At 51.4% G+C, this 57,671-nt stretch carries 52 protein-coding genes, 1 other RNA gene, 1 pseudogene and 1 other annotated feature (2 of these 55 only partly in view); of the genes and pseudogenes, 22 read left to right on the top strand and 32 right to left on the bottom strand.

The genetic code is table 11. The features are described from left to right. The 4 genes from OGX98_RS08025 to ybaK all read left to right on the top strand — a co-directional run. On the top strand, nt 1-182 hold the 3' end of the coding sequence (locus OGX98_RS08025) for a heme ABC transporter ATP-binding protein (RefSeq protein ID WP_045440679.1). Its footprint begins 589 nt before the window's first position; the window shows 182 of its 771 coding nt (coding positions 590-771); its start codon lies beyond the left edge, outside the window; it ends in the stop codon at nt 180-182. A 137-nt stretch (nt 183-319) separates the two neighbouring features. Further along, nucleotides 320-2,821: a copper-exporting P-type ATPase CopA gene (gene copA, locus OGX98_RS08020; RefSeq protein WP_286595085.1), complete on the top strand. Its 2,502-nt coding sequence runs from the start codon at nt 320-322 to the stop codon at nt 2,819-2,821. A gap of 99 nt (nt 2,822-2,920) precedes the next feature. Further along, nucleotides 2,921-3,715: a TraB/GumN family protein gene (locus OGX98_RS08015; protein WP_048221929.1), complete on the top strand. Its 795-nt coding sequence runs from the start codon at nt 2,921-2,923 to the stop codon at nt 3,713-3,715. 201 nt (nt 3,716-3,916) lie between these two features. Continuing rightward, nucleotides 3,917-4,396, top strand: a complete 480-nt coding sequence (gene ybaK, locus OGX98_RS08010; RefSeq protein ID WP_045440673.1) for a Cys-tRNA(Pro)/Cys-tRNA(Cys) deacylase YbaK — start codon at nt 3,917-3,919, stop codon at nt 4,394-4,396. A gap of 115 nt (nt 4,397-4,511) precedes the next feature. Here the strand turns inward: ybaK and ushA are convergent, their stop codons facing one another. Beyond that, a complete protein-coding gene (gene ushA, locus OGX98_RS08005; protein WP_048221930.1) occupies nt 4,512-6,164 on the bottom strand; it encodes a bifunctional UDP-sugar hydrolase/5'-nucleotidase UshA in 1,653 nt (550 codons plus the stop codon). 161 nt (nt 6,165-6,325) lie between these two features. On the opposite strand from ushA, the gene OGX98_RS08000 reads away from it, so the two are divergent. Together OGX98_RS08000 and ybaL are read left to right on the top strand one after the other, a co-directional pair. Next, nucleotides 6,326-7,546 (top strand): MFS transporter, encoded by a 1,221-nt coding sequence (locus tag OGX98_RS08000; RefSeq protein ID WP_045440668.1) that lies wholly within the window; start codon nt 6,326-6,328, stop codon nt 7,544-7,546. A gap of 226 nt (nt 7,547-7,772) precedes the next feature. After that, the gene (gene ybaL, locus OGX98_RS07995) at nt 7,773-9,449 is read left to right on the top strand and encodes a YbaL family putative K(+) efflux transporter (RefSeq protein WP_045440666.1); all 1,677 of its coding nucleotides are present in this window, start codon (nt 7,773-7,775) and stop codon (nt 9,447-9,449) included. A 64-nt stretch (nt 9,450-9,513) separates the two neighbouring features. Here the strand turns inward: ybaL and OGX98_RS07990 are convergent, their stop codons facing one another. Then, nucleotides 9,514-10,818 (bottom strand): inosine/guanosine kinase, encoded by a 1,305-nt coding sequence (locus OGX98_RS07990; RefSeq protein WP_045440663.1) that lies wholly within the window; start codon nt 10,816-10,818, stop codon nt 9,514-9,516. A 152-nt stretch (nt 10,819-10,970) separates the two neighbouring features. Here OGX98_RS07990 and aes point away from each other — a divergent pair, with 152 nt between their 5' ends. Continuing rightward, nucleotides 10,971-11,930, top strand: coding sequence for an acetyl esterase (aes, locus tag OGX98_RS07985; RefSeq protein WP_200012215.1), 960 nt, complete (start codon nt 10,971-10,973; stop codon nt 11,928-11,930). Here the strand turns inward: aes and hemH are convergent. The 8 genes from hemH to OGX98_RS07945 all read right to left on the bottom strand — a co-directional run bounded on the left by hemH (nt 11,927) and on the right by OGX98_RS07945 (nt 20,180). Next, nucleotides 11,927-12,889 carry a ferrochelatase gene (gene hemH, locus OGX98_RS07980; RefSeq protein ID WP_286595084.1) on the bottom strand — a complete coding sequence of 321 codons (963 nt, stop codon included), beginning with the start codon at nt 12,887-12,889 and terminating at the stop codon, nt 11,927-11,929. The genes aes and hemH overlap by 4 nt on opposite strands. A 181-nt stretch (nt 12,890-13,070) precedes the next feature. Further along, nucleotides 13,071-13,715, bottom strand: a complete 645-nt coding sequence (adk, locus tag OGX98_RS07975; RefSeq protein ID WP_045440652.1) for an adenylate kinase — start codon at nt 13,713-13,715, stop codon at nt 13,071-13,073. 235 nt (nt 13,716-13,950) lie between these two features. Further along, nucleotides 13,951-15,825: a molecular chaperone HtpG gene (htpG, locus tag OGX98_RS07970; protein ID WP_045440650.1), complete on the bottom strand. Its 1,875-nt coding sequence runs from the start codon at nt 15,823-15,825 to the stop codon at nt 13,951-13,953. A 107-nt stretch (nt 15,826-15,932) separates the two neighbouring features. Then, the gene (gene recR / locus OGX98_RS07965; RefSeq protein WP_045440647.1) at nt 15,933-16,538 is read right to left on the bottom strand and encodes a recombination mediator RecR; all 606 of its coding nucleotides are present in this window, start codon (nt 16,536-16,538) and stop codon (nt 15,933-15,935) included. Continuing rightward, entirely contained in the window at nt 16,538-16,867 is a 330-nt protein-coding gene (locus OGX98_RS07960) for a YbaB/EbfC family nucleoid-associated protein (RefSeq protein ID WP_003021764.1), read from the bottom strand. Before OGX98_RS07960 ends, recR begins: the two co-directional genes overlap by 1 nt. A gap of 62 nt (nt 16,868-16,929) precedes the next feature. Continuing rightward, nucleotides 16,930-18,855, bottom strand: a complete 1,926-nt coding sequence (dnaX, locus tag OGX98_RS07955) for a DNA polymerase III subunit gamma/tau (RefSeq protein ID WP_286595083.1) — start codon at nt 18,853-18,855, stop codon at nt 16,930-16,932. Next, nucleotides 17,533-17,597: a sequence feature (DnaX frameshifting element), on the bottom strand. It overlaps the preceding gene by 65 nt. Before the next feature lie 119 nt (nt 18,856-18,974). Beyond that, nucleotides 18,975-19,526 (bottom strand): adenine phosphoribosyltransferase, encoded by a 552-nt coding sequence (apt, locus tag OGX98_RS07950; protein ID WP_045440640.1) that lies wholly within the window; start codon nt 19,524-19,526, stop codon nt 18,975-18,977. Between the two features lie 276 nt (nt 19,527-19,802). After that, nucleotides 19,803-20,180 carry a DUF454 family protein gene (locus OGX98_RS07945; RefSeq protein ID WP_048221933.1) on the bottom strand — a complete coding sequence of 126 codons (378 nt, stop codon included), beginning with the start codon at nt 20,178-20,180 and terminating at the stop codon, nt 19,803-19,805. A 69-nt stretch (nt 20,181-20,249) separates the two neighbouring features. Here OGX98_RS07945 and priC point away from each other — a divergent pair, with 69 nt between their 5' ends. Continuing rightward, a complete protein-coding gene (priC, locus tag OGX98_RS07940; protein ID WP_200012209.1) occupies nt 20,250-20,777 on the top strand; it encodes a primosomal replication protein N'' in 528 nt (175 codons plus the stop codon). Between the two features lie 13 nt (nt 20,778-20,790). Continuing rightward, nucleotides 20,791-20,946, top strand: a complete 156-nt coding sequence (rsmS, locus tag OGX98_RS07935; protein ID WP_071828900.1) for a pleiotropic regulatory protein RsmS — start codon at nt 20,791-20,793, stop codon at nt 20,944-20,946. Between the two features lie 77 nt (nt 20,947-21,023). Here the strand turns inward: rsmS and mscK are convergent, their stop codons facing one another. Continuing rightward, nucleotides 21,024-24,386 carry a mechanosensitive channel MscK gene (gene mscK / locus OGX98_RS07930; protein WP_048221934.1) on the bottom strand — a complete coding sequence of 1,121 codons (3,363 nt, stop codon included), beginning with the start codon at nt 24,384-24,386 and terminating at the stop codon, nt 21,024-21,026. 125 nt (nt 24,387-24,511) lie between these two features. Beyond that, on the bottom strand, nt 24,512-25,156 hold the full coding sequence (gene acrR, locus OGX98_RS07925) for a multidrug efflux transporter transcriptional repressor AcrR (RefSeq protein WP_048221935.1): 645 nt from the start codon (nt 25,154-25,156) through the stop codon (nt 24,512-24,514). A 141-nt stretch (nt 25,157-25,297) separates the two neighbouring features. Here acrR and acrA point away from each other — a divergent pair, with 141 nt between their 5' ends. The 6 genes from acrA to OGX98_RS07895 all read left to right on the top strand — a co-directional run bounded on the left by acrA (nt 25,298) and on the right by OGX98_RS07895 (nt 32,096). Further along, the gene (gene acrA, locus OGX98_RS07920) at nt 25,298-26,491 is read left to right on the top strand and encodes a multidrug efflux RND transporter periplasmic adaptor subunit AcrA (protein WP_045440628.1); all 1,194 of its coding nucleotides are present in this window, start codon (nt 25,298-25,300) and stop codon (nt 26,489-26,491) included. A gap of 22 nt (nt 26,492-26,513) precedes the next feature. Continuing rightward, nucleotides 26,514-29,663: an efflux RND transporter permease AcrB gene (gene acrB, locus OGX98_RS07915; RefSeq protein WP_045440626.1), complete on the top strand. Its 3,150-nt coding sequence runs from the start codon at nt 26,514-26,516 to the stop codon at nt 29,661-29,663. A gap of 486 nt (nt 29,664-30,149) precedes the next feature. Further along, complete coding sequence (tomB, locus tag OGX98_RS07910) at nt 30,150-30,524, top strand: Hha toxicity modulator TomB (RefSeq protein ID WP_003021733.1); 375 nt, start codon at nt 30,150-30,152, stop codon at nt 30,522-30,524. A gap of 27 nt (nt 30,525-30,551) precedes the next feature. After that, nucleotides 30,552-30,770, top strand: coding sequence for a hemolysin expression-modulating protein Hha (gene hha, locus OGX98_RS07905; protein WP_002892050.1), 219 nt, complete (start codon nt 30,552-30,554; stop codon nt 30,768-30,770). A gap of 187 nt (nt 30,771-30,957) precedes the next feature. Further along, complete coding sequence (maa, locus tag OGX98_RS07900) at nt 30,958-31,509, top strand: maltose O-acetyltransferase (protein WP_284097028.1); 552 nt, start codon at nt 30,958-30,960, stop codon at nt 31,507-31,509. 116 nt (nt 31,510-31,625) lie between these two features. Beyond that, nucleotides 31,626-32,096 (top strand): YlaC family protein, encoded by a 471-nt coding sequence (locus OGX98_RS07895; RefSeq protein ID WP_045440622.1) that lies wholly within the window; start codon nt 31,626-31,628, stop codon nt 32,094-32,096. Between the two features lie 66 nt (nt 32,097-32,162). Here the strand turns inward: OGX98_RS07895 and ykgO are convergent, their stop codons facing one another. Together ykgO and OGX98_RS07885 are read right to left on the bottom strand one after the other, a co-directional pair. Further along, nucleotides 32,163-32,303 (bottom strand): type B 50S ribosomal protein L36, encoded by a 141-nt coding sequence (gene ykgO / locus OGX98_RS07890; protein WP_005125190.1) that lies wholly within the window; start codon nt 32,301-32,303, stop codon nt 32,163-32,165. A gap of 1 nt (nt 32,304) precedes the next feature. Next, complete coding sequence (locus tag OGX98_RS07885; protein ID WP_045440619.1) at nt 32,305-32,565, bottom strand: type B 50S ribosomal protein L31; 261 nt, start codon at nt 32,563-32,565, stop codon at nt 32,305-32,307. A gap of 187 nt (nt 32,566-32,752) precedes the next feature. Between OGX98_RS07885 and pdeB the strand changes: the two genes are divergently transcribed. Next, on the top strand, nt 32,753-34,306 hold the full coding sequence (gene pdeB / locus OGX98_RS07880) for a cyclic di-3',5'-guanosine monophosphate phosphodiesterase PdeB (RefSeq protein WP_286595082.1): 1,554 nt from the start codon (nt 32,753-32,755) through the stop codon (nt 34,304-34,306). A gap of 55 nt (nt 34,307-34,361) precedes the next feature. On the opposite strand, the gene OGX98_RS07875 is transcribed toward pdeB, so the two are convergent. Together OGX98_RS07875 and yczE are read right to left on the bottom strand one after the other, a co-directional pair. Next, nucleotides 34,362-34,715, bottom strand: a complete 354-nt coding sequence (locus OGX98_RS07875; protein WP_045440607.1) for a DUF1428 domain-containing protein — start codon at nt 34,713-34,715, stop codon at nt 34,362-34,364. An 82-nt stretch (nt 34,716-34,797) separates the two neighbouring features. Beyond that, nucleotides 34,798-35,409 carry a membrane protein YczE gene (gene yczE / locus OGX98_RS07870; protein WP_284097027.1) on the bottom strand — a complete coding sequence of 204 codons (612 nt, stop codon included), beginning with the start codon at nt 35,407-35,409 and terminating at the stop codon, nt 34,798-34,800. An 88-nt stretch (nt 35,410-35,497) separates the two neighbouring features. On the opposite strand from yczE, the gene yczR reads away from it, so the two are divergent. Next, the gene (yczR, locus tag OGX98_RS07865) at nt 35,498-36,925 is read left to right on the top strand and encodes a MocR-like transcription factor YczR (RefSeq protein ID WP_286595081.1); all 1,428 of its coding nucleotides are present in this window, start codon (nt 35,498-35,500) and stop codon (nt 36,923-36,925) included. 53 nt (nt 36,926-36,978) lie between these two features. Here yczR and OGX98_RS07860 read toward each other — a convergent pair whose 3' ends face one another. The 3 genes from OGX98_RS07860 to ffs all read right to left on the bottom strand — a co-directional run bounded on the left by OGX98_RS07860 (nt 36,979) and on the right by ffs (nt 37,740). Then, nucleotides 36,979-37,197, bottom strand: coding sequence for a hypothetical protein (locus OGX98_RS07860; protein WP_045440600.1), 219 nt, complete (start codon nt 37,195-37,197; stop codon nt 36,979-36,981). Next, on the bottom strand, nt 37,194-37,445 hold the full coding sequence (locus OGX98_RS07855; protein ID WP_286493180.1) for a hypothetical protein: 252 nt from the start codon (nt 37,443-37,445) through the stop codon (nt 37,194-37,196). The genes OGX98_RS07860 and OGX98_RS07855 overlap by 4 nt, the downstream gene beginning before the upstream one ends. 198 nt (nt 37,446-37,643) lie before the next feature. Continuing rightward, an RNA gene (ffs, locus tag OGX98_RS07850) (signal recognition particle sRNA small type) lies at nt 37,644-37,740 on the bottom strand. A gap of 84 nt (nt 37,741-37,824) precedes the next feature. Here ffs and OGX98_RS07845 point away from each other — a divergent pair. Continuing rightward, nucleotides 37,825-38,214, top strand: a pseudogene (locus OGX98_RS07845) (MGMT family protein). Nucleotides 38,215-38,246: 32 nt separating this feature from the next. On the opposite strand, the gene OGX98_RS07840 reads toward OGX98_RS07845, so the two are convergent. After that, entirely contained in the window at nt 38,247-38,816 is a 570-nt protein-coding gene (locus tag OGX98_RS07840) for a YbaY family lipoprotein (RefSeq protein ID WP_045440593.1), read from the bottom strand. A gap of 212 nt (nt 38,817-39,028) precedes the next feature. Between OGX98_RS07840 and tesB the strand changes: the two genes are divergently transcribed. Beyond that, the gene (gene tesB / locus OGX98_RS07835) at nt 39,029-39,889 is read left to right on the top strand and encodes an acyl-CoA thioesterase II (RefSeq protein ID WP_048221941.1); all 861 of its coding nucleotides are present in this window, start codon (nt 39,029-39,031) and stop codon (nt 39,887-39,889) included. 60 nt (nt 39,890-39,949) lie between these two features. On the opposite strand, the gene amtB is transcribed toward tesB, so the two are convergent. The 5 genes from amtB to decR form a co-directional block, all read right to left on the bottom strand. Next, the gene (gene amtB, locus OGX98_RS07830; protein WP_048221942.1) at nt 39,950-41,236 is read right to left on the bottom strand and encodes an ammonium transporter AmtB; all 1,287 of its coding nucleotides are present in this window, start codon (nt 41,234-41,236) and stop codon (nt 39,950-39,952) included. A gap of 31 nt (nt 41,237-41,267) precedes the next feature. Beyond that, entirely contained in the window at nt 41,268-41,606 is a 339-nt protein-coding gene (gene glnK, locus OGX98_RS07825) for a P-II family nitrogen regulator (RefSeq protein ID WP_002891893.1), read from the bottom strand. Nucleotides 41,607-41,850: 244 nt separating this feature from the next. Continuing rightward, complete coding sequence (locus OGX98_RS07820) at nt 41,851-43,629, bottom strand: SmdB family multidrug efflux ABC transporter permease/ATP-binding protein (protein ID WP_286595080.1); 1,779 nt, start codon at nt 43,627-43,629, stop codon at nt 41,851-41,853. Further along, entirely contained in the window at nt 43,622-45,394 is a 1,773-nt protein-coding gene (locus OGX98_RS07815) for a SmdA family multidrug ABC transporter permease/ATP-binding protein (RefSeq protein WP_045440579.1), read from the bottom strand. Before OGX98_RS07815 ends, OGX98_RS07820 begins: the two co-directional genes overlap by 8 nt. Nucleotides 45,395-45,438: 44 nt before the next feature. Beyond that, complete coding sequence (decR, locus tag OGX98_RS07810) at nt 45,439-45,897, bottom strand: DNA-binding transcriptional regulator DecR (RefSeq protein WP_045440577.1); 459 nt, start codon at nt 45,895-45,897, stop codon at nt 45,439-45,441. Nucleotides 45,898-46,009: 112 nt separating this feature from the next. Here decR and OGX98_RS07805 point away from each other — a divergent pair, with 112 nt between their 5' ends. Further along, the gene (locus OGX98_RS07805; RefSeq protein ID WP_286595079.1) at nt 46,010-47,065 is read left to right on the top strand and encodes a PLP-dependent cysteine synthase family protein; all 1,056 of its coding nucleotides are present in this window, start codon (nt 46,010-46,012) and stop codon (nt 47,063-47,065) included. A 52-nt stretch (nt 47,066-47,117) separates the two neighbouring features. Here the strand turns inward: OGX98_RS07805 and cof are convergent, their stop codons facing one another. Continuing rightward, nucleotides 47,118-47,936 carry an HMP-PP phosphatase gene (cof, locus tag OGX98_RS07800; protein ID WP_286595078.1) on the bottom strand — a complete coding sequence of 273 codons (819 nt, stop codon included), beginning with the start codon at nt 47,934-47,936 and terminating at the stop codon, nt 47,118-47,120. A gap of 270 nt (nt 47,937-48,206) precedes the next feature. Here cof and OGX98_RS07795 point away from each other — a divergent pair, with 270 nt between their 5' ends. Further along, on the top strand, nt 48,207-49,907 hold the full coding sequence (locus tag OGX98_RS07795) for an SgrR family transcriptional regulator (protein ID WP_225760587.1): 1,701 nt from the start codon (nt 48,207-48,209) through the stop codon (nt 49,905-49,907). Nucleotides 49,908-49,971: 64 nt separating this feature from the next. Next, nucleotides 49,972-50,667, top strand: coding sequence for a 7-cyano-7-deazaguanine synthase QueC (gene queC, locus OGX98_RS07790; protein ID WP_045440563.1), 696 nt, complete (start codon nt 49,972-49,974; stop codon nt 50,665-50,667). A 99-nt stretch (nt 50,668-50,766) separates the two neighbouring features. Here queC and fadM read toward each other — a convergent pair whose 3' ends face one another. From fadM to clpX, 6 genes are all read right to left on the bottom strand, one after another. Beyond that, nucleotides 50,767-51,165, bottom strand: coding sequence for a long-chain acyl-CoA thioesterase FadM (fadM, locus tag OGX98_RS07785; RefSeq protein ID WP_045440562.1), 399 nt, complete (start codon nt 51,163-51,165; stop codon nt 50,767-50,769). A 252-nt stretch (nt 51,166-51,417) separates the two neighbouring features. After that, a complete protein-coding gene (locus tag OGX98_RS07780) occupies nt 51,418-51,792 on the bottom strand; it encodes a helix-hairpin-helix domain-containing protein (protein WP_200041943.1) in 375 nt (124 codons plus the stop codon). A gap of 146 nt (nt 51,793-51,938) precedes the next feature. Further along, a complete protein-coding gene (ppiD, locus tag OGX98_RS07775; RefSeq protein ID WP_045440559.1) occupies nt 51,939-53,813 on the bottom strand; it encodes a peptidylprolyl isomerase in 1,875 nt (624 codons plus the stop codon). A gap of 202 nt (nt 53,814-54,015) precedes the next feature. Beyond that, nucleotides 54,016-54,306, bottom strand: a complete 291-nt coding sequence (hupB, locus tag OGX98_RS07770) for a nucleoid-associated protein HU-beta (protein ID WP_219352570.1) — start codon at nt 54,304-54,306, stop codon at nt 54,016-54,018. Between the two features lie 190 nt (nt 54,307-54,496). Then, nucleotides 54,497-56,851, bottom strand: a complete 2,355-nt coding sequence (lon, locus tag OGX98_RS07765; RefSeq protein WP_045440556.1) for an endopeptidase La — start codon at nt 56,849-56,851, stop codon at nt 54,497-54,499. Between the two features lie 184 nt (nt 56,852-57,035). Beyond that, on the bottom strand, nt 57,036-57,671 hold the 3' portion of the coding sequence (gene clpX, locus OGX98_RS07760; protein ID WP_045440553.1) for an ATP-dependent protease ATP-binding subunit ClpX. The gene runs 639 nt beyond the window's last position; the window shows 636 of its 1,275 coding nt (coding positions 640-1,275); the start codon falls outside the window, past its right edge — the gene reads right to left on this strand; the stop codon is at nt 57,036-57,038.

Raw genomic sequence — 57,671 nt, 5'->3', positions numbered from 1 at the left:
ATCTCAATCTTGCTGCACGCTATGCCGACCGTGTCGTGCTGATGGAACACGGCAAGATAGTCGATAACGGCAGCCCGCAGGAGGTACTGAAACAGCAGCCGTTGAATGCGCTTTACGGCGCCGATCTCACGGTGATAAATGAACCGGCAAATCAAACGCCACTCATCGTCCTCAATCAATAACTTACCGGGAACGCCGGTCGCTGCGTTCCCGACTTTCTGCCTTTTTTCATCTTTTCTAAAAACTCCCTTGACCTTCCCCTTGCTGGAAGGTTTAACCTTTATCACAGTCAGTTAATCCCGTAAGAAAGGAGTTTGTTATGTCTCAAACGATCGACCTGACCCTGGACGGTTTGTCCTGTGGTCATTGCGTTAAACGCGTAAAAGAAAGCCTGGAACAACGTCCGGACGTTGAGCAAGCGGATGTCACCGTGACTGAAGCGCACGTCACTGGTAGCGCCAGCGCTGAAGCACTGATTGAAACCATCAAGCAAGCCGGTTATGGCGCAGAGTTAAGCCACCCAAAGGCTAAACCGCTGGCGGAGTCATCAATCCCGTCGGAAGCGCTGGCAGCGGTCCCTCCTGAGCTTCCGGCAGCTACGGCTGAAGATGACAGCCAACAGTTGCTGTTAAGCGGCATGAGCTGCGCCAGCTGTGTCTCTCGTGTACAAAATGCGTTGCAAAACGTACCGGGCGTCACGCAGGCACGGGTAAACCTGGCGGAACGTACTGCGCTGGTCATGGGCAGTGCGTCCGCCGAACAATTAGTTCAGGCCGTGGAAAAAGCGGGCTACGGCGCAGAAGCCATTGAAGATGATGTTAAACGTCGTGAGCGCCAGCAGGAAACAGCCGTTGCCACTATGAAACGCTTTCGCTGGCAGGCTGCGGTCGCACTACTGCTGGGCATACCTGTCATGGTATGGGGAATGATTGGCGATAACATGATGGTCACCGCCGACAACCGCAGCCTGTGGTTGGTAATTGGCCTCGCCACGCTCGCCGTAATGGTATTTGCAGGCGGCCATTTTTACCGCAGCGCGTGGAAAAGCCTGATGAACGGCACCGCGACAATGGATACGCTGGTGGCGCTGGGTACAGGTGTGGCATGGCTCTATTCCATGAGCGTTAACCTCTGGCCACAATGGTTCCCGATGGAAGCGCGACACCTCTATTATGAAGCCAGTGCGATGATTATTGGTCTGATTAACCTCGGACATATGCTGGAAGCGCGCGCTCGTCAGCGCTCCTCTAAAGCACTGGAAAAACTGCTCGACCTCACCCCACCAACAGCACGCGTGGTCACTGAGGAAGGTGAAAAAAGTATCCCTCTGGCAGATGTTCAAACAGGAATGCTATTGCGCCTGACCACTGGCGACCGTGTTCCGGTAGATGGCGAAATCACCCAGGGTGAAGCCTGGATGGATGAAGCCATGCTGACCGGTGAGCCGATCCCGCAACAAAAAGGAGAAGGTGACAGTGTCCACGCGGGTACCGTGGTTCAGGATGGCAGTGTACTGTTCCGCGCCAGTGCCGTTGGCAGTCACACCACGCTGTCACGCATTATTCGCATGGTGCGTCAGGCACAAAGCAGTAAGCCAGAAATTGGCAAACTTGCCGACAGAATCTCCTCCGTATTTGTGCCGGTTGTGGTGGTCATCGCACTGGTAAGTGCCGCTATATGGTACTTCTTCGGTCCGGCGCCGCAGATTGTATATACGCTGGTCATTGCCACCACCGTACTGATTATCGCCTGCCCTTGCGCGCTGGGCCTGGCAACGCCGATGTCGATTATTTCGGGTGTCGGTCGTGCCGCAGAGTTTGGCGTCCTGGTACGTGATGCCGATGCACTACAACGTGCCAGCACACTTGATACCGTCGTGTTTGATAAGACCGGGACGCTGACCGAAGGTAAACCGCAGGTTGTTGCCATCAAAATGTTCGGTGATATCGATGAAGCTCAGGTGATACGTCTGGCAGCGGCCCTTGAACAGGGTTCCAGCCACCCGCTGGCCCGCGCAATTCTGGACAAAGCCGGTGATGCCGTGCTGCCACAGGTGAATGGCTTCAGAACGCTGCGCGGATTAGGGGTCAGCGGCGAAGCGGAAGGTCATTCACTACTTCTGGGGAACCAGGCCCTGCTCAATGAACAACAGGTTGTCACCACAGCAATGGACGCCGAAATCACAGCACAGGCCTCTCAGGGTTCAACCCCTGTGCTGTTGGCCATTGACGGGAAAGCGGCAGCTCTGCTGGCAGTACGTGACCCACTGCGCAGTGACAGCGTGGCGGCACTTCAGCGTCTGCACCGCGCTGGGTATCGTCTGGTAATGCTCACAGGGGATAACCCGACCACCGCCAACGCCATTGCTAAAGAAGCGGGTATTGATGAAGTGATTGCGGGCGTCCTGCCTGACGGCAAAGCCGATGCGATTAAACGCCTGCAAAGCCAGGGGCGTCAGGTTGCCATGGTTGGTGATGGTATTAACGATGCACCCGCACTGGCCCAGGCCGATGTGGGGATTGCGATGGGTGGCGGTAGCGATGTCGCCATTGAAACCGCAGCAATTACGCTAATGCGCCATAGTCTGATGGGCGTTGCGGATGCGCTGTCAATCTCGCGGGCGACGCTGCGTAACATGAAACAAAACCTGCTCGGCGCATTTATCTACAACAGCATCGGCATCCCCGTTGCCGCCGGGATCTTGTGGCCCTTCACCGGAACCTTGCTTAATCCTGTGGTTGCCGGTGCTGCGATGGCGCTCTCTTCGATTACCGTAGTGAGCAACGCTAACCGATTACTGCGCTTTAAACCCAAAGAGTAATCGCCTTGCCGGATACCATTAGCAACACGTATCCGGCATTTCACTCATTGCACCTTCCATGACCACGCGCTAGCATGAGATTTTTCAACGGGAGGTCGTATGGATCTGTTATACCGGGTAAAAGCATTATGGTCTGCACTACGCGGCAACCATTATACCTGGCCTGCCATTGACATCTCTTTGCCCGGCAATCGCCATTTTCATCTCGTGGGTAGTATCCATATGGGCACCCGCGATATGGCCCCACTCCCGGCAAAACTGCTCAAAAAACTTCGGCAAGCAGATGCCTTGATCGTTGAAGCCGACGTTTCCGGCAACGATTCCCCTTTTAGCGATCTCCCCTCCTTTGCGCCGCTTGACGAGCGGATAAGTGAAGATCAACGTCAGCAACTGCATAAAATTACCGATGAACTGGGTATTTCCCCTTCCCTCTTTTCGACTCAACCGTTATGGCAAATCGCTATGGTGCTACAGGCAACACAAGCGCAACAGTTGGGGCTACGAGCAGAATACGGAATTGATTACCAGTTGCTAAAGGCGGCAAAACGGGAGCAGAGGCCAATCGTTGAGCTGGAAGGCGCCTCCAGCCAAATCGATCTGTTGTGTCAGTTACCGGATAATGGTCTGGCTTTACTGGACGACACCCTGACACACTGGCATACCAACGCCAGACTGCTGCAACAGATGATGGGGTGGTGGCTAAAAACGCCACCGGAGAATAGCGATCTTAAGCTACCCAATACCTTCAGCCAGTCGTTGTATGACGTACTGATGCACCAGCGAAATGAAGCCTGGCGGGATCGACTCTGTGCAATGCCAGCTGGCCGCTATGTGGTGGCTGTGGGCGCGCTTCATCTATATGGAGAAGGAAATTTGCCGGAGATGTTACGATAAAAAAATGGCCAATATTTCTATTGGCCCGTCAAAGAGGAATTTCATCGTTATTATTATGCCGATGCTTAATGCATCGATCCAGGTTGATTGTCGCTCAAAGTCAGCATCCTGCCAATACTATTGCGCAAGATGGTACTATTTTTTACACCATCATCAGGCGTATGCTTAAAGCGTATTTAGTGTTAGTCAGGAATAATTGCTATGACACCCGCCGTTAAATTACTCGAAAAAAACAAGATTTCTTTTCAGATCCACGCCTACGATCACGATCCGTCGGAGACAAACTTTGGCGACGAAGTGGTACGTAAATTAGGTCTGAATGCAGATCAGGTCTACAAGACATTGCTGGTTGCTATGAATGGCGATATGAAACAGCTGGCGGTCGCCGTCACGCCGGTCGCCGGACAATTGGATCTGAAAAAAGTCGCGAAAGCGCTAGGGGCTAAAAAAGTCGATATGGCCGACCCCATGGTCGCACAGCGCGTTACCGGCTATCTGGTTGGCGGCATTAGTCCGCTGGGACAGAAAAAACGCCTGCCTACGGTGATCGATGCACCAGCCCAAACCTTTGACTCCATTTATGTCTCCGGTGGTAAACGCGGGCTGGACATCGAACTGGCCGCAAGCGATCTGGCAAAAATTCTGGATGCTAAATTCGCTGATATCGCACGTCGTGACTAACTCTCTTTTGCCCGGTAACGCAACGTTTACCGGGCCTGCTACTGATACAGGGCGCAACTCTGCACATTCTGTCCGAGCAGTGCCCGGGTTCAAAATGGCGAACAAAATAGCCCTGTTACTGCCAGCTCACTTCACCTTTCGGTTCATACGCGCTGGCATCCAGCGGTGAATTCTTCTGTACGAACTCTTTCAGCACTTCCGCATCGATAAACCCGGTATTCACGTATCCCGGTTTGTTATCAATTCGCGGATACCCATCTCCCCCCGTGGCGTTGAAGCTTAGCGTTGCCATGCGATAGGTTTTTGCCGGATCAACAGGTTCGCCCTTGATCTGCAAATCATTCAGCTTGCCGTCTTTCGCCACAAAGCTGACGTTAGCAAACTGAGGATAAGCACCGGAGTCAGGCTTCATTTGCGCTACCGCGGTCAGATAGTCAATGGCCTCTTTACCGCTCATATCGGCATACACCACTATGTTGCCAAACGGTTGTACCTTCAGCACGCTCTTATAAGTAATATCACCGCCTTCAATGGAGTCACGAATTCCCCCCCCGCTCATCACACCAAAATCAGCGCTGGTACGCGCCATTTGTGCGGCCAGAAGCAAACGCCCCATATTGGTCTGCACAAACCGCACTTTGCTACGGTCACCTTCGAGACGCGCATTTACGCTACCAATTTTAACTTCCAGTTGCGCTTTGCCTTTATTCTGGAAAGGCGTCAGCAGAGAGAGCATCTGCTGATTTTCAACGATTTCCGGGGTGTAAAGTACGCGCTCACTTTTACCGTTATCCCAGGTGACTTTTTTCTTCAGGTTTACCGGAATAAGTTGGTAGTTCACCATTTTCATTTCGCCGTTACGGAATTCAAAGTCTGCACGACCAACATATTTCCCCCACTCATGCGCCTGTACAATCCAGATACCATTTTGCTTGTCTGGCGCACATGGTGTTCCCGGCACGTAATCAACCTGCTTTTTATTCTCCGACGCCATACACACTGGATCCTGTGAGTGACCACCCACAATCATCGCCAGCGCTCCCGCAGGCAGGCTGCGCGCCATTTCCACATCACCTGGAGCGTTTGAACCATGGTTGCCGTTGTCATAATGCCCCATATGTGTGGTAGCAATAATGACATCTGGCTTTTCACCCATATTGAGTTCCTGGATCACCAGTTTGGCTTCGTCCGCAGGCTTACGAAACTCAATATCGGTGAAAAATTCCGGGTTACCAATTTTCGCCGTATCGTCAGTAGTCAGACCAATAACGGCAATTTTTAAATCCTGACGCTTAAAAATGGCCCACGGCTTGAATAAACGCTCACCGGTACTTTTCTGGTAAATATTGGCAGAAAGAAACGGGAATTTTGACCATTTTTCCTGCTGTCGCAATACGGTCAATGGATTATCAAATTCGTGGTTTCCCACCGCCATTGCGTCATAACCAATCAGGTTCATACCACGAAAATCAGGCTCCGCATCCTGGAGATCAGACTCCGGTACGCCGGTATTTATATCGCCGCCGGATAACAGCAGTACGCTACCGCCTTCTGCAGCAACCTCATTACGAATGCCATCCACCAGCGTTTTTTGCGCTGAAAGTCCGTATTCACCATATTCGCTGCGCCAGAAATGGCCGTGGTGATCGTTGGTATGCAGAATAGTAATTTTGTAGGTTTTATCTTTTTCGTAAGCCTGAGCAGGCTGACCTGCCACCGCAAATGCGGCCAATAACGCCAGCGCCACGCCCCGTTGCAAAAATTTCATGTTTCTCTCCCTGACTCAATATCAACCGCTGAAATTACAATGATATGAAATAATAGCCGAAAATGTTTTCAGAAATGAGACTTCCTTCAAACACCAACCGCAGGTATGTTAGTCGGATAATAATTTCATCTGCACCCTCTAATAATCATTGAAGTGAACCTATGGCAACGAATCAAACCGCTCAACCGATCCCCGGCTCCGCTGCGCCGTCGCAAAAAGCACGCACCTCATTTGGCATTTTAGGTGCCATCAGCCTCTCCCACCTGCTTAACGATATGATTCAGTCGCTGATCCTGGCGATTTACCCGCTGTTGCAGTCAGAGTTCTCGCTGACGTTTATGCAGATCGGGATGATTACTCTAACCTTCCAGCTGGCCTCCTCTCTGCTTCAGCCTGTTGTCGGCTACTGGACGGATAAATACCCGATGCCGTGGTCGCTCCCCATTGGAATGTGCTTCACACTCAGCGGGCTCGTCTTACTGGCCATGGCGGGCAGTTTCCACATGGTGTTGCTTGCCGCAGCGCTGGTCGGTACCGGTTCATCGGTATTTCACCCAGAATCGTCCCGTGTGGCGCGTATGGCCTCCGGTGGTCGCCATGGACTTGCTCAGTCGATCTTCCAGGTCGGGGGCAACTTCGGGAGCTCTCTGGGGCCCTTACTGGCGGCTGTCATCATCGCGCCATATGGAAAAGGTAATGTGGCGTGGTTTGTTCTGGCGGCATTATTAGCGATTGTGGTACTGGCGCAAATCAGCCGCTGGTATGCAGCACAGCATCGAATGAGTAAAGGTAAGCCGAAAGTCGCTATTGTGAATCCACTACCACGTAATAAGGTGGTGTTGGCCGTTGGCATTCTGTTGGTGCTGATTTTCTCCAAATACTTCTATATGGCGAGCATCAGCAGCTATTACACCTTTTATCTGATGCAAAAATTCGGATTATCGGTACAAAATGCCCAGTTTCACCTGTTTGCTTTCCTGTTTGCCGTTGCGGCCGGAACGGTTATTGGTGGACCATTAGGCGATAAGATTGGCAGAAAATATGTTATTTGGGGCTCTATCCTTGGTGTAGCGCCATTTACCCTCGTTTTACCCTATGCAACGCTCCACTGGACCGGGATTTTAACCGTGATTATTGGTTTTATCCTCGCATCGGCCTTTTCGGCCATTCTGGTCTATGCGCAGGAGCTACTTCCAGGGCGTATCGGCATGGTTTCTGGGCTATTCTTCGGATTTGCCTTTGGCATGGGGGGCCTCGGCGCTGCGGTGTTGGGGCTGGTTGCCGACCATACCAGTATCGATTTGGTCTATAAAATATGTGCTTTCCTTCCACTTCTTGGGATACTGACCATATTCTTACCTGATAACCGACATAAAGCTTGATTTTCCTGCGGCCAAAAGTACTTTTTGGCCGCTCACACTTACAGAGACCATCAGCCTTTACCCCGAATATACCCCTCAGCTTTTCCGATCCGTGCTTTTTTATGTCTAAAATCCTGTTTTCATCAAAATTCAATAATTATTCATAAACATAATCATCAAAATTGTCATAAACTATTACCCGGAGTTAGTTTTTTTCAGGATCAACACAGCAATCAAAGGAGACGGAATGCATCACGCCACCCCGCTTATCACCACCATTGTTGGCGGCCTTGTGCTCGCTTTTATATTCGGCATGCTTGCCAATAAACTGCGTATTTCTCCTCTGGTGGGATATCTGTTAGCGGGCGTTCTGGCCGGTCCATTTACACCTGGTTTTGTTGCTGATACCAAGCTTGCGCCGGAGCTGGCGGAACTTGGCGTTATTTTGCTGATGTTTGGCGTCGGGCTGCACTTTTCTTTGAAGGATTTGATGGCGGTAAAGTCCATCGCCATTCCCGGCGCGATCGCCCAGATAGCCGTGGCGACGCTGCTGGGTATGGCGCTTTCAGCTGTGCTGGGCTGGTCGCTGATGGTCGGTATCGTCTTTGGACTGTGTCTTTCAACCGCCAGTACCGTGGTGCTACTGCGTGCTCTTGAAGAACGACAACTGATTGACAGCCAGCGCGGGCAAATCGCCATCGGCTGGCTTATTGTAGAAGATCTGATGATGGTTCTGACGCTGGTTCTCCTGCCAGCCGTCGCCGGAATGCTGGAAAAAGACAATGTCGGCTTTGCTTCGCTGGCCGTAGATATGGGCATCACCATCGGCAAAGTAGTGGCGTTTATCGCGATTATGATGCTGGTTGGCCGTCGCCTGGTGCCGTGGATTATGGCCCGCAGTGCCGCAACAGGCTCACGTGAGCTGTTCACCTTATCAGTACTGGCTCTCGCCCTGGGTATCGCTTTTGGTGCCGTGGAGCTGTTTGATGTCTCCTTTGCGCTTGGTGCGTTCTTCGCCGGAATGGTATTGAACGAATCTGAATTGAGCCACCGTGCGGCGCACGACACCCTGCCGCTGCGCGATGCATTTGCTGTGCTGTTCTTTGTTTCCGTCGGGATGCTGTTTGACCCATTAGTTCTGATCCAACAGCCGCTGGCAGTACTGGGTACCCTGGCCATTATCATATTTGGTAAATCGGTTGCCGCATACTTCCTGGTACGCCTGTTTGGTCACTCACAGCGCACGGCATTAACCATTGCCACCAGCCTGGCGCAAATTGGTGAATTCGCCTTTATCCTGGCAGGGCTGGGAATGGCGCTTAACCTGTTGCCGCAGGCCGGACAAAACCTGGTGTTGGCCGGGGCGATCCTCTCCATTATGCTCAACCCGGTACTGTTCGCCGTGCTGGAAAAATACCTCGCAAAAACCGAAACGCTGGAAGAGCAGACACTCGAAGAAGCTATCGAAGAAGAGAAACAAATCCCGGTCGATATCTGTAATCATGCCCTGCTGGTTGGTTATGGCCGCGTCGGCAGTCTGTTGGGTGACAAATTGATGGCAGCGGGTATTCCTCTGGTAGTTATCGAAACCTCTCGTACCCGCGTGGATGAACTTCGTGCACGAGGGATCCGCGCCGTTCTCGGAAATGCTGCTAACGAAGAGATTATGAATCTGGCGCACCTGGATTGTGCTCGCTGGCTGTTGCTGACGATCCCGAATGGTTATGAAGCGGGTGAAATTGTCGCTTCATCGCGTGAGAAATGCCCGACGATTGAGATTATCGCCCGCGCACATTATGACGATGAAGTAGAGTACATCACCGAGCGCGGAGCCAATCAGGTAGTGATGGGCGAGCGTGAAATTGCACGTACGATGCTGGAACTGATCGAAACGCCGCCAGCCGGTGAAATGGTCACGGGTTAATGCTCCGGATGTCAGTCAGTTAAACACGCAGGCCCGGTAAACTCAGCGCTACCGGGCCCTTCGTTTAACGATCCCAGTAAGACTCTTCGAGGCTGTCTTCACGCTCAGGCAGACCCCGCGTCAGGCGCGGAGAATGCTGATTCAGCACCTGATAACTCACGCGATTAGCATATTTACATACCTGAGCTAACGATGAATAAGTCAGCCAGGTGTATTTGTGTTTACTCGAGTTCGGTACATTGCTGCGGTGGTAGCTGTTGGCAGTAATATCATGCAGCAATGCAGCCAGTGCACCATCACCAGCCCCGTTGGTGTTCATGATTTTTTCCGGCCCGCCCATGTACGGCGCAATGTGCGAATAAACGCGCAGCGGATTCGTACAATCTTTATAGCGCATCGCGCGGCTGAACTCGTACTGATTGAATTCGGCAATGGCCCCCGGCAGCAGCGGATGCTGAGTTTTGCGTTTGACCTCATCTTCCGTGAAGCCGGCCATATACAGCCCCACGGGTCCCGCAGTACACAGCACCAGATCCACCCAGTCCAGCGCCTTGTCAGAAGCCAGTAGCGGATCATTTTCACCGGTCAGCGCCTCAGCCTCTTCTTCATTCATAGCCAAAATTGAGACATTCTCTTTCAGGAATTCCTGCCACCATTGCGGGTTATCAGCAATAACGAATTTCGTTCCCAGGGTCAGTACCACCGGAACATTGTGCTTTTTAGCAAACTCAATCGCCTTCATGGTTGCTTCCGGCATCGGCTCACCCGGCTCACAGCGCACCAGATACGATGTCAGCACCAGCGCAGAAGCACCGGCAATCACTGATTCAGGAATGCTATCCGCACGCAGCTTATTCATATGCCCGGGGCTTATTGCAAAGGTACGCTCACCGGATTCGCCAATCAGAGTGAAGCAGCGACCGATAGGGCCATCAACACCCTGGAGGTAGTTCAAATCTGTGCGGCTGGAGGTATTGCATAAATAGCGATACGCGTAGCTGCCAATTTCGATATTGCTGCACATGACGCCCAGCAGTACTGAGCGATCATCCGCCAGCACCGAGTAGTTGTGCATAGTGTTGCCGATGGTTCCACCTGCAAACTGATGGGTGATCAAATTTTCACGTACCAGCTCCTGGTAGAGCGCTTCTGCGACATCATCACCAATCACCAGAGAATGCCCGGCGCTTAATCCATAACGTTTCACAAAGTCGTCATCAACTCTGGCTTCAATATCCACCAGCGTTTGATCAATACCGACCACCCAGGCTGCGCTGGTCTCGTTTTCAGTTTGAATTTGTTGCAGCAACGGATCGCGCGCGTTGACAGGAAAATAGTGTTTGGATTTACGTTTACCGGGAAATTTCATGGTCGATTTTACGGGTGGTTAACTAAGCGGTGCATGGTAGCACATTCCTGACTGCGCATGCGATGAGGCATAAGTTTCAATATCAGACGGTGAGATCTCAGTTTATCCGGCATCAGTTTCTACAATAAATCACCCTTCACAAGGAGCGTTTTATGAAGCCAGATAACAAGATCCCCGTACTTGACAGAATTTCAGACGAAATGAAAGCCGTGGTGAATTTTCATCGTGATGATCTGCCGCCGTGGCCCGCCGCCGATGATTTTGTGGCCCAACGTCAGCATTATATCCATGAACGGCAGTTCTGGAATGCCGATGGTCCACAAATGAGTACCAGAGAGTGTGTCATTTCTACCGCACAAAGCCCCGTTACCACACGCATCTATTCGCCGCAGTCCTATAGCAAGGCCACGCTGTACTACCTGCATGGCGGGGGTTTTATACTTGGCAACCTCGACACACACGATCGCATTATGCGTCTGCTGGCGCACTACACCCAGTGTACCGTGATTGGTATCGACTATTCGCTGTCACCGGAGGCTCGCTTCCCGCAGGCCATCGAAGAAATTGTCGCCGTGTGTCAGTACTTCCATCTTCACGCCCGTGAGTACTCACTTAATGTGAGTAACATCGGTTTTGCTGGTGATTCTGCCGGCGCAATGCTGGCGCTCGCCAGTGCGCTATGGTTGCGTGATAAGCAGATAGAATGTGGCAAGGTGACAGGCGTGCTGCTGTGGTACGGGCTTTACGGTTTACGCGATTCACTTAGCCGCCGGCTGATGGGGGGAGAGTGGGATGGCTTAACTCATCAGGATCTGGAGATGTACGAGAACGCGTATCTGCGTAGCACTGAAGATCGTGAATCACCCTATTATTGCCTGTTTAACAATGACCTGACGCGCGACGTGCCGCCATGTTTTATCGCAGGTGCGGAGTTCGATCCGCTGATCGACGACAGTCGGTTACTCTATCAGACGCTACAGGCGCACCAGCAGCCTTGTCAGTACAAAATGTACCCCGGCATGCTGCACGCCTTCCTGCACTATTCGCGGATGATGAAAACCGCCGACGATGCCCTGCAGGATGGCGCGCATTTCTTTAGGGCGCAGCTTTAGCGGTACGCTTCCGTCAGTTTCAGCATCATCTCGATATGTTCCGGTGCGGCATTCAACGCCGGAATATACTCATATTTCTTACCACCTGCCTCGAGGAATATTTCCCGGTTTTGCACCGCGATCTCCTCCAGCGTTTCGAGACAATCTGCCGCAAATCCCGGACACATAACCTGGATATGACCGGTACCTTTCTCCGCCAGCATTTTTAGCGTTTCGTCGGTGTAGGGCGTCAGCCACGGCTCCCGGCCAAAACGGGACTGGAAAGTCATCATCACTTTTTCCGGCGCCATACCGAGGGCCGACACCAGCTCACGCGTGGTGTCGCGACAGCGTTGCGGATAATCATCACCTTCATCGGCGTAACGTTGCGGAATACCGTGGTATGAAAGCAGCAGCAAATCGGGTTCGCCATGTCGTGCAAACGAGTCACGGGCGCTTTTAGCCAGCGCATCAATATAGGCGCTGTCATCGGCATAATCGCGAATAAAGGAGATACCGGGAATGCCCCGCTTACGCGCTAAAATTCTCGCCAGTTCGTCCCACACCGCCGCCACCGTAGAGCAGGAATATTGCGGGTAAAGCGTTAAAACTACGATGTGCTCGACCCTATTCGCCAACAGTTCATCTACTGCACTTTCCAGCGAGGGGGAACCGTAGCTCATACCCAGGGCAACGGGGGTATCCGGCAACTGTGCAACCAGAGCCTGCTGCTGCGCCCTGCTGTATACCATCAACGGCGAGCCATCTTCCATCCAGATGGACTGGTACAACTTTGCCACGCGCGGCGCGCGCAGCGGCAGGATCACACCGCGCAACAGTGGCCACCATAACAGGCGGGAAGTATCGACCACGCGTTTATCGCTTAAAAACTGACGAAGATAGCGTTTAACGGCTTCGGGGGTTGGGGCATCGGGGGTGCCAAGATTAGCCAGCAGGATACCGGTTTTCGTCTGACGCATTACCGCCTCTTATCGATTCAAATTGTTGATAATTGTAGCGGAAAAGCGAGGAAGAAGAACTAATTGCTGTAAGAGGTAAAATAAGAATATGCCTGATGGCGCTACGTTTATCGGGCCTACACGAAAACGGTAGGCCGGATAAGGTGTTCACACCGCCATCCGGCACTGACTGCAGTAAAACTTAACCGAGGATTTTTTCAAGAGAAGCGCGAACGGCGGCAACAGCCTGAGTACCGTCTACTTTCGCATATTTAGTATTACCCGCTTCCGCTTCTTTCTGGTAGTAACCAATCAGCGGAGCAGTCATCTGATGATATTCAACCAGACGCTTACGCACAGTCTCTTCCTGGTCATCTTTACGGGTGGTCAGCTCATCGCCGGTCACGTCGTCTTTACCTTCAACTTTAGGCGGGTTGAATTTGATGTGATAGACACGACCAGAGGCCGCATGAACGCGACGACCTACGATACGGTCAACGATCAGTTCGTCCGGTACAGCGAATTCCAGAACGTAATCAACAACAATACCCGCTTCTTTCATGGCATCAGCCTGCGGAATAGTGCGCGGGAAGCCGTCCAGCAGGAAACCATTACGGCAGTCCTCCTGAGCGATACGCTCTTTTACCAGCGCGATCACCAGCTCATCAGTTACCAGTTTACCGGCATCCATGATGTCTTTCGCTTGTTTGCCCAGCTCGGAGCCAGATTTCACGGCAGCACGCAGCATGTCACCGGTGGAGATCTGCGGAATACCGTACTTCTCCATGATGAACTGAGCCTGAGTTCCTTTACCCGCGCCCGGAGCGCCAAGCAGAATGATACGCATTACGAAAATCCCCTTAAAGGTTGTCGATATTTTTAAAAAGCGCTAAACGATACCACCATCACGCAATTGGCTCAAGAAAGGTGCTTGCCGCTGAAACGGTTAATGGCGGGAAAATTAAGAAAAGAGCGGTTTCAGAAGGTAAAAAGCCGGATTAAGGTGCTCGCACCTTAATCCGGCTTACAAAAATACTCGGCATTGTGCCGGATAATCGCCATCCGGCACTAAATAACAGCTATCAGGAAACCAGCAGCTGATTCATACGACGGATAAACTGGTTAGGATCTTCCAGCGTGCCGCGCTCAGCGAACAGCGCCTGATCCAGCAACAGTTCAACCCACTCTTTAAACTGTGCTTCGTCCTGGGTATCTGCCGTGCGTTTTACCAGCACGTGATCCGGATTGAGTTCAAAGATATATTTCACTTCCGGTACGGCCTGGCCCGCAGCGGCAAACAATTTCGCCATCTGAGTGCTCATTTCGTCCGCGTCGGTAGTGACAATCGCCGGAGTGTCGGTCAGACGGTGCGTCAGACGCACTTCTTTTACACGATCGCCCAGCAGAGTTTTCACGCGCTCAACGAACGGCGTCAGCGCTTTTTCCGCCTCTTTTGCCGATTCGTCAACTTCGTCCGCCAGCTTGTCGATGGACTCGTCAGCTTTAGCCACAGACTGGAACGCTTTACCGTCGAACTCGGTCAGGTAGTTCATCATCCACTCATCGATGCGGTCAGAAAGCAGCAGGACTTCGATGCCTTTCTTACGCAGCAGTTCCAGGTGCGGGCTGCTCTTCGCTGCCGCATAGCTGTCTGCAGTGATGTAGTAGATTTTCTCCTGCCCTTCTTTCATGCGTGACACATAGTCTTCCAGCGACACCGTTTGTGCAGAGGAATCGGTATGTGTGGACGCGAAGCGCATCAGTTTAGCGATAGTTTCCTGATTGGCGTGATCTTCCGCCGGACCTTCTTTCAGTACCAGGCCAAACTGTTTCCAGAAGGTCTGGTATTTTTCTGCATCGTCTTTCGCCAGTTTTTCCAGCATTTGCAGCACACGCTTGGTCAGCGCACTGCGCAGGTTACGGGTGACGCTGCTGTCCTGCAGGATCTCACGGGAAACGTTGAGCGGCAGATCGTTGGAATCTATCAGACCGCGCACAAAACGCAGGTAGTTCGGCATGAACTGCTCAGCGTCGTCCATGATAAATACACGCTGTACGTACAGCTTCAGACCGTGTTTATGATCGCGGTTCCACATATCCCACGGCGCCTGAGACGGGATATACAGCAGGCTGGTGTACTCCTGCTTCCCTTCCACACGGTTGTGGCTCCAGGTCAGCGGGTCAGTGAAATCGTGCGCGATATGCTTGTAGAATTCGTTGTACTCGTCATCTTTGATTTCCGACTTGTTACGCGTCCACAGCGCCTGCGCCTTGTTGATTTTCTCCCAGGAAACGACGGTTTCACCGTCTTTCTCTTCCTGTTTCTCAATCTCTACCGGCAGTGCGATATGGTCGGAATATTTGCTGATGATGGAGCGCACGCGCCAGTCATCAAGGAATTCATCTTCACCTTCACGCAGGTGCAGAGTGATTTCCGTACCGCGATCGTCTTTGGTAATGTCCGCAACGGTATACTCGCCTTCGCCAGCAGATTCCCAAAACACGCCGTTTTCCGGTTTGTCGCCCGCCGCACGGGTCCGCACGGTAACTTTGTCAGCAACAATAAATGCAGAGTAGAAGCCCACCCCGAACTGGCCGATCAGTTGGCTGTCTTTAGCCTGATCGGATCCCATGGATTCGAGGAAAGACTTGGTACCGGATTTAGCAATGGTCCCCAGATGATCGATAACGTCATCACGGTTCATCCCCACGCCGTTATCGGCAATGGTCAACGTACGCTTATCTTTATCGAAGGAGACACGCACACGCAGTTCGCCGTCACCTTCATACAGGTCCGGGTTAGACAGCGCGCGAAAACGCAGCTTGTCTGCCGCATCAGAGGCGTTAGAGATAAGCTCACGCAGGAAGATTTCTTTATTGGAATACAGAGAATGGATCATCAGGTGCAGAAGCTGTTTTACTTCTGACTGAAAACCACGAGTTTCTTGTCCTTTCATGTCGAAAATACCTCAATGCCAATTACAAGGTAAAAAAGCGTTGAGAGGGAGATGGGGATAGCGGAGGGGTATTTCAAGCGGGAGCAAAAATTTTTGCTCCCGATTGATTAAAAACGAATCTTATGCCGTCCGGCAAGAGAATGGGACAACGTAGTGCCGTCAACCATTTCCAGCTCGCCGCCTACCGGTACGCCATGAGCGATACGGCTGGCTTCAACGTCATACTGCATGCAAAGCTCGGCAATATAGTTGGCGGTAGCCTCTCCTTCGACCGTCGGATTGGTCGCAAGGATAACTTCATTGATTTGCTCAGACGCCAGACGCTGTTCCAGACGGTCAAGCCCGATATCATCAGGCCCGATACCATCCAGCGGCGACAGGTGTCCCATCAGCACGAAATAACGCCCGGAAAATTGCCCTGTTTGCTCAATGGCATAGATGTCCGCCGGACTCTCAACCACGCAAATTTGACCATTTTCCTTGCGACGCGGATTCGCGCAGATGCTACATACTTCTTGCTCTGTGAAGGTGCGGCAATCAGCACAGTGACCGATTTCCGACATCGCCTTCGTTAACGCCTGCGCCAGACGCATCCCGCCGCTGCGATCGCGCTGTAGCAGCGTGAACGCCATGCGCTGCGCTGACTTCGGACCTACGCCCGGCAGACAGCGCAGTGCTTCCATAAGCTGAGTTAACAGCGGGCTGGTTTGCATCAGAACGGCATCTTAAAGCCAGGAGGCAGTTGCATACCGGAAGAAACAGAGGCCATTTTCTCTTTCTGGGTCTCTTCAATGCGACGTGCCGCATCATTGAATGCCGCAGCAACCAGATCTTCCAGCATCTCTTTGTCGTCTTCCAGCAGGCTAGGATCGATTTCCACGCGACGGCAGTTGTGCGCGCCATTGATGGTCACTTTAACCAGACCTGCGCCTGATTCGCCAGTCACTTCCAGCTTGGCGACTTCTTCCTGCATCTGCTGCATTTTTTCTTGCATCTGCTGGGCCTGTTTCATCAGGTTACCCAGACCGCCTTTACCAAACATAGGCTTCTCTCTCAATCACGTTAAGGGATGACGACCATAAAACCATGAGATATGGCTTACGATCAAATGGGGCGAATACTCTCTTCGTCCAGGTCCGCATCAAAAAAACGACGCAGCGTCTGAATGTTATTATCCGCAATAATCGACTCACGCGCCTGCGCGAGTTTCTCTTCATAAATGGCCTGACGCCACTCCAGCGGCGTTCGCACCGCAGGATTATCATCTTCAACGATGGTCAATTCAACCGCTGAGCCCATTAAGGCGCTCAATGCTTCCGTAAGTTTCTGCTGTGCGCCACTGGAATTGAGGTGCCGCTGCGTGGAACGCAAGTGCAGGCAAACGACATTGCCATTCTCTTCTTTCCAGGCATTAAGCGCCACCTGCTCTACCAGCTTGGGTAGCGAAAGCTGGCTAACCTGCGCGGCCCAGGGGTCGCGCTCAATCGCTTCTGCTGCCAGCTTAGCGGCCAGCTCCGGCGTTTTTTCATGCTCCAGCGCTTTTTTCAACGCTTTCGGTGTGGCAACAACCTCTTTTACTTCTGCTACCGGATTGGTTGCTTTCCAGCGATAGGCTTCTTTTTTCGCCGGAGTCTGCTCCAGCGCAGACGCTGCCGGACGAGCCTGAACACGTTCCGACACCGAAGCCAGTCTTTCCAGCGCAGCATTATTCACCGGCCGCGCGCGGGGAGCGGCTGCCGGTTCACTCTTTTTTGTTTTGGTTGCTCCCTGAGCTCGCTGCAGTTGGTTGCGCGCGGCAAGAACCCGACTGGTAGCGTCAGATAACGGTACATCCGAATGCGCAGGTGCAGGCTGCTGTACAGGGACCTGCGTCGGTGTCATCACCGCGGTAGGTGCAGCGGGCGCAAATGACTGTTGCGGTACTTCAGGTTCCGGTAACGGAACTCGCGGATGAAAAGCTAACGCACGCAGCAGCGTCATTTCTACACCCATTCGTCTGTCCGGCGCATACGGAAGCTCTTTGCGCCCGATTAACAGGGTCTGGTAGTAAAGCTGCACATCGGTCGGCGGTACAGTGCGTGCCAGATCACGCATACGCTGTTCAATGGCAGCCATATCGCTGCTCAATGCCGCAGGCGATAGCTGAACCATCGCAATACGGTGAAGCAGGGTCAACATCTCAACCAGCAACGTTTCCCATTCAATTCCGCGAGCGGCGGCATCATTCACCAGCGCCATAACACGCTCGCCATTCCCTGCCACAACAGCTTCAACCAGAGAAAGCGCCTGGTCGTCATCAAGCGTGCCGAGCATCGCGCTCACTGCCTGAGTCGTGACCTGCCCATCACCGCTGGCAATCGCCTGATCGGTCAGACTCAGCGCATCGCGCAGGCTACCGTCTGCAGCACGAGATAACAGCTGCAGCGCGCGTGGTTCGTGGGTGATGTTTTCCTCATTGAGGATATGTTCAAGCTGATGGCGAATTTGTTCGACATCCAGCGCTTTAAGGTGGAATTGCAGGCAGCGAGACAGAATAGTAACCGGCAACTTCTGCGGATCGGTAGTCGCCAGCAGGAACTTAACGTGTGCAGGCGGTTCTTCGAGCGTTTTAAGTAGCGCATTAAAACTGTGGCGCGACAGCATGTGCACTTCATCGATCAAATAGACCTTAAAGCGGCCACGCGCCGGCGCATACTGAACGTTATCCAGCAGATCGCGAGTGTCTTCGACCTTAGTACGAGACGCGGCGTCAATTTCAATCAAATCGACAAAACGCCCCTGCTCAATTTCACGACAGTTGTCACACACACCGCAAGGTGTAGCGGTAATGCCGGTTTCACAGTTGAGTCCCTTCGCCAGCAGACGGGCGATAGAGGTTTTTCCGACGCCACGGGTGCCGGAAAAAAGATAAGCATGATGAATACGCCCTAACGACAAGCCGTTCGCCAGTGCCGTCAGCACATGTTCCTGGCCGACGACGTCAGCAAAGGTTTGTGGGCGCCATTTTCGGGCTAAGACCTGATAACTCATTGGCAGGCTCTGAAAGGCTGGAGGGTGGATTCACAAGGGGGTAATGCTAACACAACCTCGCGCAGACGGCGAGGTTGTGTGTCTCGGTATTACTTTGGCCGATAAAAGATCGTCCGAAATCAGTGTCCCGGGAACGGAACCAGGCTGTAGCAGGTCAATCCCTGTTTTTCCAGGCGCTGTTCACCGCCCAGATCGAACAGGTTGATGATAAAAGCCGCATCGGTGACTTCACCACCCAGACGACGGATCAGCTTCACTGTTGCTTCAATTGTTCCGCCGGTTGCCAGCAAATCGTCCACTACCAGTACTTTGTCACCCGGCTTGATGGCATCAACATGGATTTCCAGCTGATCGGTGCCGTATTCAAGCTCATAGCTCTCAGCAATAACTTCACGTGGAAGCTTACGCGGTTTACGTACGGGTACAAAACCAACGCCTAACCCCAACGCTACCGGTGCGCCAAACAGGAAGCCACGCGCTTCGGTGCCGACAACTTTAGTAATGCCCGCATTTTTGTAGCGTTCAACTAACAGTTCAATGCTGAGTGCATACGCTTTCGGGTCTTCCAGCAAGCTGGTGACATCACGAAAAAGAATGCCAGGTTTTGGGTAGTCGTTGATGCTTTTGATGCTATTTTTGAGAAACTCAAGCTGCTGTGCAGTCGCGGTCATAAGTTTGTGCCTGATTAATACAGTATTGCTTCACGGCGCACTATACACTTTATCCTTCAAGCTGCCTCTTTGTTGGCTGCCTTCATTCATCCCAGGCACTTACTGATGTAAGCTTCGGGGATTCATTCAGTTGCCGTTTCGACGCAACTTGAATGATTTTGTGTCTATATAAGAGCAAAGGTTACATTTGTTTAACCTTTGACCGCCTGCGCCTGTGCTCGAAAACGGTCAAATTTACTGGCTGCGTGAGACAATTGCAACTGGCATTATTGCGCTTCAGTGCTTTTGTTGCTTTTCATCAATCACCGGTATCCGCCACATGAAAATCAATAAACAGGCGAGAATAACCAACAGTAATCCACGCACCCACATCATATTAACCAGCCACAGCGAGATGCCAAATGTAACCAATATCAACAATATAGCGCGCGGCTTTGCCCCCGGAGGCATCGCACGGTGTTTTTGCCAGTGGCGCAGATAGCCGCCAAACCATGAACGGTAGAGCAGCCAGTCGTGAAAACGCGGCGATGAGCGGGCAAAACACCAGGCAGCCAGCAGGATAAACGGCGTAGTGGGCAATAATGGCAATACCACACCCAGCGTTCCCAGCACTACCGCTATCCAGCCAATGATGATTAGAATAATGCGTTGCATAGTTTAAGTACTTAACACAGAGAATCGCTACTTTAGCATAACAGTTCTCATTTTCATCGGAGTGTTATCGTGAAAACCGTCATGCTGTTACAGAAGCTCGAAAGCCAGTTCAACAGCCTGCAACAACTTTGCGCACCACTGGCGCACCACGCAACACTCAGCGCCCGTTTTGATCGCCATCTTTTTCGCACGCGCAGTACGCTGTTGCAGGCCTGTCTGGATGAAGCTAGCGCGAATCTCACCGCACTGCGCCACGCGGTTGAACAGCAACAACTACCACAAATTACCTGGCTTGCGGAACACCTTGCCTCACAGTTAGAGGCTATTATGCGCGAAACTGCTACCTGGTCGCTCAGGGAGTGGGACAGTGCCTCCCCTGGGCTCGCTCGCTGGCAGCGCAAGCGCGTCCAGCACCAGGAGTTTGAGCGCCGTCTGGTCGAGATGACGCGTGAACGCAAAGAGCGTCTGGCTCAGGCTACAGGCTTTGAAGAACAGCAAAAACTGCATCGTGAAGTGGAAGCTTTCGAAGCGCGTCTGGCGCGCTGTCGTCATGCGCTGGAAAGAATAGAAAACGTGCTGGCGCGTTTAACCCGTTAACCCCGGAGAAATTATGTCACTTGAGAACGCCCCGGACGACATCAAACTGGCTGTCGATTTAATTATGCTTCTGGAAGAGCATCAGGTTGCGCCTGAAACCGTACTGAAAGCGCTGGAGATTGTTAAGCGGGATTACGAAAAGAAAATACAGCAGCTCCCTGCATCATAAAAAGAGCTGAATCTGTTGGTATCGGCCTACGAGTCCAGAATTATTGCACTTCGTAGGCCAGATAAGGCGTTTACTTATCACCCCACAGCCGGTGTCGGGTCATCACCTTTGAAGTCACGTTTAACTTCAGTCACTGTGTCACCTTTGGCGTTATGCAGATGAACTTCGAGTTGGTTAAAGGCGATATCAATATCGTTTTCACGGCACAGACGGTCAACCGCGCGGTTAAGTTCATCCACCGTATGGCTGCGATCGCGCAGTTCACGAACATATAATCGCAGCTCATGATCCAGCGTGCTGGCACCAAAGGCGGTAAAGAACACCGCCGGTTCCGGATCATGCATCACTTTCGGATGTTCCTGCGCCGCCTGCAGCAGCACCTTCTTCACCTTGTCCAGATCTGAGCCATAAGCAACCCCAATACGGATCACCAGGCGTGTGGTGGTATCAGAGAGCGACCAGTTGATCAGACGTTCCGTTACAAACGCTTTGTTCGGAATGATCACCTCTTTGCGATCAAAGTCGGTGATGGTGGTTGCACGAATGCGAATCTTACTTACCGTACCAGAGAACGTCCCAATCGTGACCGTATCGCCAATACGTACCGGGCGTTCAAACAGAATGATCAGGCCCGAGACAAAGTTACCGAAGATCTCCTGCAAGCCAAAACCGAGACCGACCGACAAGGCCGCAGCCAGCCACTGTAGTTTATCCCACGACACCCCGAGCGATCCGAACACCGTCATCGCGCCGATAGCAATGATCGCGTAATTGAGGATCGTAGTGATGGCATAAGATGCGCCCTGACGCATTTTGAGTCGTGAGAGCACTAACACTTCTAACAGTCCGGGCAAGTTGCGGATCAGCGCCCATGCCACCATTGACGCAATTATCGCAAACAGCAGGCTGCCCATGGTGACATCTTTCACGACTGCGGCCCCGGCCTCTGTACCGTTGTAATGCCAGAGCGTGATGCTGTCGAGGTAGCTGAACACGGTGATCAGATCGGACCAAATTGCCCAGAACAGAACGCCAAACAGAGCAACCATCAGTAACATCGTAATACGCAGCGTTTGCTGGTTAACCTGCTCCAGCGCAATGGTCGGTTCTTCCTGCGGTTCAGCGCCTTCGGCCCCTTCTTTTACCAGGTTCTGACGGCGCGCTAATGCACGGCGCCAGGCAATGCGACGTGCGGCCACGCTCAGCCCACGCAGTACAGTCTGATACAGCAGGTTCCAGACAATGACCAGATAGACCGTTTCAATCCAGCGCCCAGACAAACGCAGCGTGGTATAGAAATAACCGGTAGCCGTCAGCACCATTAACGCAATCGGGATAATCGACAGCACGGTAATAGTGACCAGGCGCAGACCATGCGACTCTTTATCACGCCAGCTTTCGCGACACATTGGCCATACAAGGAAGGCGATCAGCAACAGGTTCAGGAAAATGACGACCTGTCCGAGAACGTCGTCCATCAGATTAAGCGGCGAGAGTTCAGCAACCACTGACCAGAAGTTCAGCGGCAATAATGCCAGACTAATGCGCACAATCTGGCGACGCCAGTGGCTGGTCTGTTTCGCAGGCATACCGAAGTGACGGATCGCCACGCCATCTTTTTCCAGTACTTTCCAGCACAAACCAAACACCAGCCAGAAAATAGCCATCTTCTTACTGAATGCCCACAACAGATCGCTGACGTTCAGTTGCATGGTAAGCAGGATCAGACCAACGGCAAGGATAATCAGGCAGGCAGGTAACGCTCTAATCAGATCAATCAGTATCGCTTTTGGCGTATTGAGCTGACTGTCATTACGCAAGTTACCTACCGCAGCAGCGAGTTTTTCCTGGTACGCTTTCAACCATTTCAAACGCCAGCGAATTAGTCCGGCAATCAACAGCAGCGGTAGCCCCGCCAGAAAAGCAATAAATACCGCTGGCCAGGCTTTCTCCCAGTTCACCGTGATTTTCATCGACTTGAACTGATCTTTTAACGTTTGAGGGAAGGCTTTGATCCAGTCCCAGTCCATCGGACGGTTACTGTTAACCCAAAAGATTTGCTGGGTCAGGATCCCTTTCAGATTTTTCGATACGCTCATTAACTGCTGCTGGTTAATCTGCAGGTTAATGGCCATCATCAGTTGATTACCTAATTGCTTATTCAGTTGGTCCAGCAGCTCACGGCGCATATCCACGACCTGGAGCAAGGCATCATGAACTTCAGTGTTCACTTCGCTGGTGTGCCCTTCCTCCAGTTTGGCGACAAAAGCGTCATTCTGGAACAGCGCGTCACGCTGCTGGTTAACCTCGAATTGTTCCAGACGCAAATCGGCGATCCGATTGGTCATATCAGCAAGTTCATCCGCTGAGGGTAATGTTTGCTGTTGTTGATACAGAATACGCGACAGCAGCAGACTACCTTTCAGAACAGCAATTTGTTCTTTAATGTTGCGTTCAGACTGCATCGCCCGATCAAGCCAGTTTTTGACCTTGATATTTTGCTGCATCAGCGCATTGCCGTTTTCGGTGGCGGAAATCAGACGCTGGCTTAGCTGATGGTTGACCTCAAGTTCCTGTTTGACTAGCGGATTGGTCTGGATACGTTCAGCTTCATCGGGCGTTACCGCTTCCTGCGCCGTCTTTTCGGTGAGCGTCAGCCGTTTGCTGTTCACCGCTTCCTGCAGGAGCTGTAACTGATGTTCAAGTCGGTTGCTGTTGGCTGTCACATAATCACGTTGTTTCTGCAAGGTGTCCTGCAAAACCGTGTTGCCTTCCAGACTTTTACGCTGCTGATCGATCTGCGCATTGAGTAGCGCTTGCTGCGCCTGCAGCAGAACCTGCTGGCTGGGGCGTAATGCCGCTTCACCGACGTTGGTACCATCCAGGCGATTGCGGATTTGCTGCATTTGCTGTGATGCGGTGTACATCGCATTTTGTACACGCTCAGGCTGCGTCTGCAACGAGACCAGTTGGCTGTTGTAAGCCGCCAGATCGTTTTGCGAGCTTTGCAGGTCATCCAGCACCTGAGCGACGCGTGTTTCAAGTTGTCGTAAAGAGAGCGTGCTCAGCGTTTTTCGCGTTTCATCGTCATTATCGACATCACTGAGCGAATTTAACGCCTCCGTCGCCTGGCGCATTTTCTCTGGCGCCTGGGCAACTTTCTGGCGAAGCTGAACGGTCTCATCCTTCACGCGGTCAATCTTATCCAGCGTGGCGAGGGTCTCGATAAGATCCTGCTGAACCAGTTTATCCTGCGCGGAAAGATCTTTTTGCTTACTCAGCGCATCCAGTTGGCTCTGGATATCCGCTTTCGTCGGCAGTTCACCATTCTGTTGCGCTCGCGCAAATGCGGATGACTGACAAGACAGCAAAATAATGAAGAATAAAGTGGTAATAGCAATAAGATGCTTTGAGCGTTTATAAAGCTGCAACATAGTCATGAGAATGAACGTTTCTAACCGGAAAGTGACCGAAAATAGTCAAGCGGCTAGAATATCACGGCGCTGACAGACAGAATAGCGCCAGGGAAAATGTCCAGGAAAATTCCTGGACTGAAATCGAGGGGTTAGCTTGTTTCCGGCACTCGCAGCGTTGGGCAAAGAAGGCACATTTCCAGCAGCACTGCGACGTATTCACGTGCGTTTTTTTTCAGGTCAAAAGATTCCGGGGCGAACAACCAGTTTTCTATAATCCCGGAAAGGTAGCTGCGCATTAAGACCGCTACACGGCGCGTGTTCAGATTCTCTGGCAACATTTTTGCGTTCATACAGTGACGTAACGTTTGTTCAATACGGTCATAGTTTTCAAGACACAGGCTGCGTTGCGCCATTTGAAAAGCAGCTATTTCCCCGACAAATTCGCATTTGTGGAATATAATCTCCATCAATAAACGCCGGCGTTCTTCTGTCACGGTAGCTTCAAGAACGTAAACTAAAATTTCTCTTAATACTGATAGTGGATCGTCGGGGAATTTTGCCTGATACTCAGTCTCTAGTTCATCAATATTGGGTTTTGCCAGATCCCAGATTTCACTGAATAAATCCGACTTGTTTTTGAAATGCCAATAGATTGCACCGCGAGTGACGCCAGCAGCTTTTGCGATCTCCGCGAGCGAGGTGGATGATACCCCTTGTTGCGAAAACAGACGCAGAGCGACATCCAGAATGTGCTGACGTGTTTCCTGCGCTTGTTGTTTGGTTTTTCGTGCCATATGTCGGTGAATTTACAGGCGTTAGATTTACATACATTTGTGAATGTATGTACCATAGCACGACGATAATATAAACGCAGCAATGGGTTTATGGGCTTTAAGCCATTGATCAATTTGAAATCGGACACTCGAGGTTTACATATGAACAAAAACAGAGGGTTAACGCCTCTGGCAGTCGTTCTGATGCTCTCAGGCAGCTTAGCGCTAACAGGATGTGACGACAAACAGGCCCAACAAGGGGGCCAGCAGATGCCAGAAGTTGGAGTTGTGACGCTCAAAACTGAACCTCTACAGATCACAACTGAACTCCCGGGTCGCACCAGTGCTTACCGCATTGCGGAAGTTCGCCCTCAGGTCAGCGGCATTATCCTGAAGCGTAATTTCACAGAAGGTGGTGATATCGAAGCGGGTGTGTCTCTCTATCAGATTGATCCTGCTACTTACCAGGCCGCGTATGAAAGCGCAAAAGGCGATCTGGCCAAAGCACAAGCAGCGGCAAATATCGCTCAGCTGACGGTTAAACGTTATCAGAAATTGTTGGGTACCAAGTACATCAGTCAACAGGATTACGATAGCGCGCAGGCAGATGCACAACAGGCGAATGCCGCCGTTGTTGCAGCTAAAGCGGCAGTAGAAACTGCTCGTATCAATCTGGCCTATACCAAAGTCACATCGCCAATCAGCGGCCGCATTGGTAAGTCATCGGTCACTGAAGGTGCTCTGGTGCAAAACGGTCAGGCGACCGCACTGGCAACCGTTCAGCAGTTGGATCCAATCTATGTCGACGTGACGCAGTCAAGCAACGATTTCCTGCGCCTGAAACAAGAGCTGGCGAATGGCACGCTGAAACAAGAGAACGGTAAAGCAAAAGTCGAACTGGTCACCAGCGACGGAATTAAATTCCCGCAGTCCGGTACGCTGGAGTTTTCTGACGTGACGGTTGATCAAACCACCGGGTCGATTACGTTACGCGCAATCTTCCCTAACCCGGATCACACCTTACTGCCGGGTATGTTTGTCCGTGCACGTCTGGAAGAAGGGACCAATCCGACCGCATTACTTGTACCTCAGCAGGGCGTTACCCGTACGCCGCGTGGTGATGCCAGCGCATTAGTTATCGGTGCGGATGACAAAGTGGAAACCCGCCAAATTGTGGCAGCACAAGCGATTGGCAATAAATGGCTGGTCACTGAAGGACTTAAGCCGGGCGACCGCGTGATTGTAAGTGGGCTGCAAAAAGTACGTCCTGGCGCACAGGTAAAAGCGCAGGAAGTCACCGCTGATAATAACCAGCAAGCCGCAAGCGGTAACCAGCCTGAACAGTCCAAGTCTTAACTTAAACAGGAGCCGTTAAGACATGCCTAATTTCTTTATCGATCGCCCCATATTTGCGTGGGTGATCGCCATAATCATCATGTTGGCAGGGGGGCTCGCGATCCTCAAATTGCCGGTGGCGCAATATCCTACTATTGCACCACCTGCAGTGACGATCTCCGCGACCTACCCTGGCGCTGATGCAAAAACAGTACAGGATACTGTTACGCAGGTTATCGAACAGAACATGAACGGTATCGATAACCTGATGTACATGTCCTCAAACAGTGACTCCACGGGTACCGTGCAGATCACCCTCACCTTCCAGTCTGGTACTGATGCGGATATCGCCCAGGTACAGGTGCAGAACAAACTGCAGTTGGCGATGCCGTTGCTGCCTCAGGAAGTACAACAGCAAGGGGTTAGCGTTGAGAAGTCATCCAGTAGCTTCCTGATGGTTGTTGGTGTTATCAACACCAACGGCACGATGACGCAGGAAGATATTTCGGATTACGTCGCCGCTAACATGAAAGACGCTATCAGCCGTACCTCGGGTGTTGGTGACGTACAGCTGTTCGGTTCTCAGTACGCAATGCGTATCTGGATGGATCCGACTGAGCTGAACAAATACCAGCTTACGCCGGTTGATGTGATTACCGCGATTAAAGCACAGAACGCCCAGGTTGCAGCCGGTCAGCTTGGTGGTACGCCACCGGTGAAAGGCCAGCAACTGAACGCCTCTATTATTGCTCAAACGCGTCTGACCTCTACCGATGAGTTTGGCAAAATTCTGCTGAAAGTGAACCAGGACGGTTCCCAGGTTCGTCTGCGCGATGTAGCGAAGATTGAGCTGGGCGGTGAAAACTACGACATCATTGCGAAGTTCAACGGTAAACCTGCGTCTGGTTTGGGTATCAAACTGGCAACCGGTGCGAACGCTCTGGATACTGCTGCGGCTATTCGCGCTGAACTGGTGAAGATGGAACCGTTCTTCCCATCAGGCCTGAAAATTGTTTACCCGTATGACACTACACCGTTCGTAAAAATCTCTATTCACGAAGTAGTGAAAACACTGGCAGAAGCAATCATCCTCGTGTTCCTGGTTATGTATCTGTTCCTGCAGAACTTCCGCGCGACGTTGATTCCGACTATTGCCGTACCGGTCGTATTGTTGGGTACCTTTGCGGTCCTTGCCATTTTCGGCTTCTCGATAAATACCCTGACGATGTTCGGGATGGTGCTCGCCATCGGCCTGCTGGTGGATGATGCCATCGTTGTGGTCGAGAACGTTGAACGTGTCATGTCCGAGGAAGGACTACCGCCAAAAGAAGCGACGCGTAAATCAATGGGCCAGATTCAGGGCGCACTGGTGGGTATCGCAATGGTGCTGTCAGCGGTATTTATTCCGATGGCATTCTTCGGTGGCTCTACCGGGGCGATTTACCGTCAGTTCTCCATCACCATTGTTTCTGCAATGGCGTTGTCGGTACTGGTGGCACTGATCCTGACCCCTGCTCTTTGCGCAACCATGCTCAAACCGATTGCTAAGGGCGATCACGGAGAAGGCAAGAAAGGTTTCTTCGGTTGGTTCAACCGCATGTTCGACAAGAGCACGAACCACTATACCGACAGCGTAGGCGGCATTCTGCGCAGCACGGGTCGTTATCTGGCGCTGTATCTGATCATCGTGGTGGGCATGGCCTATCTGTTCGTTCGTCTGCCAAGCTCCTTCTTGCCGGATGAAGACCAGGGGGTATTCCTGTCCATGGCTCAGTTGCCTGCGGGTGCAACGCAAGAGCGTACCCAGAAAGTGCTGGACGAAATGACGGATTACTATCTGACCAAAGAAAAAGCGAACGTTGAATCGGTCTTTGCCGTTAACGGCTTCGGTTTTGCGGGACGTGGTCAGAACACCGGTATTGCGTTCGTGTCATTGAAAGACTGGAGTGAACGTCCAGGCGAAGAGAATAAGGTCGAAGCGATTACAAGTCGTGCGATGGCGGCATTCTCGAAGATTCAAGACGCAATGGTCTTTGCCTTTAACCTGCCGGCGATTGTTGAGCTGGGTACAGCAACAGGCTTTGACTTCCAGTTAATTGACCAGGCCGGACTGGGCCATGAAAAACTGACCCAGGCTCGTAACCAGCTGTTCGGTGAAGTGGCGAAACATCCTGATCTGTTAGTTGGCGTACGTCCTAACGGTCTGGAAGATACTCCGCAATTCAAGATCGATATCGATCAGGAAAAAGCGCAGGCTCTGGGTGTTTCCATTAGTGATATTAATACAACACTGGGTGCAGCATGGGGCGGAAGCTACGTGAATGACTTCATCGACCGTGGTCGTGTGAAGAAAGTTTACGTCATGTCTGAAGCCAAATACCGTATGTTGCCGGAAGATATTGGAAACTGGTATGTCCGCGGTAGCGATGGACAAATGGTACCGTTCTCCGCGTTCTCTTCCTCGCGTTGGGAATATGGCTCGCCGCGTCTGGAACGCTATAACGGTCTGCCTTCCATGGAAATTCTGGGCCAGGCCGCACCAGGTAAAAGTACGGGTGAAGCTATGGCGATGATGGAGCAACTGGCCAGCAAATTGCCATCCGGTATCGGTTATGACTGGACTGGTATGTCCTACCAGGAACGACTGTCTGGCAACCAGGCCCCTGCCCTGTATGCCATTTCACTGATTGTCGTCTTCCTGTGTCTGGCGGCGCTGTATGAGAGCTGGTCAATTCCGTTCTCTGTTATGCTGGTGGTTCCACTGGGGGTTATCGGTGCGTTGCTGGCAGCGACTTTGCGCGGCTTAACCAACGACGTTTACTTCCAGGTAGGCCTGCTCACAACCATTGGGTTGTCGGCGAAGAACGCGATACTTATCGTCGAATTCGCCAAAGACTTGATGGATAAAGAGGGTAAAGGTCTGGTTGAGGCGACGCTGGATGCTGTTCGTATGCGTTTACGTCCGATCCTGATGACGTCACTGGCCTTTATTCTGGGTGTTATGCCGCTGGTTATCAGCTCTGGCGCGGGTAGTGGCGCGCAGAACGCCGTTGGTACAGGTGTAATGGGCGGGATGGTAACTGCAACCGTGTTGGCTATCTTCTTCGTTCCGGTGTTCTTTGTGGTGGTCCGCCGCCGCTTTAGCCGCAAGAATGAAGATGTTGAACACAGCCACCCGGTTGATCATCATTGATTCATTGCTAAAGATAAGGCCGCGCAAGCGGCCTTTTTTTTGAAAAAATCATAAATTGAGCTTATTGTGATTTCGTTTATTTTCTGTAAGGTAAATAAGCGATATAATCCCTGTAGGCTTAAAGGCTATTCTTAAAGAATCCTGAGGTTTCTTATTTACTTTAATAAATATTAAGATTAATCCTAGTCACTCATTGCATTGTAGACTGTTGCCTTTTGTTGCTAAACCTAAACAAGATAACCTGATGATTGCCCGAACAATAAAGAAATTGTTCCATTTCGAATACCTGTATTTATCAGTTAAAGTGTAAAAATGGAACTGCATCATAATTTGCCGTAAATGTAATTTTTCGTGATACGACGATGAAATCTTTTTTAGAGTAGATTATAGTTAAACCATCAGGAGTCGCGGGCAAGTTCCAGGTAGTTTGTTGTATCCATCCCGAAAGGTGTTCGGTTAGTTAAGCCTCTAAGAAGGGGATGCGTTATGGATGAATACTCACCCAAAAGACATGATATCGCACAGCTTAAATTTCTCTGTGAAACCCTGTATCATGACTGTCTTGCAAACCTTGAACAAAGCAACCATGGTTGGGTTAATGACCCGACTTCAGCAACCAGCTTGCAGCTCAATGAACTGATAGAGCATATTGCAACCTTCGCACTTAATTATAAAATTAAGTACAATGAGGACAATAAGCTGATCGCTCAGATTGATGAATACCTGGATGACACTTTTATGTTGTTCAGCAGTTATGGTATTAATACGCAGGATCTACAGAAATGGCGAAAGTCCGGTAATCGGTTGTTTCGCTGTTTTGTCAATGCCACCAGGGCTAATCCTGTAAGTTTGTCTTGTTAAAAATTATTACAATCATAGGTAAGAGTTATGTCCGATAAACCATTAACTAAAACTGATTATTTGATGCGCCTGCGACGCTGCCAGACAATAGACACACTTGAACGCGTTATTGAGAAAAATAAATATGAATTGTCTGACAATGAACTGGCTGTATTTTACTCAGCAGCAGATCATCGTCTTGCTGAATTGACCATGAATAAGCTGTACGACAAGATCCCAACTTCCGTTTGGAAATTCATTCGCTAATTGCTCACGAGGTTAAGTCAGGTATAGCGGTACATTTGTTTGTCTGACTGACCGTTTTCTCGTTTCTAACTATTACTTAACTCTAATCATGTGACAGTGATCACACAGAAGCACCGGGAACGTTCCCCTTAATTGCATTGCGTTTTAGTGTACTGAGATTAACCATCAGCAAACAGGAAAATGCGCAATGAGTGAGGAAAAGCAAAAGATGATCGCCGGCGAATTGTATCGCCCGACAGACGATACTTTACGCAAAGATCGGCTTCGCGCACGCCAACTGATCCATCGATATAATTTCACCGCCCCCGATGAACAACATGAGCGGCAGGCTATTCTGCATGACCTGTTGGGTCAAAGCGAGGGAGCTTATATCGAACCTACATTTCGTTGCGATTACGGCTATAACATCTACCTCGGCAAAGAATTCTATGCCAATTTCGACTGCGTCATGCTTGATGTCTGCCCGATCCATATTGGCAATAACTGTATGCTTGCACCGGGAGTCCATATCTATACCGCAACCCACCCGCTGGATGCCGATGAGCGCAACAGTGGTAAGGAACTGGGAAAACCGGTGACTATCGGGAATAACGTCTGGATAGGTGGGCGAGCCGTGATAAATCCTGGCGTAACTCTGGGTGACAACGTCGTTGTTGCATCAGGTGCCGTAGTAACCAAAAGCGTCCCGGCAAATACCGTAGTTGGGGGTAATCCTGCGCGGGTCATCAAAACGCTGTGAACAGAAATGTAACTGTTATGCTAAATTGTGGTTAATCTGTTACTTTTTTCAGACAGGATCCCCTCTTAAAATAGGCCGATCCCTCCTGATTATTGAAGACATCACGAAGGCAAGAAATGACAGAAATACAGCGTCTGCTTACCGAAACAATTGACGACTTAAATATTCGCGAGAAGCGCGACAACAGACCGCGCTTTAGCATCAGCTTCATTCGCAAACATCCTGGGTTATTTATCGGCATGTATATTGCCTGGTTTGCTACGCTGGCGGTTATGCTGCAATCAGAAACACTGGTCGATTCAGTATGGTTGCTGGTGGTACTGTTCGTAATACTGAATGGTTTTTTCTTTTTTGACGTGGCACCGCGTTATCGCTTTGAGGATATTGACGTACTGGATTTCAGAGTCTGCTATAACGGCGAATGGTACAACACACGTTTTGTTCCATCCTCACTCATCGATACCATACTGCACTCTCCTCGGGTAGATAGTGAGCATAAAGCACAACTGCAAAAAATGATGACACGTAAAGGCGAACTCTCTTTCTACGACATCTTCACCCTGACCCGTGCACAGACCAGTCAGTAATCGCTAATAAAAAAAGTGCGTACCCGAATGGCACGCACTTGAGTCCCAGTGATGTTGGCAAAATAACTAACGTCTTTTCTTCCGACCCTGTACCGCTTTAAATCGCGGATTCGTTTTGCAGATGACGTACAAGCGCCCTTTGCGTTTGACAATCTGGCAGTCAGGATGTCGTTGTTTTGCGCTACGAAGTGAATTGAGTACCTGCATCTTAACCTCGCTTAGCGCCAATGAAATGGCCAAAACGTTTCTGGAAACGCGCCGCGCTACCTTCGTTATCGAAGGTTTTTTGTTTTCCGGTATAGTACGGGTGAGACTTAGAAGAGATATCAAGGGTAACGTATGGGTACACCTGGCCCTCAAACTCAATCTCACGTTCTGTTTTAATGGTCGAACCAACCTTAAAGTACTCATTGGCACTGGTGTCGTGAAACACCACGGTACGATAAAAAGGATGGATATCCGGTTTCATGATTACCTCAAATTGTTACGTTATAACATAACCAACAAAATACACCACTCCCGCACATATCTCAACCTGATTTGTACTATGGGTAATTAACAAGATGATAAATGGCCCTAAATATATGATACCCATCGAATAGCTTTTTTGGCTTTCAGATATACTTTCCATACGCTGTGTTAATAAGGACATCACTGTGACAACACGATATCTGATAGGTCTGATGACAGGTGTGCTTATTCTGTCCATCCTTGCGCCTGTTGGTTTAAGCCTGTGGCTGGCGCATCGTCAGGTCGAAACGAAATTTATTGATGAGCTTGACTCCTTCACCAACAGGGTCGCTTTACGTACGGAAAGAGTCGGCGATCAGGCGAAAAAAGCATTACGCAAAATTGAAACTTTTCAGGGAGTACCTTGCGGAGAAGAACATTTGCTGGAAATGCGTCGATTGTCATACAGCTACCGTTATATTCAGGAAGTGCTGTATCTCAAGAACAACGTTCCACAATGCTCTTCCCTGGAGAAAAGGAGTCGGGCTGCCGCATTCCCACCGGCAATGAAAATCACGCGTGATGGTTACCAGGCATGGTTAACCACCCAAAACGATTTGGGCATCCAGCGTTTTATGGCGGCATTAGGCAGCGAGCATTATGTTGTGATGATCGATCCCAATTCCTTCATTGACGTCATTCCGTTTGGCTCATGGCCGATTGATGTCGCCATAATTGGCACCACGCGCAAAACGGTCGTCGCCAGTAGCGATAATCTCCCACCAGACATCTTGCATAACCTTCAAATAGATAATGCCATTACGCACTTAGAAAAAAATGGCGTTATCTATAATGCCCGCCCCTTCCCCGAATTAGGCATCACTATCGTAAGCTGGGCATCGACACTGCCTCTGCAAAAAATATGGCACAGACAGGCGCTTATCTGGCTCCCGGCGGGGATTATTATTGGTCTGTTAACTGCCGCATTTATTCTGAGCATTTTTCGTCGCTTACAGTCCCCTCGTCACCAGCTGCAGGAAGCTATCCGTCATCGGGATATTAAAGTTTATTATCAGCCGATTATTTCGCTCAGGGCCGGAAAAGTGGTCGGAGCCGAGGCGCTGGCCCGTTGGCCACAGGCTGACGGGAGTTTCCTCTCACCGGAGATTTTCGTCGGACTGGCGGAGCAAACAGGGCTGTCAAAGCAACTTACTCAGTTGATTATTGAAAGCGTATTCGACGATTTGGGTAAATGGCTACACCAGCATCCAGAACAGCATATATCCATCAATCTTGAGTCAGACAACCTGACATCAGAAACCCTCCCAACCCTGTTAAGCCAGAAGGTAAATCACTGGCAGATCAAACCTTCGCAAATCGCCCTGGAACTGACCGAACGCGCATTTGCCGATCCGAAAACCAGTGCACCGTTTATCGCCAGATACCGCCAGGCGGGGCATTCTATTTACATTGATGACTTTGGCACCGGCTACTCCAGCCTGAGCTATTTACAAGATCTGGATGTGGATATTCTGAAGATAGACAAATCGTTCGTGGATGCACTGGAATACAATAACGTGACTCCGCATATTATCGAGATAGCCAAAACGCTGAAGCTGGAAATGGTGGCGGAAGGTATTGAGACCGCAAATCAGGAAAGCTGGTTACGTGATCATGGCGTGCAGTACGGTCAGGGCTGGCTTTACAGCAAAGCTCTGGTGAAACAAGAATTTATATTGTGGGCAGAAAAGCGGCTTTAGCGTGGCGCTGATAAGCGGTTGAGATGGCTGGCGGCACGCCGCACAGCCAGTCACGTCAGTCATCCATAATGGGCGAGAATCCACCGTAGATCATGCGTTTGCCATCAAATGGCATGGACTCACCGAACTCCTTCATACGGGGATCGGACATCATCTTCTGATTCGCCGCGTCACGCACCTCTTTTGAAGGATATTCAATCCAGCTAAATACCACTTCTTCATGATCCTGCGCTTGCACTGCCATGCGAAAATCGGTCAACTTGCCGTCGGGGACATCATCCGCCCAGCACTCCACAACGCGCAATGCACCGAACTCCTTGAAAAGCGGAGCAGCTTTTGCCGCCATCGCGATATACGCCTCCTTGTTTTCAGCGGGTACGGCAACAACAAAACCATCGACATACTTCATGAGAAAAACCTCCGAAGTGTACTGCGCGGCAAGCCGATTCCGACCGCGTCAGTAGAGGTTAAGTTTAGTCGCCCACGTGGGATCATGCCGCAGGCTCATCGCGAACCCGAATACGAGATTGCGGTTGATGCCGAAACCACGGCAGGCAAAGCTGAATTAACGGACCAATAGCCAGCGCATACAATACCGTCCCTACCCCCACGGTCCCACCGAGTAGCCAGCCTGTGAGCAAAACCGACACTTCGATTGCGGTACGAATGGTTCGGACTGACCAGCCAGTACGCGCATGGATACCCGTCATCAGACCATCACGCGGCCCAGCACCAAAACCAGCGCCAATATACAGGCTGGTCGCCAGCGCATTCAGTATCACTGCGGAAACTAACAACCCGCTGCGCGTAAGAAGAGATTCAAATTGCGGAATAACCATCAGCGCCACATCTGCAGCCAGGCCGATCATAATGACATTACTCAGTGTGCCAAACCCCGGGCGCTGACGCAGTGGTATCCACAGCAGGAGCACCAGAACTCCAACGGCAATGATCACCACACCGATATTCATCTTCAGTAAATTCGCCACACCAAGGTGGAAAACGTTCCAGGGATCGGCCCCTAAATCCGCACGCACAAACATGGCTGTCGACACACCATAAAGCGCCAGCCCTATATACAGTTGAAGTAAACGACGCAGCATACTTTTCCCCTGTCTCCGCTCAGATAACCTTCATCTTCGCTGCAATTGGCACTATGATTAATGTCCAGTTTTCAAAAAGTGGACTGCTATGTCATCTCGCCGCTACGGAAGTCAGTCTCTTCAACGCCTGCTTGGTCACTGGCAGGAAGTCCCTTCGCGGATGCCTCTCTGGCGACAACTGGCAGAAGCACTGCGTCTACTGATACTCGATGGTCGGCTGGCACTGGATAGTCGATTGCCCGGCGAACGCGAACTCGCTGCCGTTTTGGAAGTGAGCCGGACAACCATCGCCAGCGCCCTGGCGCAGCTACGTGAAGAAGGGTATCTCGAAAGCCGCCACGGTAGTGGTTCAAGGGTGATCCTACCGGAACATATTCGCCTGATCCCAACAAGGATGCACACCAGTACAGCGCTCGATCTCTCTACCGCGGCGCTCAGCGCCGGTCCGGAAATTCATCAGGCTTACCAGCAGGCGCTGTTTGCTATGCCGCAACACCTGCTGAGTTCGGGCTATCTGCCGCAGGGATTACCTTCTTTGCGTGAATCCATCGCCCAACATTATTGCGAACGCGGATTACCCACGCAGGCTGATGAGATAATGGTAGTGAATGGTGCGGTCAGCGGATTGGCGTTGATCCTGCGATTGCTCACGGGGCCAGGCGATCGCGTACTGGTTGATCATCCCACGTATCCGCTTGCCATTGCTGCGATTCAGGGTGCATCCAGCCGCCCCGTCGGTGTGTCACTGCCTGAACACGGCTGGGATACAGCCGGTCTGGTCGCCACTATCGCGCAAACTGCCCCGAGAATGGCCTACCTGATGCCAGATTTTCACAATCCAACCGGACGCTGTATGGATGCTGCAACTCGCCAGGTCGTGGCCGATATCGCCGCCAGAACACATACAACACTGGTGGTGGACGAAACCATGGTCAACCTGTGGTATGACGCACCACCGCCACCTCCGCTCGCCGCATACAATCGCGACGCCCCCATCATTCTGCTGGGTTCCGCGGGCAAGAGCTTCTGGGGAGGACTACGTCTGGGCTGGGTTCGCGCATCGTCACGTACTATTGCCGCGCTGGTACAGACCCGCGATACATTTGATCTGGGTTCCCCCGTTCTTGAGCAACTCGCCACCGGCTGGCTGTTGGATAACGCAACCTCTTTTCTTCCCGACAGAAGACAGTTGCTCACGACAAGACGTGATTTGTGCCGCGCTCTGATGAGCTCGCATTTCCCGGAGTGGCGTTTTACCCACCCAGAGGGAGGATTATCTTTCTGGGTCGAATTACCTGACACGCTGGCGACATTATTTGCCACTCGTGCAGAAAATGCAGGCATTCAGCTTGGTATCGGAACGCGTTTCGGTCTGGCTGGCGCATTCGATCGCTTCTTACGCATGCCTTTCGCGCTACCGGATGACACAATGCGTTCAGCCTTTAAGACGTTACAACCAATTTGGGATGACCTGCGCTTACAGGCCAGTAGTGGAAAACTACGCAAAATAATCTAAGTAACGAGCCTAAAGGCTCGTTACTTGCCATTGCCCATTAGAGGCAGACAACATTACTGTTGGCGGGGAACCGGGAAGCCTTTCAGGGAGATAATAAAATTATCGCCGTCTTTTTTAATCTTTGCCCCAGCATCACACCAGTCAGAAGCTATTCGGAAAAATTCATCACTGCCGACATTCCAGCTCAGGCGAACATGCTTCACATAACCGGAACGCAGCAATTCACAGGCTTCGCCATAATTACAGGCGCTTGAGAGCGGTTGTTGTTTCATTTTTTCTTCTTCAGTAATCTGCGCAATGCTTTGATTTCTTTAGGAGTCAGTGCATCAACCACGGATTCTTCCGTATGCTGGCTGTCAATATCATCAGCGGAGACTCCCGCCTCTTCTACTGCGGAAAATGCAATAAGCAGCAGCTTTTCCGTTGATATACTTAAATTTTCATTATTCACTTCAGCGTAATGGCGAAGTTTTTCTTTTAGCGCTTCTTCAATTTTGACGTTCAATACTGCGGTAGGCATCGTAATAAATCCTTGTGGTCAGCCAAAGCATAGCGGGTACAAGACCCATATCTTTCCGGCAAGATTGAGGCAGTAAAAACATCAAATAACATCCCTGAAACACAGTGACAGCATTTGATGACAATAAAATGACATTACGATGACAAGAAAGAGAAGATTAAGAGAAGGAGATTGCAGTAAAGCAGAATTGGGTGGGGGCCCTGCCAGCTACATCCCGGCACACACGTCATCTGCCTTGGCTGCTTCCTTCCGGACCTGACCTGGTAAACAGAGTAGTGTTGCGGGAGAACCAACAGAGCCCCCATTGAGAGCGTTGTTAACCAACGCGCAGGCGCATTATCACTGCTGCACCCTGTAATTGCAACCCATCCAGCATCGGATGCTGTTTTCTTGCTCAATGAGGCTTCACTCCCTCGCCATTCCGGATTATGCTGGAAGATTATTGCAGGAATAAATGATGGATATACAAGACTCTTTCCCCCAACGCGTCTGGCAAATCGTCGCCTCAATCCCGGAAGGATTTGTCACCACTTATGGTGATGTCGCCCGGCTCGCCGGTTCACCGCGAGCAGCGCGCCAGGTGGGAGGTGTGCTAAAGAGACTCCCGGAAGGCAGCACCCTGCCCTGGTATCGAGTTGTCAATCGCCATGGCGCAATATCCCTGACCGGTCCCGATCTACAACGACAGCGTCAGGCATTGCTGGCGGAAGGTGTGGTGGTTTCAGGTAGTGGGCAAATCGATTTGCAACGGTATCGCTGGGTGTATTAACCCTCTCCTGACGGAGAGGGTTATAAACTGCATTAATACTGCGTGGGAGCAGGAACGGCAGAAGAAGGATTCACCTGGGTCGGAGAAGTCGAAGGAACCGTAGTCGCTGCCCCGCCACCTGCCTGCACCGGTACTTCCGTATGCTGAACAGGAACCAGCGTCAGATCGGCTTTAGTTCCGCCCTGATTGATGACTGGTTGAACAGTATCGGTAATAAAGACCAGCTTATCATTCACCATGATAGCCGCACTCAGCAGGATGCGTGCATTGGGCTGAATATCTGCCGGGTTAAACGGGAGCACGAAGCTGAATGGCGCTTGCTTGCCCTCGGTTCGAACCGCTTTTTGTGACAGCACTTTTGACGGAGCATCGGCCAGTGAAGCATCCGACAGCGTGACGGTCAGCACAGCATCCGGTGGCAAAGCGACTTTCTGGCGGATCCAAACTGTACCAGAAACATTCGGCTGTTGAATTTTTGACTGTGTGTCAGCAATTGACGTATTAGGGCTTGGCGCAGGTGTCTGAATATCTGCACTTTTATCAGCACAGGCCGCCAGCGCGACCGCAACCGCTAAACCACTTACCATGTGCACGAGTTTCATTAAATTCTCCTTATCATCTATGCACCAGCGAGAACTTTCCCCGCCAGAAGAGTGGTTAACAAAAACATAACGTGACTAAGTGTGGCACAAATCAGCTATTTTTGCCTGTAATAGACCTGTTATTCAGACAATTGCACCCATCGGACCACTTTCAAAATTGCGTTATACTCTGCCTACCTCGCTGCGACATCGATATCACCTGGAGAGCACGTATGAGTCTGGCACTGAAAAATTTGCTGACATTGTTGAATCTGGAAAAAATTGAAGAAGGACTCTTTCGGGGCCAAAGTGAAGACTTAGGGTTGCGTCAGGTTTTTGGGGGACAGGTCGTCGGCCAGGCGCTGTACGCCGCAAAAGAGACCGTGCCGGAAGAACGTCTGGTGCACTCTTTCCATAGCTACTTTTTACGCCCGGGAGATAGCCAAAAACCGATAATCTACGATGTAGAAGTTCTGCGCGATGGTAACAGCTTCAGCGCTCGCCGCATTGCCGCTATTCAGAACGGGAAACCCATTTTTTATATGACCGCCTCTTTTCAGGCGCCGGAAGACGGGTTTGAACATCAAAAAACCATGCCTGCCGCACCGGGCCCAGAAGAGCTGAAATCGGAAACGGAAATTGCCCGCTCTGTGGCTCATCTGCTGCCGCCGCTGTTGAAAGAAAAGTTTATCAACGACCGTCCGCTGGAGGTTCGTCCAGTAGAGTTTCATAACCCGTTAAAAGGTCATGTTGCCGAACCAACCCGTCAGGTGTGGATCCGTGCCAACGGCACGCTGCAGGACGATTTGCGCGTACATCAATACCTCCTTGGCTACGCTTCTGATCTGAATTTCCTGCCCGTTGCGCTGCAACCGTACGGTATTGGTTTCCTGGAGAAAGGTATTCAAATAGCCACTATCGACCATTCGATGTGGTTCCATCGTCCTTTCAATATCAATGAATGGTTGCTGTATAACGTGGAGAGCACTTCCGCCTCCGGAGCCAGGGGCTTTGTTCGTGGGGAGTTTTATACTCAGGACGGCGTGCTGGTAGCTTCTACCGTACAGGAAGGGGTCATGCGTAACCGTAATTAATAAATGCCGGTTTCGGCCTACAAGCATACTCTTTGTAGGCCGAAACCAGCAGTCGAGGGATCACGCGTTGTAGGCGTTTTCACCGTGGCTGTTAACATCCAGCCCTTCACGCTCCTGCTCTTCCGGTACACGCAGCCCCACGGTCATATCTGCCAGCTTATAACCGATGAACGCTACCACACCGGACCAGACGATGGTAATCGCTACACTTTCCAGTTGAACCAGTAGCTGATGCCCCATTGTAACGCCTTCAGCAAAGCCCACTCCCCCCAGCGAGCTGGCTGCAAATACCCCGGTCAGGATACAGCCAACAATGCCGCAGACACCGTGGACACCGAACACGTCACAGGGGTCATCGACACGCAGAAAACGTTTCAGCATCGTCACCCCCCACAAGCCAGCCAGACCGGCAATGACTCCGATGATCAGCGCACCACCAACTCCGATATAGCCACAGGCAGGCGTCACGCCAACCAGACCTGCAATAGCACCGGAGCATGCACCTAATAAAGATGGTTTGCCACGCAATGCCCACTCACCGAAGATCCACCCCAGGATGGCAGCAGCAGTGGCAACAACGGTATTCACAAATGCCAGTGCAGCGATTTCATTTGCCGTTCCTGCAGAACCGGCATTAAAACCAAACCAGCCGATATAGAGGATAGCGGTACCGGTAAAGACCATTGGCAGGTTATGCGGTTTAAAGGCTTCTTTGCCAAACCCAACACGTTTGCCAATCAGATAAGCCCCAACTAAACCGGCAATCGCCGCGTTAATATGTACAACCGTTCCGCCAGCAAAATCCAGAGCGCCATGGGAAGCCAGCAGTCCACCACCCCATACCATATGCGCGATAGGGATGTAGGAAAGCGTTAGCCACACCACCACAAAAATCAGTACTGCAGAGAAGCGGATTCGTTCAGCCAGTGCACCAACGATAAGCCCAACGGTAATGCAGGCGAACGAGCCCTGGAAAGCAACGTGGATATACTGATAGAAACTCCCCGTAACCGCCGTCAGCGCGATGCTTTTCAGCATTACCCAGTTGAAGTTACCGAAGAAATTATTCCCCTCGCCAAAAGCCAGCGAGTAGCCATAAACAACCCATAAAATGCAGACCAGCGCGAACGTCACTGTGACCTGAGTCAGCATCGATAAGACGTTCTTACCGCGAATCAAACCGCCGTAGAACAGCGCGATGCCCGGAATGGTCATAAACAGCACCAATGCGGTGCAAATCATCATAAAGGCATTATCGGCTTTATCTGCGACTGCCGGTGCCGCCATCGCCAGCCCCGGCAGCAACGCCAGTGAAGCAATACCCGTTTTCATCGTTGCTATCTTCATTTTTTGGTTTCCTATCACTGTGTGCCAGAAGTTACAGTGCGGCTTCGTCGGCTTCGCCGGTACGAATGCGAATCACACGTTGCAGCTCGGCGACGAATATTTTGCCGTCGCCAATTTTTCCGGTGTAGGCCGCCTTACTGATGACATCAATAACTTCATCAAGCTGGTCGTCGGCAATTGCCACATCAATCTTCACCTTCGGTAAAAAATTGACGCTGTATTCGGCCCCCCGGTACAACTCGGCATGGCCTTTCTGTCGTCCAAAGCCCTTCACTTCGGTGACGGTCAGCCCCTGAATACCAATAGACGACAGTGCTTCACGGACGTCTTCCAGTTTGAACGGTTTGATTACCACGGTAACCAGCTTCATAGATCCCCTCCAGTCAGAATTCAGTAGTGGCTGCAGATACACGGGATGAATATTGCAAGGGGTGTGCCAGGAATCGAAAAAACAGAAATGGACCGTTATTTAGTGCAGAAAACAGGGGATCGAGTTGAAAGGCTGAAACGTGATGTACATCAGAAACAATAAATGGAAAGAAAAACGCACCATGACAGTGCATGATGCGTTATTTTTTTGCACCAACAGCGTTGGCTACAGCGAAGCTGGTGCATCAGGCGATAAGCGAGTCCTCTTGCGCGCTGGCCGCCAGCTCTTCACCGGCTAACTGCAGTTGATACATCTGCCAGTATCGCCCTTGCGCCGTCAGTAATTGCTGATGCGTACCGCGTTCAACGGCCTGACCACGGTGCAGCACCAGAATAGTGTCTGCATCCACAATCGTCGATAACCGGTGCGCAATCACCACCAGCGTAGTGTGTTCACGTACCGCCGCCAGCGCCTGCTGAATTGCCTGTTCCGTTCCCGAGTCAATACTGGCGGTGGCTTCATCCAGGATCAGTACCTGCGGCGTTTCAACCAGTACCCGCGCCAGCGCTAACAGCTGTTTCTGCCCGACGGACAAATTATTCCCTTGCTCACCCAGTCGGGTGTGAATGCCATCACTCAGGCCACGAGCCAGTTCCGCCAGTTGCACGGTCTCAAGTGCCTGCCAGACCCTACCTTCTGAAATATCACGCCCCAGCGTGACGTTAGCCAGAAAGGTATCTGCCATCACCACCGGATCCTGTTGCACCATCGCTACCCCCTGACGCAGGACGTCATGACTCAATGAGGAGAGAGGTCGTCCGTCAAGACGGATTTCCCCTTGAGTCAGCGGGTAGTAGCCCATCAGCAGGCTGGCGAGCGTACTCTTGCCGCTTCCGGTATGTCCGACCAGTGCCACAAAACTGCGCGAAGGAACAGACAGGTTGATATTTTGCAGGACCAGATTGTCATCGCGATAAGCAAATGACACATTATCAACCTCAATATTTCCACTCCTCAGAGGCTGCTCATCCTTGCCATATTGCTGGCGCGGCCCATCCATCAGTTCAAAAACACGTTCACCGGCGACAACTGCTTGTTGCAGCATCGATTGCTGAGTCGTCAGCTCGATCAGAGGTTCGTTCAGACGCCCGAGATAACTGATAAACGCATACAGAACCCCGACTTCAATTGTGCTGCCAGACGTGAAGCTGAACAGCATTAATAAGCCACAAAGGATCAGCGCAGAAAAAAGGCTAAGCAACGGTCGTAATAAAAAACCGTCCAGTCGCAGGGTCTGCATTCGCGCCATATAGTGCGAACGGCTGGCCTCGCCCATTCTTTCACCAAAGCGCGCCTGCTGGCGGAACTGCTGGATCACGCTCATACCGTTAATGACTTCGTTAAAGCCATCGTTTATGTCCGCCAGATAGGCGCGAACGCGGCGCACAATAGGTGTGCTGTAACGCTGATAGATCACCATCACCACCAGCACAGCGGGGAAAATAGCCATTGCCACCAGCGCCATACGCCATTCCAGACTGAACATTGCCACCAGCATGGCGCCAATTAAGGCAGCACTGCGCAGAACCGTCGCCACTACCGTCACGTACAGGTCGCGAATAACTTCAGTGTCGTTGGTTACGCGGGAGATAAGCTGCCCGACAGGCTGGGTGTCAAATTCGCTCAGTGGCTGGCGCAACGCGGCATCCATAACATCCGTACGTAGCTGCTGCACCACACCGACAGCGGCCTGGTTAAACAACAGTGACTGCGCGTAGTGCAAACCCGCAGCCAGCAGTTGCAGACCTATGTAAGCCGCGACCAACCCGGCGACCATCGCTAACGGCAGGTTGTTTTTCGCCACCATGTTATCGATGAAATAGCTAATCAACAGCGGACCACTGACTTCGGCCGCCGCGGCTACCCACAGCATGACCACCGCAATGGCCAGCGGTTTTCGCCACGGTGATCCATACACCAGCAGCCTTTTCAGGGTCGGCCATAATTGCCCAAAGCTACGCATTAGCCGCCTCCTCATTTATTTCCGGGGCGTCAGACAGCGCCGCTTCCAGCTGTTGATAACGGTACATATCACGATACCAGCCAGGTTGCTGCACCAAATAATCATGTTCTCCACGCTGGGTAATATGTCCATGCTGCATCACAATAATCTCGCTGGCTTCCGTCAAAGCAGACAGGCGGTGAGCGCTGATAATAACGGTTCTCCCTTCGCCCCACTGCCGCAGGTTGTGCAGGATCTGATGCTCAGTACGACCATCTACCGCCGACAGGGCATCGTCCAGAATCAGGATTTCCGCATTGAGCAGCAACGCGCGGGCGATGGAAATACGCTGTTTTTGCCCACCTGACAGCATAACGCCACGCTCACCGACCTCGGTGTCATACCCCTGGGGAAGACGTAAAATATCCTCGTGTACGCTGGCTAAGCGCGCCACATGTTCAATCTCGTCCTGCGTCGCCTGCGGGCGTCCAAGAGCAATGTTGTTGGCGACCGTATCCGAAAACAAAAATGGTGTCTGACTAACAACTGCCAGCCGACTGCGCCAGCTATCAAGCTGTAAGCGCGTTAACGGAATATCATGAAAACGCACATCGCCCTGCGTAATATCGAAGTGGCGCTGGATCAGCGCCAGAATGGTACTTTTTCCTGCACCTGTCGGACCACAGATACCCAGCATCTGCCCAGGCTTAAGCTGAAAGCTGACGTTTTCAAGAGTTGGGTGAGTCATTAACGGATAGCTGAATTCGCGGATCGCTACCGACAATTCTCCACGACCTTCCGGCACCGACTCCACGCCATCATCTACCACAGGAGCTTCGGCAAGCATGGCACGAATGCGGCTGTACGCAGCGCTACCGCGCTCGACGATGTTAAACATCCACGCCAGCGCCAGCATTGGCCAAATCATCAAACCGAGATACATCATAAAACTGGTCAACTGACCTAGCGTCAGCGATCCGTGAACCACCATCCAGCTTCCGCCGCCAATTGCCAGCAGGTTCGCCATGCCAATAGCGATATAAATTGTTGGGTCAAAGCGGGCATCAATACGCGCAACGCGCATATTTTTCTTCCCGGTATCTTCGGCGTCTGCCGCAAATAAGGCCGACTGACGGTCTTCCAGGCCAAAGGCTTTAATCATGCGAATGCTGGTCAGGCTCTCCTGAGTACGATCGTTAAGGCTGGAGAATGCCGCCTGCGCCAGTTTAAAGCGGTTATGCAACCTATCGCCGTAACGTTTAATCATCAGTGCCATCACCGGCATCGGCAATAAGGCGATTAGCGTAAGCTGCCAGCTAATTTGCGTCGACATCACGATCAATACCGCACATCCCATCACCAGTGAGTCCACCAACGTCAGTACACCTTCCCCGGCAGCAAACACCACCCGGTCGACATCGTTAGTGGCGCGCGCCATCAGATCACCCGTGCGATGGCGCAGATAAAACTCAGGATGCTGGCGGCTAAGCTGGCGGTAATAATCTTCTCGCAGCTCGACAGCAAGTTGATAGGAAGCACCAAACAGCAGCACGCGCCAGACATAGCGCAGCAAATAGACCACCACAGCAATCAGAGCAATCGTGCCGATCCACAAGAGCACTTGTTCAGTCGTGAACTGCTGAGTGCTGACGCCATCCACAATAATACCCACAACTTTTGGTGGAATAAGCTGAAGGATAGCGATGATGATAAGCAAGGCCACTGCCCCGAGGTAGCGACGCCACTCCCGACGAAAGTACCAGCTTAATTGAGCAAATAATCGCACGCGTTATGTCCTGACTTGATTTTCGGCAATGACCGCCGGAAGAATTATTCAATAGGTAGAGCAGTAGTATATTTAATCTGTTCCATGGCAAAGCTTGAGGTAACGTCCGATAGCCCCGGTACGCTGTTCACCAGGCGCTTGTAGAAATCGTCATAACGTTTCATATCGGCGACCTGAACCCGCATCAGGTAGTCGTACTCCCCCGCCATACGCCAGAAACCCAGTACCTCCGGCATGCCGGTGACTTCAGTGACAAAGCGGCAATACCATTCACTGCTGTGATGCTGGGTCTTAATCAACACGAATGCGGTTAAACCCAGCCCCAGTTTTTCCGGATCCAGTAGCGCGACTTTACCGAGGAGTACGCCGTCATCCTCCAGCCTCTTGAGTCGCTTCCAGCAGGGAGTGGTGGTCAGATTAACGGCATCCGCCAATGCCTGCAAAGAAAGGGTGCAGTCCTGTTGCAGTAAGCCGAGCAGCTTACGGTCAATTTTGTCTAACATATCCACTCCACAGAGAAGAATTTTCTCCTTACATTCTATTTTAAAGGCTAAATGGCAACAATTTTTTCCGTGCTTTTCGCTAATCTAGGCACAAAATGACAAATGGATATTAATGATGAATAGATCCTGGGTTAAAAACGCCATTAATGAAATCAATGCGGATTATCAGCGCTCCGCAGATACGCATCTCATTCGCCTGTCACTCCCGGCGTTTCCAGGTATTCAGCTCTACCTGAAAGATGAGAGTACGCATCCAACTGGCAGCCTGAAGCATCGACTGGCGCGTTCATTGTTCCTGTACGGATTGTGTAATGGCTGGATCAAAGAAGGCACCACCATTATTGAATCGTCTTCGGGGTCAACGGCGGTTTCAGAAGCCTATTTCGCCCGGCTGTTAGGACTGCCGTTTATTGCCGTTATGCCTTCCTGTACGGCAAAACGTAAAATTGAACAGATTGAGTTTTACGGCGGCCGTTGTCATTTTGTGGAAAGCGCCTGCGAAATTTATGCTGCGTCCGAGCAACTGGCACGTGAACTAAACGGTCATTACATGGATCAATTCACCTACGCCGAACGCGCTACCGACTGGCGTGGCAATAACAACATTGCCGACAGCATCTTCCGCCAGATGGAATGTGAACCCAACCCCGTTCCCAGACATATCGTGATGAGCGCCGGAACCGGTGGTACATCAGCAACGATAGGCCGCTATATTCGCTGCCAGGGTTATGACACTCATCTGATGGTAGTTGACCCGGAAAACTCTGTCTTTCTGCCATACTGGCAGGATCGTGATGCCACGTTACGCAGCCCTGTGGGAAGTAAAATTGAGGGTATCGGTCGCCCGCGCGTAGAACCGTCTTTCATTCCCGATGTCGTCGATGAAATGCTGCGCGTACCGGATGCAGCCAGCGTTGCCACTGCACATTGGCTGGAAACACAGTTGGGCCGAAAAGTCGGTGCCTCAACAGGAACCAATATGTGGGGAACGTTACAACTTGCCGCCCGCATGCGCGATGCAGGAGAAACTGGCTCGTTGGTGACGCTTCTGTGCGACAGCGGCGAACGCTATCTTGAGACTTACTACAACCCGCAATGGGTCAGTGTGCATATCGGTGATTTAGCGCCATGGAAAGCGGAAATATCCCGGTTACTGAATATCAACTAAAGCAGATAAAAAAAAGCCAGACCTAAAGGTCTGGCTTGCTGGAAGGGATCTCTCATTCGGGGGAATAAGGTAGATGCGGATTATCCAGCCAATGCGTCAAAAAGTGAGATACAGCCTGATTGCGGCAATGCCCAATCACCGATAAATGAGGAAGTTCAGCAATCAATTGCGGCATGGCGTTCCCCATAATCAGCCCGCGCCCGACGCTGCCCAACATTTCACGATCGTTCATGGCGTCACCAAATGCCATGCACTCTGCCATTGAAAAACCTAAATGATCACTCAACACCGCCAGCGCGGAGCCTTTATTGCAGCCCAGCGGCAGAACCTCCAGACAATCTACGGCGGAAAAACAGAGATTTGCCTGCTCGCCCAGCGCCTCATTTAATTGAATGCGCAGGCGGATGAGATCGTCATGATCGCCGCAGAAACAGATCTTCGTTACCTGATGGGCCGGAATTCGTTTCACATCAACTATCTGATAGAGAAATCCACTGTATACATGCGCTTTCAGGATCGACGGGATCTCTTGTCCGGTAAACCAGCCGTTATCGTTGAAGACATGCATGCTGGCCTGCGTATCCCACACATGATGCAGGAGAATATCAGCCACAGCGGGGTTCAGATCCTGACGGTGAAGTACATCGCCTTCCAGCGAATGAATGCGCGTCCCGTTGCCCGTTATCAAAAAGGCATCCAGCGAGATCGTACCTAAAATATGGCGCATCTCCAGGACATGGCGACCGGTGGCAAACGTCAGAGTGATATCGCGTTCACGCAGGCGTGCCAACGTTGAGAGCGTTTCATCACCTAAATGGTGATTCGGCATCAAAAGGGTGCCATCCATATCAAACGCAGCCAGACGAGCCATTTCTTTCTCCACACTGTGACGCAGTTAACTTGTGGTTCAGTATCACCTGAGATATACGGAAGTAATAGTGAATAGATAAAACAAATTGTTCCGGGTTTCTTTACACAACATCATTCGAGAAGCATCGAAGCGGCAAGTGAAGGAATTCCCAGGAACATATATTCCAGTATGTGACAGGGGCGGAGCAGATTTGAACTCTACCTGTAGCGGCCCCTTAAGGGGCGGGTAATGTGCAGCCAACAAAGAGGCAGCTTGAATGATGAAGTATAAATGCGACTTTTAAATCGCCTGAACCAGTACCAACGCCTCTGGCAGCCGTCGAGCGGAGAACCCCAGTCGGTCACCGTTGGCGAACTGGCTGAGCGATGTTTTTGCAGCGAGCGCCATGCAAGAACGTTACTGAAACAGGCGCAGGATGCCGGGTGGCTGATATGGGAAGCACAGCCCGGCCGCGGAAAACGGGGCCTGTTGCGCTTTTTGGTAACACCCGACTCACTGCGCAACACGATGATGGAACAGGCACTACAAAAGGGAGAACAACTCAGCGTACTGGAACTGGCCCAGCTGGCTCCCGGAGAGTTAAGAACTCTGCTGCAACCGTTTATGGGGGGGCAGTGGCAAAACGATACGCCGACATTGCGTATCCCCTATTACCGCCAGCTTGATCCGCTACATCCAGGCTTTCTCCCCGGTCGTGCTGAACAACACCTCGCCGGGCAGATATTCTCTGGCTTGACCCGCTTTGATAGTTATACCCAACGCCCCTGTGGAGATTTAGCTCATCACTGGGATATCTCCGCCGACGGCCTGCGCTGGGATTTCTATATTCGCTCCACGCTGTACTGGCATAATGGTGATGCGGTAAATACTGCACAGCTACATCAGCGCCTGTTAATGCTGCTCGAACTTCCTGCGCTCAATAAATTGTTTATCAGCATTAAACGCATTGAAGTAACGCATCCTCAATGCCTGACCTTTATTCTCCATCGTCCTGATTTCTGGCTGGCGCACCGTCTGGCAAGCTACAGCAGCCACCTTGCCCATCCTGAACAGCCACTCGTCGGCACCGGTCCGTTCCGGCTGACGCTGTTTACACCCGATCTGGTACGCATAGAGAGCCATGAGCACTATCATCTAAACCATCCGTTGCTGAAAGCTATTGAATACTGGATCACCCCGCAACTTTTCGCCCAGGACCTGGGTACCAGCTGTCGTCATCCGGTGCAAATTGCGATTGGTAAACCTGACGAGCTTGCCATGCTAAGTCAGGTTAGCAGCGGGATCAGCCTCGGATTTTGCTATTTGACGCTGCGGAAAAGTTCTCGTCTGAACACGCTCCAGGCTCGCCGGTTGGTCAATATCATTCATCGTTCTTCCCTGTTACAAACTCTTGATGTGGATGAAAATCTCATTACCCCAAGCAATGCGCTGTTGCCCGGGTGGACCATCCCACAATGGGATAACCAGGACGAAGTACCACTGCCGGAAAAACTGACATTGGCTTATCACCTTCCGGTTGAACTGCACGCCATGGCCGAACAGCTTCGCCAGGCGCTGGCAATACTGGGCTGTGAATTAACGCTGATTTTTCATAATGCGAAGAACTGGGATGGCGACCATCCTCTGGCCCAGGCAGACCTGATGATGGGTGACAGGCTAATTGGCGAGGCGCCAGAATATACCCTCGAACAGTGGTTGCGCTGCGATCAGCTATGGCCGCATGTTTTGGACGCTCCAGCGTTCTCCCATCTGCAAGCGACGCTGGATGCACTGCAAATTCAGGCTGATGAGGGCCATCGACACGCGGCTTTACAACAGGTTTTCGCCAGCCTTATGAATGACGCCACGCTAACGCCGCTGTTCAATTATCACTATCGCATTAGCGCTCCACCAGGCGTAAATGGCGTACGCCTGAACCCACGAGGCTGGTTTGAGTTCGCCGAAGCCTGGCTCCCACCCCCTTCAGTGTGAAGAAGCTGGTCGGCGCCACGCCCAGGCGCTACCATAGGGTTTTTGTTATTTGTCAGGAAAAGCCATGAAACGTGCCGTTGTAGTATTTAGTGGAGGTCAGGACTCCACCACTTGTCTGGCGCAAGCGCTGCATCAGTATGATGAAGTGCACTGCGTGACCTTTGATTATGGTCAGCGCCATCGCGCTGAGATTGATGTCGCACGTGACCTGGCCTTAAAACTTGGTGCCCGTGCACACAAAGTCCTTGATGTCACGCTGCTCAGCGAACTGGCTGTCAGTAGTCTGACCCGGGATAATATTCCGGTTCCGGATTATGAACCGGATGCTGACGGCATCCCCAATACCTTTGTGCCAGGGCGCAATATTCTGTTTTTAACGCTGGCGGCTATTTATGCTTACCAGGTGAAAGCGGAGGCTGTCATTACCGGCGTCTGCGAAACCGATTTCTCCGGTTATCCGGATTGTCGCGATGAATTTGTCAAAGCGCTGAACCATGCCGTTAGTCTGGGGATGGCAAAAGACATCCGCTTTGAAACCCCGCTGATGTGGATTGATAAAGCTGAAACCTGGGCGCTGGCCGATTACTGGGGCAAGCTGGATCTGGTGCGTAATGAGACACTGACCTGCTACAACGGAATTAAGGGCGACGGTTGTGGTCATTGTGCCGCCTGTAATCTGCGCGCTAACGGTCTGAACCATTATCTGGCGGATAAATCCGAGATTATGGCTGCAATGAAGCGCAAGACCGGGTTAAAGTAATTTTTGAATTGAGCCGGATTGCGGCATAACCGCCTAATCCGGCTTACAAATAATGAACTTCTGGGCCTGATAAGAAAAACGCCATCAGGCAACCGACAATTACTGCACCATCTGCTCCAGCTTTTCTCGCAACTCTCCTTCCAGCGGTAGCGCTTTCTGAGTTTTCAAATCAATGCAGACAAAAGTAATTAACGCATCGGCTACGACCTGCCCTTCCGGCTCCAGAGTGATTGTCTGGTTTAAAACTCCACTTTTTCCGTTTAACTGTTGTACCTGGCTGGTTATGGTCAGCAGATCGCTCAGCACGGCAGGACGCCGGTAGTTAATATTGATGTTAACCACCACAAAAGCGATGTTGTGTGCGGTCATCCACTGAAAGCTATCACTGTTTTCAAGACCGTCCCAGCGGGCTTCTTCCAGAAACTCAAGATAACGGGCATTGTTGACGTGCTGATAGACATCGAGATGATAACCACGGACTTTAATCTGTGTTTGCATAGCGCGGGAACCCTAATTTTTTTATAAGAACATACTCTAAGGATTTCGAGTTGCAGGACAAAACACGCTGTGTTTTGAACAGCGCTTGCGCTGGCCCCTAAGAGGGAGGTCGCAGACCGAGTAACGCAGCAAGCGTATAATTCGGGCAAGTGAGCGTAACCAACGCATCTACAGCTTGAAAGGCGACGAGTATAGAGGTCATAACTGGTATGACCTCTATAGTCTGGCAAATTTTTGCCACTGCGCAAGTTATTAAAGTGTTAAAAATGCCAGATTACGTTCCACCAGTGAACTTCCCATTCCCGGCACCTGCTTTAAATCATCGACGGTTTTAAACGGTCCGTACTCCTCCCGATAACTGACTATCGCCTGCGCCTTCTTCAATCCCACACCATTCATAACCCGCGCTAAATCCTCCGCAGAGGCTGTATTGATACTTACCCTGGTGCCTTCATCATCGCTGGATTTTGCCGGTGCAGTTGCTTTTCCATGCGCCGCACCAGAGGTATCTGCTTTGGTCTGGGTCATCTGACTTTTTGCGACAGGTTCCGCCGCCAGCGCACTTTGTGTCATACCCACACAAGTCAACGAAAGGGTAATAAGCAGTGCTTTGATTCCATGTTTCATACTGTTTGCTCCTTGTTTGTTAACAGTAGAGTCACGATAGCGAGGTGAAGAACAGCAGACAAATAGCAAATATCAGAAATGGAAAAGGCCGCGAAAGCGGCCTTTGGGGAATACAACTTTTTGCAATTTTTTGCGAAGAGCCTCGGTTACTGCTGCTGTTCCAGCGCATCACCGACTTTAATTTTTGCAGCTTTACGCAGGTTGCTCATCAGCGCTTCGAAGACAATCTGTGCGTTATTCTGGGTAATCCCCTGAACCATCGCTTTCTTCTGCTGCTCAGGCATAGAACCCGCTTTCACTTCTTCCAGCGCCAGCAGAACTACATTGCCCTGCATATCGTTCGCCACGCCGTAGCTCGGCTTGTCTTTCGCAGGCAGCCCCAGGCCAAATGCAGCCTGACTCACGGGATCCTGGCCAGTTCGGCTCAGCGTCTTCTCTTCGCCGAAGCTAAGACCGGCTGCTTTCATTGCTTCATCACCTTTACCGGCTTTCAGCTCAGTCAGCAGTTTGTCTGCATCCAGTTTCGCCTGTTGCTCAGCTTTATTATGCTTAACGAGCGCGATGACCTGCTCTTTCACATCCGCCAGTGGCTTAACAGCCTCTGCTTTATGCTCCGCAATACGCAGCACAAACGCACGATCGCCATCCACTGTGATGATGTCAGAGTTACTGCCCGGAGAACCATTCTCACCAATCAGACCACCATTAAAAATGATGTCAGAGACAGGTTTGAAATTCAGCTCTTCCGGCAGGGTGTCACGGCTAAACCAGCCCGTTTCGACCGCTTTCATGCCAGCAGCCTGCTCAGCCCCCGCCAGGGATTCGTTATCGTTACTTGCAGCATCGCTCACTTTCTGTTGCAACGCATAGTAAGCATCCAGCGCTTTTTCCTGCTTCACTTTCGCCGCGATATCATCACGCGCTTCGCTCAGAGGTTTAACCTGTGCTGGCTGGATATCGTCCAGGCGGGCAACGAGGAAACCAACCGAAGATTTGATCACACCTGACAGCTGACCTTTTTCTTTCAGGCCAGCATTTTTCAACTCATCCGGCGTAGTAGATTCTTCCAGCCATCCCATATCACCGCCGTTACGGGCAGAGATAATGTCGGCGGATTTTTCTTTGGCCAGAGCGGCAAAATCGCCGCCTTTGTTCAGCGCATCCAGTACCGCTTTGGCTTCATCTTCCGTTTTAGTCTGAATGATGCTGTAACGGCTACGCTGAGGTTGGGTGAACTGATCCTGATGCTGGTCATAGTAAGACTGAATATCAGCATCGCTGGCTGTTTCCTGCATTGCTGCAGCATCCAGCTTGATGTAACTCACACGGAACTGCTCCGGCGTCATAAAGCGATTTTTATTCTGCTCGTAGTAGCTGGCTACTTCCTGGTCGGTCACCGATTGCTTCGCAGCAAGGGCGTTGACGTCAATCGTCGCTTCACGCACGACACGTTGTTGTGCGACCAGCGCCGCCAGCTCATCCGTTTCACCTTTCAGCATGAAATCTGTCCCGGCAACGCCGTTGATCAGTTGCTGCGTGGTGAGCTGGTTACGCAGTGCCTGAGCATACTGGTCTGCAGTCATCCCCATCTGATTCACAATCGCGTTGTAGCGGTTGTTATCAAATTTGCCATCAACCTGGAAAGCAGGAGTAGCAAAAATAGCCTGTTTAACCTGCTCGTCGCTGATGCTGAGCTTAAGCTCACGGGAGTACTGATCCAGTAGAGCCTCGTCCACAAGACGATTCAACACCTGCTGACGCAGCGTTTTCATGTAGCCTTCGTTTGCCGCCAGTTCAGAGTACTGATCGCCCAACTGCTGCTGCATGCGATTACGTTCGCTGTTAAACGCATTCTCAAACTGCCCGCGGCTAATTTCCTGGCCATTCACTTTTGCGGCGTAGTTGTTGCTTCCGCCAATCAGGTAACCACTCACGCCGGTCAAAATGAACGACACGATAATGATACCGAAAATAATCTTGAGCACGAGACTGTTAGCAGCCGTGCGTAAGCTGTCCATCATGGTGTAACCACACTCCGCTGTAGGTGACTGTATACCTCACGCAGCATAGCGTTTTCTGAACGCTGCGCGGAAAGGTCTATTGTGACAAGAAACAGGGGCAATTGTCAGCCCACAACACGTAGAAAGTCCCGGAATGGGAAATAAAAAAGGCACATCAGTTGATGCGCCCTTGTACTTTGTCACATCCCCAAGGGGATCACTCTTAGTTTACCGCGTCTTTCAGTGCTTTACCTGCACGGAAACCCGGTACTTTTGCCGCGGCGATGGTGATCTCTTTACCAGTTTGCGGGTTGCGACCAGTACGGGCAGCACGCTCTTTAACGGCAAAAGTACCAAAACCTACCAGCGCTACGTCATCACCCTCTTTCAGAGATTCGGTAACAGAAGCAATAATTGCATCTAACGCACGGCCAGCCGCAGCTTTAGAGATATCAGCCCCTGCAGCAATTTTGTCGATCAGTTGAGATTTATTCACTCTTCTCTTCCTCTTTATAATTTATATCGCACCTGAATCCTTCAAAGTGCGAACGCGCAGCAGTTATATCAGGCCTGCCATGCCCTTACAACACCCGTTAATGATGGCAGACCTAATCCGTCATCTAAATTAGCTATACAAAAAAAGGCTGGCAAGTCCGAAATGACCTGCCAGCCCTGTTTTTATTAGTGCTCTTTGCGCGAGGTCACTATTTTGCCGCTACAACCTGCATTCCAGACGGTTCATTTTGCAGTGCGAGAGTCAGAACTTCCTCAATGCGTTTCACCGGATGGATGTCCAGATCGGCAATTACGTTGTCCGGAATCTCTTCCAGGTCACGTTTGTTTTCATCTGGAATTAAGACCGTTTTGATGCCGCCACGGTGTGCTGCCAGCAATTTTTCTTTCAAACCACCGATAGGCAGAACCTGACCACGCAGAGTGATCTCGCCGGTCATTGCTACATCTGCACGCACCGGGTTACCAGTCAGACAAGACACCAGCGCAGTACACATGGCAATACCCGCACTCGGACCATCCTTCGGTGTTGCCCCTTCAGGTACGTGGACGTGGATGTCGCGTTTTTCGTAAAAATCCGGATTAATGCCCAGTTTTTCCGCACGCGCACGAACCACGGTCAGCGCTGCCTGAATGGATTCCTGCATCACTTCACCCAGAGAACCGGTGTAGGTCAGCTTGCCTTTACCCGGTACACAAGCGGTTTCAATGGTCAGCAGATCGCCACCTACTTCCGTCCATGCCAGCCCCGTAACCTGACCAACGCGGTTTTCGTTGTCCGCACGGCCGTAGTCAAAGCGCTGTACCCCCAGGTAATCATGCAGGTTATCGCCATTGATTTCGATATGCTTCAGTGACTTATCGAGCAACAGTTGTTTAACCGCTTTACGGCACAGTTTGGAGATTTCACGCTCCAGACTACGTACGCCTGCTTCACGAGTGTAGTAACGAATAATGCCCACAATGGCGCTATCGTCGACCGTCAGCTCGCCTTTTTTCAGCGCGTTACGCTCAATCTGCTTCGGCAGCAGGTGACGTTTGGCGATATTCAGCTTCTCGTCTTCGGTATAACCGGACAGACGGATCACTTCCATACGATCCAGCAACGGCGCCGGAATGTTCATGGAGTTAGAGGTCGCAACGAACATGACGTCGCTGAGATCGTAATCCACTTCCAGGTAGTGATCGCTGAACGCCACGTTCTGCTCTGGATCCAACACTTCAAGCAGTGCGGAAGCCGGATCGCCACGCATGTCGGAAGACATTTTGTCGATCTCATCAAGCAGGAACAGCGGGTTTTTAACGCCCACTTTGGCCATTTTCTGGATCAGTTTACCCGGCATCGAACCAATATAAGTCCGGCGGTGACCACGAATTTCAGCCTCATCACGCACGCCGCCCAGCGCCATACGAATGTATTTACGCCCGGTCGCTTTAGCGATGGACTGGCCCAGAGAGGTTTTACCCACCCCCGGCGGTCCAACCAGGCACAGGATCGGCCCCTTGATTTTGTTCACACGGCTTTGAACCGCAAGATACTCGAGAATACGGTCTTTCACGCGCTCCAGACCGTAATGGTCGGTATCAAGGATTTCCTGCGCCTGACGCAGGTCTTTTTTGACCTTGCTACGCGCATTCCACGGAACCTGTACCATCCAGTCGATGTAGCCACGTACTACAGTCGCTTCTGCCGACATTGGAGACATCATTTTCAGCTTCTGCAGTTCAGCTTCCGCTTTCTCTTTTGCCTCTTTCGGCATTTTCGCCGCGTCGATCTTACGTTTCAGCGCTTCGTTTTCATCCGGCGCATCGTCCATCTCGCCGAGCTCTTTCTGAATGGCTTTCATTTGCTCGTTCAGATAGTACTCACGCTGGGACTTCTCCATCTGCTTTTTAACGCGGTTGCGAATGCGTTTCTCAACCTGCAGCAGATCGATTTCAGATTCCATCATCGCCATCAGATATTCCAGACGTTCGTTAACGTCGGACATCTCCAGAACGGACTGTTTATCAGCCAGCTTCAGCGGCATATGCGCAGCGATGGTATCCGCCAGACGCGCAGGATCGTCAATGCTGTTAAGCGACGTCAGCACTTCTGGTGGGATTTTCTTGTTCAGCTTGATATAGCCTTCGAACTGGCTGATTGCGGTCCGCACCAGCACTTCCTGTTCGCGCTCATCAATGGCTGGCGAATCAAGGTACTCCGCTTTCGCAGAGAAATGCTCGCCGTTATCAGACAGCGCAGAAATACGCGCGCGCTGTAACCCCTCGACCAGCACTTTTACGGTGCCGTCAGGCAGTTTCAGCATCTGCAAAATAGAGGCCACGGTCCCGACGGTGAAAAGATCGTTTACACCCGGCTCATCCGTTGAAGCTTCTTTCTGCGCGACCAGCATGATTTTTTTATCATGGTCCATAGCCGCTTCAAGGCAACGGATAGATTTTTCCCGCCCTACAAATAAGGGTATGACCATGTGCGGATAAACCACCACATCGCGCAACGGCAATACGGGGATTTCAATGCGTTCAGAACGCTCAGGATTCATAGAGCTCTCTCTTAGTTTAGTGTCCGCCAGGTAATCGGATGGCATTGCTGTGCTTCATACCACCTTTAACATGTATGTCAGTATATGGGGATGTTTCCCACACATTCAACGCCATGTTTACGGAAAAATAAAAGGGGAGATAAAATCCCCCCTTTTTGATTAACCGATTGTATAAAATGGTTAATTATTCACCAGATGCCTGCTGTGCTTCCGGCTTACCGTAAATCAATAACGGCTTGCTTTGGCCACTGATCACGGACTCGTCGATCACTACTTTTTCGACGTCTTCCATAGAAGGCAGATCGTACATTGTGTCGAGCAGCGCAGCTTCCACGATAGAACGCAGGCCACGGGCACCGGTTTTGCGCGCCATCGCTTTTTTAGCAATCGCATCCAGAGCTTCTTCACGGAATTCCAGATCGACACCTTCAAGATTGAACAGCGCCTGATACTGTTTGGTCAGGGCGTTTTTCGGTTCTTTCAGGATCTGGATCAGCGCTTCTTCACTCAGTTCGCTCAGAGTTGCCACAACCGGCAGACGACCGATGAATTCAGGGATCAGACCAAACTTGATCAGATCTTCCGGTTCGACCTGCGACAGCAGTTCACCTTCGCTGGCTTTATCAGACTGGGCTTTTACCGTCGCACCAAAACCAATGCCGGAGCCGGTTTCAACACGGTTAGCAATCACCTTATCCAGCCCTGCGAAAGCACCACCGCAGATAAACAGGATCTTAGAGGTGTCAACCTGCAAGAACTCCTGCTGCGGATGCTTACGTCCCCCCTGAGGCGGAACTGCAGCAACTGTCCCTTCGATCAG

This window comes from Citrobacter sp. Cm046 (genome assembly GCF_030333065.1).
In the GTDB taxonomy this organism is placed as follows: Bacteria; Pseudomonadota; Gammaproteobacteria; order Enterobacterales; family Enterobacteriaceae; genus Citrobacter; species Citrobacter murliniae.
Note: the sequence above shows the minus strand (reverse complement) of the source record. Positions and strands in the feature narration are given on the sequence as shown.

What these genes read in the sequence shown, in the direction of transcription:
- aes (WP_200012215.1), top strand. Translation starts at nt 10,971, where the DNA reads ATGAAGCCAGATAACAAGATCCCCGTACTTGACAGAATTTCAGACGAA.
- OGX98_RS07885 (WP_045440619.1), bottom strand. Translation starts at nt 32,565, where the DNA reads ATGAAACCGGATATCCATCCTTTTTATCGTACCGTGGTGTTTCACGAC.
- OGX98_RS08015 (WP_048221929.1), top strand. Translation starts at nt 2,921, where the DNA reads ATGGATCTGTTATACCGGGTAAAAGCATTATGGTCTGCACTACGCGGC.
- copA (WP_286595085.1), top strand. Translation starts at nt 320, where the DNA reads ATGTCTCAAACGATCGACCTGACCCTGGACGGTTTGTCCTGTGGTCAT.
- OGX98_RS07895 (WP_045440622.1), top strand. Translation starts at nt 31,626, where the DNA reads ATGACAGAAATACAGCGTCTGCTTACCGAAACAATTGACGACTTAAAT.
- OGX98_RS07840 (WP_045440593.1), bottom strand. Translation starts at nt 38,816, where the DNA reads ATGAAACTCGTGCACATGGTAAGTGGTTTAGCGGTTGCGGTCGCGCTG.
- yczR (WP_286595081.1), top strand. Translation starts at nt 35,498, where the DNA reads ATGTCATCTCGCCGCTACGGAAGTCAGTCTCTTCAACGCCTGCTTGGT.
- OGX98_RS07960 (WP_003021764.1), bottom strand. Translation starts at nt 16,867, where the DNA reads ATGTTTGGTAAAGGCGGTCTGGGTAACCTGATGAAACAGGCCCAGCAG.
- amtB (WP_048221942.1), bottom strand. Translation starts at nt 41,236, where the DNA reads ATGAAGATAGCAACGATGAAAACGGGTATTGCTTCACTGGCGTTGCTG.
- htpG (WP_045440650.1), bottom strand. Translation starts at nt 15,825, where the DNA reads ATGAAAGGACAAGAAACTCGTGGTTTTCAGTCAGAAGTAAAACAGCTT.
- fadM (WP_045440562.1), bottom strand. Translation starts at nt 51,165, where the DNA reads ATGCAAACACAGATTAAAGTCCGTGGTTATCATCTCGATGTCTATCAG.
- OGX98_RS07795 (WP_225760587.1), top strand. Translation starts at nt 48,207, where the DNA reads ATGCGACTTTTAAATCGCCTGAACCAGTACCAACGCCTCTGGCAGCCG.
- apt (WP_045440640.1), bottom strand. Translation starts at nt 19,526, where the DNA reads ATGACCGCGACTGCACAGCAGCTTGAGTTTCTCAAAAATAGCATCAAA.
- OGX98_RS07875 (WP_045440607.1), bottom strand. Translation starts at nt 34,715, where the DNA reads ATGAAGTATGTCGATGGTTTTGTTGTTGCCGTACCCGCTGAAAACAAG.
- cof (WP_286595078.1), bottom strand. Translation starts at nt 47,936, where the DNA reads ATGGCTCGTCTGGCTGCGTTTGATATGGATGGCACCCTTTTGATGCCG.
- tesB (WP_048221941.1), top strand. Translation starts at nt 39,029, where the DNA reads ATGAGTCTGGCACTGAAAAATTTGCTGACATTGTTGAATCTGGAAAAA.
- OGX98_RS07990 (WP_045440663.1), bottom strand. Translation starts at nt 10,818, where the DNA reads ATGAAATTTCCCGGTAAACGTAAATCCAAACACTATTTTCCTGTCAAC.
- hha (WP_002892050.1), top strand. Translation starts at nt 30,552, where the DNA reads ATGTCCGATAAACCATTAACTAAAACTGATTATTTGATGCGCCTGCGA.
- ushA (WP_048221930.1), bottom strand. Translation starts at nt 6,164, where the DNA reads ATGAAATTTTTGCAACGGGGCGTGGCGCTGGCGTTATTGGCCGCATTT.
- hemH (WP_286595084.1), bottom strand. Translation starts at nt 12,889, where the DNA reads ATGCGTCAGACGAAAACCGGTATCCTGCTGGCTAATCTTGGCACCCCC.
- adk (WP_045440652.1), bottom strand. Translation starts at nt 13,715, where the DNA reads ATGCGTATCATTCTGCTTGGCGCTCCGGGCGCGGGTAAAGGAACTCAG.
- OGX98_RS07860 (WP_045440600.1), bottom strand. Translation starts at nt 37,197, where the DNA reads ATGAAACAACAACCGCTCTCAAGCGCCTGTAATTATGGCGAAGCCTGT.
- acrA (WP_045440628.1), top strand. Translation starts at nt 25,298, where the DNA reads ATGAACAAAAACAGAGGGTTAACGCCTCTGGCAGTCGTTCTGATGCTC.
- dnaX (WP_286595083.1), bottom strand. Translation starts at nt 18,855, where the DNA reads ATGAGTTATCAGGTCTTAGCCCGAAAATGGCGCCCACAAACCTTTGCT.
- rsmS (WP_071828900.1), top strand. Translation starts at nt 20,791, where the DNA reads ATGTCACTTGAGAACGCCCCGGACGACATCAAACTGGCTGTCGATTTA.
- OGX98_RS07945 (WP_048221933.1), bottom strand. Translation starts at nt 20,180, where the DNA reads ATGCAACGCATTATTCTAATCATCATTGGCTGGATAGCGGTAGTGCTG.
- ykgO (WP_005125190.1), bottom strand. Translation starts at nt 32,303, where the DNA reads ATGCAGGTACTCAATTCACTTCGTAGCGCAAAACAACGACATCCTGAC.
- ybaL (WP_045440666.1), top strand. Translation starts at nt 7,773, where the DNA reads ATGCATCACGCCACCCCGCTTATCACCACCATTGTTGGCGGCCTTGTG.
- yczE (WP_284097027.1), bottom strand. Translation starts at nt 35,409, where the DNA reads ATGCTGCGTCGTTTACTTCAACTGTATATAGGGCTGGCGCTTTATGGT.
- recR (WP_045440647.1), bottom strand. Translation starts at nt 16,538, where the DNA reads ATGCAAACCAGCCCGCTGTTAACTCAGCTTATGGAAGCACTGCGCTGT.
- OGX98_RS07805 (WP_286595079.1), top strand. Translation starts at nt 46,010, where the DNA reads ATGATGAATAGATCCTGGGTTAAAAACGCCATTAATGAAATCAATGCG.
- OGX98_RS07780 (WP_200041943.1), bottom strand. Translation starts at nt 51,792, where the DNA reads ATGAAACATGGAATCAAAGCACTGCTTATTACCCTTTCGTTGACTTGT.
- decR (WP_045440577.1), bottom strand. Translation starts at nt 45,897, where the DNA reads ATGTTAGACAAAATTGACCGTAAGCTGCTCGGCTTACTGCAACAGGAC.
- glnK (WP_002891893.1), bottom strand. Translation starts at nt 41,606, where the DNA reads ATGAAGCTGGTTACCGTGGTAATCAAACCGTTCAAACTGGAAGACGTC.
- lon (WP_045440556.1), bottom strand. Translation starts at nt 56,851, where the DNA reads ATGAATCCTGAGCGTTCTGAACGCATTGAAATCCCCGTATTGCCGTTG.
- acrB (WP_045440626.1), top strand. Translation starts at nt 26,514, where the DNA reads ATGCCTAATTTCTTTATCGATCGCCCCATATTTGCGTGGGTGATCGCC.
- maa (WP_284097028.1), top strand. Translation starts at nt 30,958, where the DNA reads ATGAGTGAGGAAAAGCAAAAGATGATCGCCGGCGAATTGTATCGCCCG.
- ppiD (WP_045440559.1), bottom strand. Translation starts at nt 53,813, where the DNA reads ATGATGGACAGCTTACGCACGGCTGCTAACAGTCTCGTGCTCAAGATT.
- OGX98_RS07855 (WP_286493180.1), bottom strand. Translation starts at nt 37,445, where the DNA reads ATGCCTACCGCAGTATTGAACGTCAAAATTGAAGAAGCGCTAAAAGAA.
- OGX98_RS08000 (WP_045440668.1), top strand. Translation starts at nt 6,326, where the DNA reads ATGGCAACGAATCAAACCGCTCAACCGATCCCCGGCTCCGCTGCGCCG.
- queC (WP_045440563.1), top strand. Translation starts at nt 49,972, where the DNA reads ATGAAACGTGCCGTTGTAGTATTTAGTGGAGGTCAGGACTCCACCACT.
- tomB (WP_003021733.1), top strand. Translation starts at nt 30,150, where the DNA reads ATGGATGAATACTCACCCAAAAGACATGATATCGCACAGCTTAAATTT.
- ybaK (WP_045440673.1), top strand. Translation starts at nt 3,917, where the DNA reads ATGACACCCGCCGTTAAATTACTCGAAAAAAACAAGATTTCTTTTCAG.
- acrR (WP_048221935.1), bottom strand. Translation starts at nt 25,156, where the DNA reads ATGGCACGAAAAACCAAACAACAAGCGCAGGAAACACGTCAGCACATT.
- mscK (WP_048221934.1), bottom strand. Translation starts at nt 24,386, where the DNA reads ATGACTATGTTGCAGCTTTATAAACGCTCAAAGCATCTTATTGCTATT.
- OGX98_RS07820 (WP_286595080.1), bottom strand. Translation starts at nt 43,629, where the DNA reads ATGCGTAGCTTTGGGCAATTATGGCCGACCCTGAAAAGGCTGCTGGTG.